This window comes from Vibrio palustris, from assembly GCF_024346995.1.
Taxonomy (GTDB): domain Bacteria; phylum Pseudomonadota; class Gammaproteobacteria; order Enterobacterales; family Vibrionaceae; genus Vibrio; species Vibrio palustris.
The window spans coordinates 519,043-576,713 of sequence record NZ_AP024888.1; the positions used below are offsets into that span (position 1 = coordinate 519,043).

The following is a 57,671-nucleotide window of genomic DNA, read 5'->3' on the forward strand; positions in this document are numbered from 1 at the left end:
ATAGGGGTCTTAGATAATGAGTGTGAATTAATATGCTCAAGCTAGCGTTGTTATGCTGGTTTGGTATTAAAAGTGTTGTAATTTCCACCAGTAATTATTATTTAATAAATGGCTATTTAGTTTTATTGACATTGGCTTAATCATTTTATGATGGCAATAATATTTTATAAATATGGCAGGGATCAGGTTTTAGACGTATATATTTGTTGTTTATTAGTCATTATTGAATTGTGAATAATATAATTATTAATTGTAATGAAAGGCGATTTTTATGGTTTGTATCGTCTTAATTAATAACATGCCATATTATATAAACTATATATTTAAGGAATTAGAATGAGTTCTTTCTCGAAAAAACTTTCTATATTGGCGGTAACTGCTGCTTTATCATCTCTTACTATTACGGCTAATGCTGATCAATTGTTAACCAATACTGCATTGGAAGCAGCGAGCAGCGGTTTTGCGACATTAAATAATGGTACCACCGGTGGCGCGCGTGCCGACGCGAAGCATATTTATATTGTGAGTAATATTAGTCAGTTTAAACAAGCACTCAGTAAAGATGAAGAGCAACCACGTATTATTCAAGTGCAAGGAACAATCGATGTTACCGGTGGGCAGCCGTATCGCAATTTTGATGACCAGAAGGCACGATCGCAACTGAAGATACCATCGAATACCACAATTATTGGTGTGACTGCGGACGCTGGTTTTAAACATGGTTCATTGGTTGTACGTAAAGCGAATAATGTCATCATTCGTAACCTCACACTGGAAAGCCCCGTTGATGTTGAGCCGCATTTTGAAAAAGGTGATGGATGGAATGCCGAATGGGACAGCATGACGATTGCGTACGCACAAAATGTTTGGGTTGATCATGTCACATTTGATGATGGCTCATTTACGGACGCCGATTATGGCGAAAAAGATGGGTGGGAATATGTGCGTCACGATGGAATGCTAGATATTAAACGCGCAAGTGACTTTGTCACAATCTCATATTCGGTGTTTAAAAATCATAATAAGACAATGCTCATTGGCCATAGTAAGAGTAATGCATCGGAAGATCGTGGACACTTGCGTGTCACACTTGCCGATAACGTGTTCAGTAAGATCACACAGCGCACGCCGCGTGTGCGGTTTGGTAACATCCATGTCTTCAACAATTTATTTGAAGGGGATTACAAAGATCCAACGTATCGTTATATGTACTCGTTTGGTTTGGGTTATGAAGGTTCGATTCAATCGCAATACAATGTGTTTGATATCGATAACCTTAAAACGAGCAAGCAATATAAAGTTGCGAAAGTCTATCAAAGCAACTCATCGTTAACAGATACTGGATCAACCTTTAACGGCTCGCCTCTGGACTTAGAAGAAAGTGATGTTCCAAACGCAGCATCTTGGTCTATCCCTTATAACTACACATTATACTCAACAGAAGGGTTAGGAGACTACTTAAAAGCAACCGCTGGTGCGGGTAATCTTGCCTTATAAGTAAAGCTGACATACTCAATGATTAAAAAGGACACCTAAGGTGTCCTTTTATCTATTAATGGAGAATCGTTTGGTTAGCCTTCGAGCTGATTGTCGCTGGTGTTTGCCAGTTACGCTGGTTATTGTGTCAATAACCATCTTGCTGTAGCTTCATCGGTGACTAAGCCATTGATCCACCCACCAATGAGTGAAGCAAGAATAGCGGCCCGCTTATCTTCACTACAAGCGGCACCAATGCGAGGGCATTGGTTATTGCGTATATCATAACTGGTAATTAACTGATTGATTTGACACGCTACGATCTCGCCTTGCGCATTGATAAAGCGTCCCAAAATCTCACCAACCGCGCCTTGCTGATTTAGCTCTTTACCTTTATCTGATGAGATAAAGCCATCTTTTATGATTGGGCTGGTTTTCATTAATGAGCCAATTCCTACAAACATCACATTGGCTTTATCGGTGACCTTCGCTACTTGTTTAAAGACACGCATATTTTTCCATATTGCCAGTTCATCACTAGATGTAGCATACCGCGGTACAGGTAATTGAAAGTAATTGGCTCGAATTTTACCCGCTAAAATAAGCGGTACATCATCGTAGTAATTACATTGGCCGTTGATGCCCATCGCACTAATTAATGCGACACACTGGTTGTTTGATGACTCAAAATCAATACGATTAATCGCTTTTTTTAGCGTCAGCCCAGAGCCAATACCGATGATCTGAGCTTGTTGGTCTTTGATATATTTTGAGATCAGTTGAAAACAGCCAAAGGCTACATTATCGAGTGTTTCTTCGGGATTCGTCGTGGGCACGATATTGCACTCTACTAACTGGTATTTCTTTTTTAATAACTCTGCGTAATCCAAACACCTTGATATTGGATGATGAAGCCTGACCGATACAATTCCTTCTTCTTTTGCGGTTGCAATCAAACGTTGTACTACTGGTCTTGATAGGCCGAGTTCTTGTGCGATATCCCGCTGATTGCGCCCAGATACATAATACATCCAAGCAGCTCGAACCATTTGATCAGTTTTATGATTATCTTCTTTAGCCACATAGATTCCTTTTTATCAAACGCTTCGCTTTATGATTTTGGTACGAGCTTAGCCATTAACATCTCTATATTGCTTATTTTCTCTCTAACTAACCTAAAGTGCAATGATAATCAAATACCCACAAATGAACAAAAAACCAAGCAATGGTCTTTTGTTCATTTGTGATCTATAACTCGTTAATTGATTTATTGTTTGGTTAAAGTTGAGCCATTAATAAAGGCGAGGAAATACAATGCACAATTACACCACATGGCTTCATATCGGTTTAGGTTCATTTCATCGAGCGCACCAAGCCTGGTATCTGCATCAGTTACGGCAGTCTGGTGATACTCGTTGGCATATTGCAGCTGGGAATATTCGCGATGATGCAGAGGCCACAATCGAGGCGTTACGTTCTCAAAATGGTGAATACATGCTTGAAACGGTGAGTCCTGCAGGTGAGCGTAACTATGAAGTGATTCAATCTATTCAGACGCTGCTAGCTTGGCAGCCAGATCTCAAGCCGCTGATTAATGAAGGAGCAAAAGCGAGCACCAAAGTGATTGCGTTTACCGTGACCGAAGCAGGCTACTATTTGAAGACCGATCATTCGCTAGATGTCACTAATCCAATATTAATTGGTGACTTGAACGGCGGACACGCGACTATTTATGGGGCGGTAATTAAAATATTGCAAGCGCGCATGGATGATCATGCTGGGCCAGTGACACTATTAAGTTGTGACAACGTTCGCCACAATGGTGAGCGTTTTCGTGATGGCTTGTTGGAGTGCTTGACGTTACAAGGTAATGCAGATCTCCTCGCGTGGGTGCGTGCGAATACAACATGTCCGAATACCATGGTGGATCGGATTACACCACGTCCGATGCCGGATCTGCCTGCGCGAGTGAAAGCGCAAACAGGGATGGATGACCGCGCTCCAGTGATGGGCGAAACCTTTATTCAATGGGTGATTGAAGATAACTTTATCGCTAATCGGCCGAAATTTGAAAACGTCGGAGTGGAAATGGTGGAGTCAGTTATTCCTTATGAAGAAGCTAAAATTCGTATTCTGAACGCATCCCATAGCTGTATTGCTTGGGCTGGGACGTTGCTCAGTAAGGCCTTCATTCATGAAAGTACATTGATCGATGCGATCTACAATGTGGCTCATAATTATGTGCACCATGATGTGATTCCCTGTCTTGGTGATAATGGAATTAATCTGCACGCGTATCTTGAGACCGTATTAGAGCGATTTACCAATCCATATATCAAAGACACTAACCAGAGAGTTGCGGCCGATGGTTTGTCCAAAATTCCCGCGATGATTACTCCCACGATGATTGAGTGTTATCAACGCGGGATGACGCCCCATGCAACAGCGATGCTGCCCGCCTTGTTCTTTGTTTTTATGCAGCAGTGGCATAAAGGAGAACTGCCGTATGAATATCAAGATAGCATGTTAGATGAAAGCGCGATGCACACGATGTTTGACGCAGCTGATCCAATCCAAGTGTATACACAAAACGCAGCGCTATTTGGTGAACTAGCCACACAAGCTGAATTTGCCACGTTGATACGCGATAAAATTAGCATTGTGAATGAGATGATTGCGTAAGGAGAGAGCATGTATTTAGGAATTGATTTAGGCACGTCTGAAGTAAAAGCGTTAGTTATCGATGAATGCGGTCAAACCATAGCAACTCATAGTGTACCGTTAGTCATAGAGCGGCCATATCCCAACTGGGCAGAGCAACATCCACAAGATTGGTGGACAGCAACGAATAACTTGATAAGCGTGTTACGTGAAAAATGTGTACAGCATTGGTCAGCCATTAAGTCGATTGGAATTTCTGGGCAAATGCATGGTGCTGTACTACTTGACCAAGGTGACAATATTATTCGCCCGGCCATATTGTGGAATGATACGCGCAGTTATGCTGAGTGTAAGGAGCTAGAAGCGGCTGCCCCAAGTTTACATGAGATTGCGGGCAATTTGGCCATGCCGGGTTTGACTGCGCCGAAATTAATGTGGGTTCGTAAACATGAGCCAGATAACTTTTCACGTGTGAAGACGGTATTACTGCCTAAAGACTACCTGCGCCTTAAGATGACTGGGCGCAAAATTTCCGACATGTCTGATGCTGCGGGAACCTTATGGCTAGATGTGGCAAAACGTGATTGGTCAGATGATTTGCTAGATAAGTGTGATTTGACACGTTCACACATGCCAGAACTTATCGAAGGCTGTGACATATCGGCATCGTTATCTAAGGAAGTTGCACAAAACTGGGGACTGAATTCGTCAGTTGTCGTCGCAGGCGGTGGTGGTGATAATGCGGTCAGTGCGATAGGTATTGGAGCTGTAGAGCCTGGCGATGCCTTTATCTCGCTAGGGACGTCAGGGGTGTTATTTGTCGTCAATGATCAATATCGCCCAGCGCCTCAATCGGCAGTGCATACGTTTTGCCATGTTTTACCACACCGCTGGCATCAAATGAGCGTCATGCTGAGCGCAGCCAGTTGTTTGCAATGGTTTTGTCGTATCGTCGGGGTAACAGAGACAGAATTACTGTCAGAAATAGAAAATATTAGTGATGAAGATAGAGCGCATGCTCCGCTCTTTTTGCCGTACTTATCAGGTGAACGTACTCCTCACAATGATCCAATGGCAACCGGCACATTTTATCATTTAACCCATTCGACCCATCGCGCATTGCTTGGCTATGCGGTGCTTGAAGGTGTGAGTTTTGGTATTGCCGACGGCCTTCACGCGTTACAAAACAGTGGCACGCACATTAAGTCATGTTCCCTAGTTGGAGGCGGTGCACGCAGTCCGTATTGGGCTCAGCTTCTCGCCGATATTCTCACGCTACCTATTGTAACACATAAAGGCGGTGAAACTGGCGGTGCTCTTGGCGCAGCTCGATTAGCGTGTTTGGCAACGGGAACGTCTGTTGCTGATGTGTGCCATAAGCCTGAAGTTGACCATACCTATCAACCGGGTAAGAAAAGACACACGATGTTGCAACATCGCTACTCGCGTTTTAAAGCCTTATACCAACATGACGTAACATTACGCGCCTCACGCTAGCGTCGCGCTCTAATGTTAACAATATAACTATAACGACCATCGATAGTGCTTTATAAATAAGTGCGCAAACCTCTACCCTACGAAAAGAGATAACTATGGACAATACAAAAAAAGAATGGCTTGGACTGCCACTCAATTTACTATGGGGATACATTGCAATCGCCGTTTTTATGACGGGAGATGGCTTTGAATTAGCGTTTTTATCCCATTACATTACCGAACTTGGTTTTACGCCGGCTCAGTCTTCGTTCGCCTTTACGCTTTATGGATTAGCCGCGGCATTATCCGCCTGGGTATCCGGTGTGGTTGCGGAAATCATAACGCCGCAGAAAACCATGAAAATTGGATTTATTCTTTGGTGTGTTTTTCATGTGCTATTCCTAACTTTTGGGCTAACGCAATCTAACTATGCATTAATGTTAGTGTTTTATGGTATTCGGGGCCTTGCTTATCCGTTATTCCTGTATTCATTTATCGTGGTGATTGTTTATAACGTGCGTAGTGATGGCGTTAGTTCGGCGTTGGGTTGGTTCTGGACTGTTTATTCGATTGGTATTGGTGTTGCAGGAAGTTACATTCCAAGTTTGACCATTCCTTGGGTTGGTGAGTTGGGCACCTTATGGTTATCTTTAGTTTTTTGTGGAGCCGGGGGCTTAATCGCATGGGTGGCGTTACGCAGGGTCAATACACCAACACATATGCATACTTTGACCACTTCGCAGAAATTAAAGGAACTAAGTCGCGCCGTTACCTTACTGTATACCAATAAAAATGTTCTTTACTCTTGCATAGTTCGCATTGTGAATACGTTGTCGCTGTTTGGTTTCGCGGTCATCATGCCAATGATGTTTGTTGATGATTTAGGATTTACTACATCGGAATGGCTACAAGTGTGGACGGTCTTTTTTGCCACGACGATTTTTTCTAATGTATTTTGGGGGATAATGGGTGAAAAAATAGGCTGGATGAAAGTTGTACGCTGGTTTGGATGTATAGGAATGGCGCTGTCTACTTTAGCGTTTTACTATATTCCTCAACACTTTGGACATAACTTCTATATGGCTTTAATTCCGGCTATTGCATTAGGTATCTTTGTCGCGGCGTTTGTTCCGATTACCGCAATGCTGACCACACTTGAACCCAATCATAAAGGGGCTGCGATATCTGTCTATAACTTGTCGGCTGGATTATCAAATTTCGTGGCACCTGCTATCGCGGTGTTATTACTGCCTTATTTTGGCACGATAGGTGTAGTGGTTGCTTATACTGCTTTGTATCTTATCGCTTTTCTTATTACGTATTTCATTAAAGTTCAGCAGCCAGGTTTTGAGACCATCCCTGCTAACGTAGACGAAATTAGCACTACATAAATGACGCCAAGGTATGACTGAGGATAACGCATCATACCTTGTTTACTTGAGGTAAATATGAAACAAAAAGCGGTTATTTTTGATATGGATGGTGTGCTCATCGATTCAGAGCCTTTATGGCAAGAGGCACAAATCGATACCCTTAAGAGTTTTAATGTGCACATCACACGTCACGACTGTGAAGAATTGACCATGGGTAAGCGCTTGGACGATATAGCACAAACGTGGCTTAAGACGTATACGCTACCTGTCTCGGTCAACGTTCTCGCTGAGCGAATTCTAGGGATCTTATGTGATCGTATTGTCACCACTGGTAAAGCAATGACAGGGGTTAAGCAAGCGTTAGACTATTTTACCAAGCAAGAAATGAAGATTGCCTTGGCAACCTCTTCCCATCACTTAGTGATAAAAGCTGTATTCGATCGTTTAAAGTTGCATGATAAATTTAGTGTGGTGTGCAGCGCTGAAGATGAACAAAAAGGTAAGCCTGCGCCGGATGTGTACCTCACCGCGGCTTATCGTTTGCAATTGCCTGTTCACGAATGCGTGGTGATAGAGGACAGCTTAACGGGGCTAACAGCCGCCAAAACAGCGGATATGACGACGTATTTAGTCTCACCACAACATAAACACGCTAAGTTTAAGATGGCGGATTACCGCTATGCAAACTTACTCGATTTGATTGACGATATCGATACATAAAGAGCGGAATTGCGAGTGGTTACGAAAGCTTACTTGAGGCGTCGTCGCTTTCAGCCAAGCTAAACCCACAAGGACGCTTGTGGATTTAGTGTCAAATATACAGCACGAGCCATACCGTGCAGCTAATCGAGAGACAAGTATTAGAGCACGGTAGGTTAGTGGTGCATTACTTCGCTAATTGTTCAACCAGATAATCTTTCGCTTGAGTAAAGCCTTGCTGCGCAGCAAGATTGGCGATATGTGCAGCTTGCTTAACGTCTTGGTTTTCTAGTGCTGAATCGATTTTTTCACGATACAGCGCCCATTGATCTTTAGCTTGTGCTGCGGCTGCGTGCGTTAACGTTGGCTGTGCGTCTTCGCGATTTTTGGCACCTAACTCGGTTAATAGAGTTAATACTTCATTGCTATGCGAAGTACTGGTCGTAATATCGACAACACCAACAGGTTGGAATGTCGCGGTAAGAGGAAGCTGCTTATTACCGATCACATGTTGTGATTCTGCATATACTTTTTCTTGAGATTTACGGGGCAGTTCTTTGTCTAGTATGGCCGGGTCAGCCGTAATAATGACATACTTCGCTCCTTTAAGTTGTGGGTTGATGGTGATCACTTGTTCAACACGCTCTAAACCACGCATACCGGTTGTATGATAAGTAAAGTCTTTGGCTGAATAATCGGAGATAAGCTGCCAAGATTGATCGTAAATCAAAACATTTGCTGCAAATAGAGCACTGTTATTGACATAAGAACGAACTAGTAATGAGAAAGGGGCATCGGATGTAATATGGTAACTCATCACGGGCAGTGGTTGTGAAGGTGCTGTTTCTGAGGGATATAACACCGTGCTGCTCAACGTGGGTAAATCGGCATCCATCACCACTTGCTGGTGGAATGGAACCGATAGGGCGGTAACTGGTAATGCTGACAATGTTGAGCAACATGACGTTTGGTTTAAGTCGGTATTTAAAGGTTGATCGGGTAATTCACTGCATGCGGTTAAAAGCAATGTCATTAGCAGTGTTGTAAGCGGAAAGCGTTTCATCTGCATTATCCTTTGTGGGGAAGCTAACGCTCCCCCGATTGTCTTCAAAAAGTGTGACTGGGTGAGTTTACCACCACGTTTCAACGTTAAAGCCGAAAGTCACTTCGTCAACGTTGTCTGTACTCATACCTTGTGCATGACCATAGACTTCGCCACCACGGTTCCATTCATCAGTTTTCTCTGAATACGTCGCGAATAAACGAATAGACGGACGAGCCCAGACGCCTTTGCCGGCTTGGAACATTTGCGCCAAGGTGACTTTGAACATATCGTTAGTGCCCGCACCATTTTGTGCCTCTACCGATTCATAGCCCACTTCAACGGCAGTCGCGATGAACTCGGTCCAGCTATATTGAGGACGAGCCCCAACGCTAAACCACTTCTCACCTTCTCGATTATCGAGGTTATTGTCTTGATAGGCGATGGAGTACATGACCTGAAAATCTTCACTCACGTTCAGATCGCCAGAGTTGAAGATACGCCAACTCTCACCATCGTGCTCAACACCGGTACTGTATTTGCGGTTCGAGCCGCCTTCAGCACTCATTAATCCACCCGCAAGCGCGTCGGTACCATATTGGAAAGCTAAAGTGTTTGAACCGTATTTCCACGCCTGCCGATAAAGTGTAGAAAGCATCGTACCAGAGGTGGTTATATCACTTTCCTCGTAACTAGAGTTTTGAGTAAAAACGTAGTTCAAACCAACCGTAAGATCTGCACTGTCACTGAGTTCGATGTCACTTAAACGAGCATCAATGTTATGCAGGCTACGACCATCAGCACTAGAGTCTGGCGCCATCCATGCAATATGCCCTTTAGCAAAGCCAAGATCCCAGTTTTCAATACCAATCCCGGTGCTGGATGTATCCCAGTATTTAATATCGATCATATGAACTTCATGGCGGCGGTAAAAACGCTCACCAGCCCACACTGAGGCTTCATCTTGGCCTTCAAATATGCCATGCCCCGCAGACCACATTTGTATTGTGCTCACATCGCCCCAGCTTTCACCGCTACCGATGTAAAGTGTAGTATCAAAGTAGGCATTATTTTGTTGCCATATATCGGCCTTGACGCCTGCTTCCCACCAGTTCAGCTCGTTGCCCAAACGATAATTACCATAGCCTTGTCCCGCTCGAATGACGTCATTACGCTCGCCTTTACCGTCGTTATGGTCGTCGTTATCGGTATAAATATTGCCCCATTTAGCGTAGCCAAAATAGGTGACGTTCTCCACAGCAGCAGTACTCATAAGCGGTGCTAACGCGAGGGCAGCGCCTAGTACACTGGCAAGCTTCTTTTGTTTCATGAAGTTTCTCCATTTGATTTTATCAATTTATTGTTATTGGTTTGAGTGCGAACTCGCGGCGCAGTGTAATTAACTATGGAAACGTTTTCATGACGAAGTTGGCATTTTTGCCGTTATAAGCGCTTTATTGCTAAGTTGTGTGATTATTGTCTCTAATTTGGCGTTTTTTGGCGATGATGTGCGAGTGTTTTCATGCTACGCGTATGGTGGCGGGAGTTAATGTTGATTCGGTTATGAAAAATTGCCAATAAGAGAGAGAAATAAGTTATTAAATTTATTGTTTTTATTGGATTGTTAGGTAAGAAATTATAATGACTTAACTAAGAAACGAAAATCACAACAGTGTGAAAAACCGTTAGATAGCACATCAGTATACTGTTACGTATTCAATCAAGGTTTGTGAATCAAACATAGCATCGTGTTGATTTTCGCTGTAGTGCTGTAACTTAATCGAAAATAATACAATATAAAGATAAGGAATACATAAAGGATGTTTATGATTTCTGTAAACGTTTTCATTTAGTGGGCACATGAAACACATTCTCATTTAGAGGTGAATCGTTAACTTTAAAACGATGGTTAATTCAATGTATTCGCGATAAAAGCCTTAATTCTGGAGTGGGGGGGTGAGCGGTTTTTGATATAATTAGTGCTCGTAGTTGGTGTATTAATCTGGATTTTTCCTGACAAGCTTTAATGCGAATAGGTATCTGCATGAAAATCGTTATTGTATTGTTACTTGTTACGTTGTCGGCTTGTTCTAGTGTCGTTACACAAAACGAGAGGTTTACAAGGTTTGTAAATCAAGATTATGTGCTGACTCAAGAGAGTATGCTTTATAAAGGTGACTGTGGGTGGGTGGGTGGGTGGGTGATTTTATGTTAGCCGCGGCCAGCCAACACAGTGTTTGCCTCGGTACCAAAGTAAAAGAATATCCGATAGGTACGGTTATTCATGTGGTAAAAATTATCGATCAATTTGGCGGGTCTCAGGGGCGTTGCTGGCGTGTACAAATCTCAATAAGTGGTCAAGCGTATTCTTCTATTGATATTCCCGCTTGCCATTTATGGCATCCGCAAAGCTGGATCACCTCGAGTAGTCCCTACACAATAGCGGTACTCGATTTTAAACCGAAGTTTGCTGTGCAAAAAGCTCCCAATCCGTGATTGTACTTTGCTTATTCGCTATTATGGGCTATTACCTTACAAGGAGAAATTAATACATGGAATTTATCTCTAACCGTCTGATAATGAGCAAAATATCATTAATCCACCAGTCATTGTTTCACACCTTACATACAGATCCCACTGTTATCTCTCTGTGTTTTGATGAACCCACCCTTGCCGAAATTAATGCAAAATTTGAATCTCGTTTAAAACCTTGGGACCCAACTTCTAGTGATTGGCTGTGCCTGGTTGTTACACATCAATGTACAGGCGAGTATGTTGGGATTACGGGGTTCTGCCTTAAAGATAATATCGCGGAAGTTGGGTTTATGTTTTTACCTCAATATCAAGGTTTCGGCTATGCGACTGAATCACTGATGGCATTGCTCGAGTATTCAAAACAGCATTTAGGAATTAACCATTACAGCGCCGTGGTTACTGAGGGAAATGTAAATTCAGAGCGGGTATTAGTGAAAAGTGGTTTTACGTTGACACAAATAGTGCCCGACGCTTATGAAATTGGTGGTAAACAGTATTGTGATCACATTTATCACCTAAATAACACGATTTCATTATAAATATTTGATGGTATGAACATGATAACCCTGATTTTTTAGAAAAATACGGCGGATAATACGTTCAGACACTATTAATCCCTAAATGGTGATGTTGAGAATGTACAAAAAGAGATGAAGCAATGATTTCAATTGAACAGTACACAAATCAAAGGAAAGATGAGGTTAATTTACTGTGTGTTAAGCCGGAACAAACCGCGTTTACGATAGGCAATGTGGGTGAGTTTATTTCTGCGTTACTCCCTCATGAACATCCTTATTTAATTATTCGTAACGGTAGCGTAGTAGGCTTCTTCTTATTGGATTTGTTATATACAGAAACTTATGGTTTTAGCGAGGAAAAAGTATTAGGAATCAGATCCCTACTTATCGATCAGCGTTTTCAAAGACAAGGCATCGCCAACCAAGCTATTCGCTTATTACCGTCCTACGTCGTAACTCATTATCCAAATTTTACTATGCTGCAATTAACGGTGAATTGCCGTAACAAAGCGGCTTACGAGTGCTATCGACAATGTGGGTTTGAGGCGTTAGAAGAATTATATCGAGGCGGCCCAGCTGGTCCGCAGTACATAATGCAGCGCAACGTCGCCGAGTCAATGCGTTGGTAGGCTAGGGGCATTGACGTTAAGGAATCTAAAATGAAGAGCACTTATTTATTTGATTGGGGAATACTATCGGATATTTTATCGTTACAAGTGGTATGTAGGTAATATCATCATCTTAATTTTAAACTTTTTCGGTTCGTTAGTGACAGCAGTGTCGGAATAAAAAGGGAGACAGTATAATGGAACAAGTTGATTGGCATAAAAATCATATTGATGACGATACCGTTATCACTGATAGTTATAAAACAACGCAAAATGTGCGCCGATACTTTAAGTCCAAGTTCGGTGAACAATTCAAATTCGACCGTAATTTTATGCAATGGATGAAAGACGCGACGGGTAAAACAATGGCAGAGGCTTGTCAAGAATGGTCTAACCGTCAGTAAGTAAATAATCGAATCTTTAGGCAAAATGAATAATAAAATGAGAAAGCAAATGAATGTTAGTTTGGTAAACGCTTTTGTGGCGAATGGCACGGGTGGTAATCCGGCTGGCGTTGTTTTACATGCGGACGAGCTCACCGATACGCAAAAATTACACATGGCGCAAGTTGTCGGGTTTTCGGAGACGGCGTTTGTGTCTCAAGGAGAGGACGCTGATTTTAACGTGTCGTTTTTCACACCAACCGGTGAGGTGGATTTTTGTGGGCACGCCACGTTAGCAACTTTTTCTCTTTTGTATCAAAAAGGCGTAATAGAGGCTGGGGACTATACGCAAAAAACCAAAGCAGGAGTGTTGGGCGTTCGTATTGAACCAAATGGTTATGTTGTAATGAATCAGCGGCTTCCTGAATTTATTCAAACGTTTGATTACGCGGCGGTCGCTGAGTTGTTGGGGATGGAAACAGAGTACTTGTCAACGACCCACTTACCGATTGAGGCGGTCTCGACGGGATTAGCCGATGTCATAGTGCCCGTACCCGCAGGATCACTTGATCAGCTGAATATCGATCAAGAGCGACTTTATCAATTTTCTCAAGAGCATAATGTGGTTGGTATCCATGCATTTGAACTTAATAGTCAGGGCAGTCAAATTACGGCCAGTTGTCGTAACTTTGCTCCGTTATTTGGCATTCCAGAAGAGTCCGCAACGGGGAGTGCAAGTGGCGCGCTTGCAAGTTATTTAACCAAATACCATGTGGTTGAAACGGGTATAGAATTGCACGAATCACGCACTCATCATTTTGTGTTTGAACAAGGTAGAGCCATGAACTGTTGCTCTCAACTGACGGCAAGTGTGGAGTTGCAGAGCGGCGTCATCACCAGTGTGATGGTCGGTGGTATAGCGCAAGAATTTGGTCAAAAAACGGTACCTATATAAAGCTAGTTGCATAAATTTATTGATATCTATTACGATACTGTTTTTATATACAGTATCGTAATTAATTACTAATCACGACAAGCAAGCCATTCACAAGCATGATTATGACAATAACTACGGTTTTTTGCGCATAGTGGTGTTGTGAGTTGAATTATACGTCTATAAGGAGAAGATAATGATGTTAGACAGTATTCACCATGTCGCGATTATTTGCTCGGATTATCCAACATCCAAAGCCTTTTATACCGACGTGCTTGGTCTTTCGGTAATGGCAGAAACCTATCGCGAACAGCGAGATTCTTATAAACTGGATTTGGCACTGCCGGATGGCAGTCAAATTGAATTGTTTTCTTTTCCTAACCCGCCCAAACGTGTTAATAACCCCGAAGCTCAGGGGTTACGTCATTTGGCCTTTGCCGTGCAGTGCGTAAAGAGCGCCGCTACAGAGTTACAATGTCACGGCATTGAGGTTGAAGATATTCGCGTGGATGAACTGACAGGCAAACGTTATACCTTTTTTAAGGATCCCGATGGATTACCGTTAGAGTTATATGAGCAAGGCATACAATGACAACCCTAGAAAATAATCATCAATATTTTGATCTTCATATAAAAAATAAGGTTATTACCCAAGCTCAATACTGTGATATCGCGTTTGAAGAGTGTCAATTTACCGATTGTGATTTTTCCAACACGGTGTTTACACATTGCAAATTTATTAACTGTTCGTTTGAGCGCTGTAACCTAAGTTTGGTGGATCTTTCACACTCGACGCTCTCTGGGATTGAGTTTTGTGACAGTAAGTTAATGGGTATTGATTGGACCAAAGCGCGTTGGCCAATGTATCATCTCGACTTCGAGCTACGTTTTATACGGTGTATTCTCAACGATGCGTCGTTTTTTGGCTTAACACTGCATGAATTGGTTTTTGATGAATGTAAGTTACACGATGTGGATTTTCGTGAAGGAGATTATGCTCATTCAACGATCACGTACTGCGATTGTCGGCATAGCTTATTTATGAGGACTAATTTGCAAGGCGTTGATTTTACCGATTCAACCGAATATTTCATTGATGTTCTAGAAAATAATATTAAACACGCCAAGTTCTCTCGCTATGAAGCACTTAGCCTGTTAGAAGGGCTTGGCATTGAGTTAGTCGATTAACTTAGCGTAACCGCACACCCCATCTACTAGCAATGAAAGCAACAATCATCATAAATGCGATGAATATATCAACGGCATCATGGTGATACAAAATGGATGTCGGCTCACAAACCGAGGCGCATTGTTTAAAAACAATTGCGCATGAGAGTTATTCTCAATATCATGCCTAGCGATAAATAGTTTAGGTATGAGGCTTTATAGATGCGTGTTCGCGATGTTTGTTCCTTTCACACGATACGATTACTCGTCTTGAGTGTGTTTTTGCTCATCTTTCTGATGAGTTTTTCACTCTATGCTCAACCCTCATCACCACAGTTATCCCAACCGCGTAATGTAATGCATGCCATGGGAACGACTCAAATAACCGCAAAAAAGCCGCGTATCGTGACCTTGTTTCAAGGCGCAACGGATTCAGCGGTTGCCTTGGGGATTCGCCCTGTCGGTGTGGTTGATTCATGGAGTGAAAAACCCACCTACCAGTATTTACGCTCTGCACTGAAAGGTGTCGCCCACGTCGGGTTAGAAACGCAGCCCAATTTAGAAGCAATTGCAGCGCTACATCCCGATCTCATTATTGGTACAAAAGTTCGCCATGAAAAAATTTATGCCCAGCTGTCGAAAATCGCGCCGACGGTGTATACCGACAATGTGTATGACTTCAAACAGACCCTGCAACTTACTGCGCAAGCGACAGGACGTGTGGCAGAAGGTAAGCAAGTGTGGCAACGTTGGCAGCAGCGTGTTACACAGTTTCGTCAACAATTAAAGCAGACACTACCCAAATGGCCGATGACAGCGTCTATCATCGATGTGCGAGCAGATCACCTGCGCTTGTATCTGGATCACAGTTTCCCAGGAACGGTATTAACGTCGATTGGCTTTCAATTGCCTAAAGTATCGAGTGCCGCGGGGTGGGGTATCAAGCTCAAATCAAAAGAATCGTTGCCAACGGTGAATGCAGATGTGTTTTTTGTTATTTTGCATGCTGATACCCCGGCGGTGGAACAAAATTATCAGCAATGGACCCACCATCCACTGTGGAAAATGCTGACGGCTCCTAAGAATGATCAAGTTTCAATAGTCAATCGCACGGATTGGTTATTTTCCGGAGGGATCTTAGGTGCTAACCGTATGTTAGATGAACTGGCTGATTTTTATCAGGTTAAGCCTTCTCGGCTTCGGTCTTCTAAGACTAGCTCTCACCAATAATTGACGTATTTATGATGTTATCAATCCCTCAGGTTCGTCACCCGCTCATACTGGTGCTGTTTTCTACGTTATTGCTTATTTTTGCATGTTTTGCCAGTTTGGCGTTTGGACAATACTCTATTCCTCTCACACATGTCTGGAAGGGGCTGTGGTCAACGGATTCTAACTCCATTGAGCACGTTATTCTTACCACCACGCGTTTATCACGCTGCGTGGTCGCGTGCGCGGTCGGTTCTGGCTTAGCGGTTGCTGGCGTATTAATGCAATCATTGACGCGTAACCCGTTAGCATCGCCGGCGGTGTTTGGCGTCAATGGTGGCGCGGTCTTTTTCATTGTGTTATTTACCGAGTTTTTTGGTGTCGGCTCTATCAGTGATACGATTTGGATAGCGTTTGCTGGAGCTGCGGTTGCCGGCATGCTGGTCTATGGGTTAGGAAGCATGGGGCGCGATGGTTTGTCTCCGGTACGGGTGATTCTTGCTGGTGCTGCTATTTCGGCGTTGTTCATGTCGTTTACACAAGGGTTATTAGTCATTGGACAAGAAGGCATCGACAGTGTGTTATTTTGGGTGGCAGGCTCAGTCTCGGGTCGAGAATTAACCACGGTATTACCAGTGATTCCTTATATTGTGGTCGCTATTTTTGTTGCTGTTTGTCTCTCTTCCCATATTAATATCTTGTTATCGGGCGATGATATTGCCATCGGACTTGGTCAAAATACCGCGCTGTTAAAAGTCGCGCTGAGCGTATTGATTATTACGCTGGCGGGCGCTTGTGTGTCGATTGCCGGAAGCATCGGATTTATTGGGCTAATTGTGCCGCACATGGTTAGAGCATTGGTCGGTAATAATCATAAGTGGTTATTAATACTAAGTGCAATCTGGGGAGCAGTGATACTCTTGCTGGCTGATATTGCAAGTCGGCTAGTATTAGCACCACAAGAAATCCCCATTGGTGCGATGACGGCACTATTTGGTGCTCCTTTATTTATCTATCTAGCCCGTAAAGGGAGTGCCCATGAATAAACCGCCTATCAAGCGTACTTTTTTGCATAAACAATGGAATATACGTACCCGTTGGTGCTCGTTTTGTTTAACGCCTCGCCTTGTTGGTGTCCTGATGTTGGCTGTGCTCGTTACGCTTGTTGTGATGGGATTGAGTTTGTCGTTTGGTACTCAGCATATTGGTATCCGCCAAGTTGCGTCATCTCTGGCTTATCCTGATGACCGCGATTCTTTTGTGGTTCAAACACTGCGTTTACCTAGGATGCTACTAGCAGCCATGGTGGGAGCCGCTTTAGGTGGTTCGGGACTTGTATTGCAATCGATGATCCGCAATCCTTTGGCTTCGCCTGATATTATTGGTATTACCAGCGGCGCTTCTGCGGCAGCGGTCGGGTTTCTCGCATTTTTTCAATCATTATTGGGACTGGCTTGGTTACCTGTTTTTGCTATTGCCGGAGCATTGCTCGCGAGTCTTTTGATTTATCTATTGGCGTGGCGCAATGGGGTGACGCCCATGCGATTAGTTCTGGTCGGGATCGGTGTGTCGGCCGTCATGGGGGCGGTAGTCACGTTATTAATCGCGACCAGCTCGGAGTCAACCAGTTTAACCGCGTATATTTGGTTAACGGGCAGTGTCTATGGTGCCAATTGGCGTGATGTACAAAGCTTACTGCCATGGGTTGTAGTGAGCTTTGCTTTATCTGTTTTTTTTTCAAGGCGAATCAATGCTTTGGAATTAGGTGATCACACTGCGGTAGGACTTGGTGTACCTTTGCAATGGACACGTGTGTCGATGTTGATATTGAGCGTTGTTATGGCGGCGCCTGCGATCGCTTATGCGGGCGCGATCAGTTTTGTGGGGTTAATCGCGCCACATATTGCAAGGCGTTTTGTGGATAGAAACTTCACGGTATTGCTGCCATTAACGGCAGCAATTGGTGCATGCTTAGTCATGTTGGCCGATATAGGTGGTCGGCTATTATTTCAGCCACTGGATATTCCGGCGGGCGTGTTTGTATCCGCAATAGGTGCACCATTTTTTATTTATTTATTGTACCGACAGCGTTTTTGATATGAAGAATATAATAGGAATTCCATTATGAGTGCCCATACCGATGGTGAGGTATTGCCTATCTCTCCTTTACGTACCCATAATTTGTCACTTGGGTATAGTAAAACGACGATCATCAAGGATTTTACTGTCGAAATTTTACCTAATCAAATCACTGTATTGGTAGGAGGTAATGGTTGTGGTAAATCAACGCTTTTAAAATCATTAGCCCGATTATTAACGCCACTCTCTGGCGATATCTTGCTCAATGGTGATAACATCCATCAACAATCGAGCAAAGAAGTGGCTCGCCGGCTGGCTATTTTACCGCAAGGGCCGGTCGCGCCAGAAGGACTCACGGTTGAGCAGCTTGTCCGGCAGGGGCGGTATCCTCATCAAAATTGGCTACAAAATTGGCGTGCGGAAGATGAGCGCTTAGTCAAAAAAGCCTTAGTAGATACCAATATGTTAGATTTTGCACAGCGTACGGTAGATTCACTGTCTGGCGGTCAGCGACAGCGCGCCTGGATTGCTATGGCGCTTGCGCAAGACACCGAGATTCTATTACTTGATGAACCCACCACGTATCTCGATCTCACTCATCAGATTGAAATATTAGATCTTTTATTCGATCTTAACCAAAAACATCACACTACGATTTTGATGGTATTGCATGATCTTAATTTAGCGTGTCGTTATGCTCATCAAATGATTGCGTTAAAAAATGGCACCATTCATTGCCAAGGTAAGCCTGAAGAGATTCTTAATCATGAAATGGTGCAAACCGTGTTTGGTATGCAGTGTTATATTGGCCAAGATCCTTTATTTGGCACGCCAATGTGCATACCTTATGGTAAAGGACGCCAGCTTAAGCATGATGTAGGTAGAGAGCATGACTGAGGGGCATGCTCAAGCACAGGTCAGTTTGCTCGATAGCGAATGGCAACGTTTGGGAGAGTTTGGTCTTGTGGACTGTAGCCAATTGTCACCATACTCTATCGATACGGAGCAGCTACTGGATGATGAGTGCTGTTTAGAGATATTAACGCGTATCCAACCCCAACTTGGCGCAACGGATTTAAAAGTTACCGCCTCACTGGTTATCAAACGCATCGCTTTTCTTACATTAGCTCCCTTGCTCAGTGGGATGGCTTGGTACGATAAAGCCTTGGATATGCGTATTGAGAATTGTGTGTTTGAATATCCGTTAATCGAGCGCCTGTGGCAATCACGTATGCCTCTGAAACATTGCTCGGTTCACCCGCTTGGCGCGCACACGCACAGAGTAAGCTGGCGAGAAGCGATGCTCACTCACGTATTTAAAGGGCATTTATCGTTATTAGTCGAGCAATTTCATCGCTTAACGCGCGTTCCCAAAGCGGTATTGTGGGAAAATATTGCCGTGCGTATTTTTAGTATTTACGAAAGACGTATTTTACCTATCTTAGCTAAACATAATGGGGCGGATGTGGCTCAAGCGGATTTTGCGTATTTAATTGATTCCGATACAACTGGGATCTTTGGTGTAGGTCATAATCCTATCACGCGTTACTACTATGCGATCCCGATAAGTGAAACAGGGCCAACCGCGACCCGTGTAAGGCGAACTTGTTGTTATTATTATAAAGCGACGCAGCCGGCTCAGTATTGCGGTACGTGCCCTCTACTGGGGAAGAAGCCGAGTTGTCGAAGCTAGTGAATAAGTAAAAAGGCCATCCAAATGTTTTATTCGAATGGCCTTTTACATTCTTGGTGTATTAAGTGGGTTAGAACGTTAACCCATAACCCAATGTGACAGTACGTCCACGACCTTTGAAGTAAAAATCATCATTTTTATAAGCGCTTTGCGAGTAATACGTAAAGTAATCCTCGTTCAATAAATTGGCGACAGAGAACTTCAACTGGCCAACCGGCAATTGATACTGCATTGATGCATCAACTAAGGTGTAGCCATCAAATTCTAACTCTTCATCATCAAATGAGCGGTCAAAGTTATGATTGGCTTGGAGCATTGTGGAAAATTTGTCATTCCATTGCGCTGTCCATGCAATACGTAAACGGTTTGGTGGGATATTCGCACCAGTGAGTTTGGTATCAACATCACCATCACCATCGGTATCAGATTCCCCTTCAATATAAGAATAGCTAGTTTCTAATTGATGGATTGAATTTAGTTGATAACTCAATGAGGTTTCTATTCCTTTGATTTCCTTACGTTCGCGTTTAACAGTATACAAACCATCATTTTCCACGATACGGCTGCCAAGCTTAGAGTTGGATTCGTAATAACTGATTTCAAAATGAATATTATCATTATTAAAGCGCAAACCACCTTCATAGTTATCGGTGACGATAGGCGAGAGATCGATCAGGCTGTTCACTGTTTGTCCGCTTTGACTGACCCCACGTAATACTCGGCCGACATCGGGCATTCCAAACCCTTGCGAATAGTTAGCAAAGACACTGACTTGAGGCGTAAGTTTGAATACTGCACCAGCATTAAACACTGTTTTATCAAAGGTTGGTGAGCCACCACCGACGGACACACCGTTTCGCGCTGCCACGGTTTGGTAATCAGGGATATCGAGTTTAGCATGTTCATAACGCGCACCAGACTGCAATACCAAGCGTTCAAATGGTTTGTATTCCAGTTGTACGAACGGTGCATAATTGTAGTATGTGGTTTCTGGCACATAAGTGCGATCCGTTAAGATCAATTTTTGGCTGGTGGTATCTTTGAGTAAATCGAGCCCTCCAGTGACTTTGAGTGGCTGTTCAAACAGATCTTGTTTTGATAGCGTGACTTTCGCCCCTATTTTATCTGATTCATTTTGCGATTGATCATAAATGGTTTCTGAAGTGGATGGGTCTTGGAAACTTGACGATGTCGTCGCACCGTAACGCCCTTTAAAGCGTTGATAAAACGTTTGAGCTTTTAACGTCATACCTGATAAGTCGGTATCCGTATAAAGTAAGTTATAGGTTTCGACTTTATTAAAGGGAGCTTTCCCTTCCGGGCGCTGTTTGATTGAAGAGGTGGCGATCCCATTGGCGCGATCACCCGCTACGCCAGTGTAATTCATATCTCCTTTTAGTTGGTAGCGGTTGTAGGAGAACTGCAAATTTTGACTATCGCTAAACCAATATCCTAACTTCATAAAGCCATCATAGCTTTTTGAATCCATAATATCGCCACGTACGGTTGCCGCACCGATAGCGTCGCCGTCGCTATCTTGATAAATACCTTGTGCATCGCCTGTAATCGCAAACAGATAATCCCAATTATCTTTGGAGCCTTTGGCATTATAACTGGCGCGATACGAGGGAGAATCTGAATTAAGATGATTGGTTGGCATTGTCATTTGCACATTTACGTGCTGTTTTAGAGGCTCACTTGTATCATTGGATTGCGTAATAAAGTTAATAATTGCCCCAGTCGCCCCCATACCATGAATGGCTGTAGCACCATGAATGACTTCAATGCGTTCAACCATGGATAAGTCGATAGTATGTGCAGAGCGACTTCCTTCGCGAAGTGGATTGGATTGCGGGACGCCATCAATCATATAAAGTACGGTACGACCACGGAAGGTTTGGCTACTATTATTGAGCTTTTGAGTATTCGGCGAGTAAGCGGGTAGCAGATTTGATAATACTTGAGAACTATCAGAACTAATGGCTAACTGTTGCTGAATTTGTTTATGGTTGATTACGGTAACGACTTGTGAAGAGTCTTGCCGAGTGGTATTCATTCGACTTGACTCAACGACATACGTATCCATTGGAACATCTTCCGCAATAGCATACAGCGGAGATAGGGTGAAAATAGTAAGTGGGACAATCAGTTTGTTTTTATATAGCGGCATATCAAGAGCCTTTTGGGGTCATTATTATAAGAAGGCTTATAGTAATGAAAACCGTTATCATTTGCATTGGTGTGATTGTGAAAAAATGCAACTTTGTGAACTAAATACGCAACATGCACATTTATGATAGGTCGAGACCTTCATCGTTGCCTTCTCAATAGACGTCGATAATCTTGTGTTTTTTATGAAGGTGTGCTTCTCTAATCTACTTTACTTTGTCGTATTGGTATCCATGGATGGCGCGCCAGGCATCTAACGAATTGAAATTTATGTCTTGATACAAATAGCAGCTCAACGCAGACGCCAGAATAATTTATCAATCGTCAATTTAACTAAAGATATTAAGGGTTATTATGAATAAGAATAATGTGGTTTTGATTACTGGGGCCGGGCGTGGTATTGGTGCAGCATGTGCACGACTATTTGCCGAAAAAGGTTACGCGGTATGCATTAATTACAAATCCAATATCAATGCTGCGTCTGCTTTGGCTGATGAGATCATTTCCCTTGGCGGACAATGTATTACCGTTCAAGCGGATGTCTCTGACGAAAAAGAGGTTTCGCGCCTGTTTTCTACTATAGATAATGAGCTCGGTAATCTATCAGTTTTGATTAATAATGCCGGGATTCTTCGCCCACAGTCACGCCTAGAAGATATGAGTGCAGAAAGAATTAATACACTTTTGACAACCAATGTCACTAGTTACTTTCTTTGTTGTAAACAAGCAATTAAACGTATGTCGTATCGACATTTTGGGCAAGGTGGCACGATTGTCAATGTCTCTTCTGGCGCAGCACGTACAGGCTCACCGAACGAATATATTGATTATGCAGCATCGAAAGGAGCCATTGATACGTTAACGAAAGGACTCTCGCTTGAAGTGGCAGCGGAAGGTATCCGTGTTAACTGTGTCCGCCCTGGATTAATTCATACTGATATGCATGCCGATGGTGGTGAACCTGAGCGCATTAGTCGGTTACAGAGTAAAATACCGTTACAAAGAGGCGGTACACCTGAAGAAGTAGCTGAAGCGATTTATTGGCTGGCCAGTGAGAAGTCATCGTTTTCGACAGGTAATTTTCTCGATCTCTCCGGTGGTTTATAATCCATAGGTAGAGTGGGGGTAAAGCGAGATAGTGGCGATGAAATAAATTGTGACGCGGTCACTTATCAACACCACGGACCGCATAGAGTTCAATGTGTGTTTAGGATATAATGTTTTGTTTCAAAGGGATCTCCATGATGGAAATGCTCATTATTTCATCTGAACAGCAAATGCGTTTAATTATGTTGTTTAGTCGTAATCTAGCCAAGCAATCAGATAAAGCATTAATTAAAGATTTAGGTGCTCATCCTGTTACTTCTAGTGCTTATCCGGCATTTAAAGCCGCCACTGATCTGCGTGTCGAGCGTATTACTCTTCCCGTGGGAGATGATAAAAATGCGGCTTTAGAAGGAGGTGATTTTTTATATCGTTACTTGGCGAAAGGTTACATTTGTTTGGGTGAACACAAAGGTGATCCTAAACCTAACCTTGCAGCATGGGGCGTACGCTCTATTCGCAAGTTACCGAAAGTTGGCTTTGGATTATAAGCCGTTACTACTCGTACCGCCTGTCACTCATTTTTAGCCTGAAAAACGATCCTGATGGATCGTTTTTTTTCGGTGATTCAATGTATGGGCGCATTGTTCTAAAGAGTCAGTTCTTTATCATTATTTATTTGCTATTGATTACAACTATTCTCATTTTTAATAAATATGATGATTGCTCATACTAAATATTAAAATAGTTTAACTTATTGATAATAATCTTGTTCTATTAATATATTTGTATGATACATTATCGTTTTTACATGGAATTGACATAGATGAAAGGTTCAAAAGCATTATTTGCAGCGGCGGCTCTCTTTTCTAGTACAACTTGTTACGCTCAAGCAGATAACTTCGTTAGACAGACTGGTGACCAATTTTATATTGGTGCCGATTTAGCGTTTTCCAACACTGTCGAGCTTGATGTTGATGGTAGCTCTGGTGATGATCATAGCGACATGGGCTATAACATTGTTGCCGGGTATGAATTCAATACTCATGATGTAGTAAAGACTAGCATTGAAGCGGAATATAGAAAGTTCGGTGACGCGGACTATTCAGATTCTGGAGATTACCTACACTTAGATTCACATGCGTACTTTATTAATTTTAAAGCGCACCTATTTGTGCTTGATGATTTCGGAAACTTTTATCTTGCGCCTATGATTGGTATTGGGCAGATGTCGATAGACAGTAAAAGCTCGATGCCGCAACTGAATGTCGATAAAGATCGCTTTGCTTATCAGGTTGGGGCGGAGCTTGGCATACGTTTTCGTAAAAACTTTGATGTGCATTTAGGTTATCGTTCAATGTATAGTCAATTCACCGTTAATGATTCTGACGTTGATATCAATATGCGTGATATTTATGCTGGTGTGCGCTATTTCTTTTGATATAGGGCGCAAGATAGCACTATAGAAAGTCAGTCGTAAGTTTCTTTATGTCGTATTTATAGTGATAGTAAGTTTGAGCACGGGGTCAGTGTATATGCATGTCGTCTCATTATCTTATGAGTGTGAAATAATTTAATGAGGCGTATTTTTGCGCACTCATTATTTTGAGTAAAACACGATGATAAGGTTATTGTTGTCGTGTTTTAATCAGAGCATGGAGTATATTCCTTGCAAACTTGCGCAAGCGAGATATTAATGACTGCTTACGCAGACTTTATTCGCTTGGCTATCTAAAAGTAGGCGGCTGGTGGTTAATATTCAGATCTAATTCAATTCTTCCCAGCCGATCACACAGTTACGTCCGGCATGCTTGGCTCGATAGAGCGATAGATCGGCTTCTTTTATTGTTGCTTTTAGTTCATTATTCGCCGTTAAGATACTGTAGCCAATACTGATTGTGAGTTTCATTTCTTCATTATCTGCTTGGATCATGATTTGGGCAACCTTGGCTCTTAATGCCTCTAAATAAGTTGTAGGATTGATTCTTATTGGAATATAAAGAATAAATTCTTCGCCGCCGTAGCGCCCAAATAGCATATCCGAATGTAGAGACTCAGTAATAGTTTCCGCCAATTTTTGAATGGCGTCATCGCCAATATCATGCCCAAACTTATCATTCATTAATTTGAACAAATCGATATCGATTAATGCGATATAACCATGCGCATGACGACTCAGCATCAGTTGTTTAATTTGCTCATAAAAATAGCGGCGATTATGGATGCCAGTCAGTTCGTCATGTATCGAACGTTGGTAGTGCATACGCACTTGGTCGAACATAAAAAGTGACAGTAAGGCACCTAAGGCAATGAATAACACCATATTCTGACTCATCATCACTGTGGTAACGAACATATACGGGTAATTTTGACTTAAAGTAATCATCGTGATGAGCGGTAGTGCAATGATGACGATCATTGCTAACAAGGTGAAAATAATAATATTTTCACCAGTATTATTTTTGGAATACGACTTTAAACCAATCGATAATGTATAGACTAAGATCGTGACATTATTAATGTATGCCAGTATGACCCGAAATAGAAGGCTATCTTGGTTATAAACAAATAACATTACTTGAGATAATGAAAATAGACACATATGCGCAAATATGAATAGTATTTTTTGTCGTGTGATAGCATGTTTATACCAAGCCTGAACTCCGAGACTCAGGAAATAGAAAATCAACAGATAAATCGCATTAGATAATGCGATAGAGTAAATAGGGTCGACCCAATTACGCATCAATAAAAGCAAGTGAGCCGTACCAATAGATAAGAAAAATAGTAAGAAGCAGCGTGCGGCGACTTTTTTGTTATTTTCTAATTTACGACTGACACCGTACATATATAGGCAACCAACCGCAGAAAATGCGTAACAACAAATAATATTGGAGAGAAATACAAGGTTGGTGTAGTCCACAAAATAAATCCACTATGTCACTTTAAGCCAGTATCGATGTCAGTCATAATAGTAACATGATTGAGAATTGTCGCATTATTGCGACCGACCTGACTATTGTTAATTAAATATTACATGACGCTCAAACGACAACATAAAAAATTAATCAGTCATATCCGTCTATTTAAACGCGCAAAAATGCTTTTCAGCTACATACAGATGCTCAATAAACCAGCTATTAGGCATTAATTTTCGCATAATACCTGAATATAATAGGTAAGTCACTGTCACTTTTATATCTATCAGTTCGGTAATCGGTTTTTTTTATACATTAATATAAAAACCATAGGTTTATCGTCTACTTTTTTTAATCATCATATCGATGATATTTAGCGAAGTTAACCCTTATTATTACTTTTGGAAAAAACTATAAGTAAGCTAAAGGTGATACATTAATCACTGTCGCAGCCTATTACAGAGCAAGCCTTAAGCAACTGGTTTGCTAATGTACGGGTGTATGAAGGAACAGACGATAAGCAAGCTTTTGCGTGCAGCAACAGTGGCTTTACGTTATCGTACTCAGAGGATACGGTATTGGAGCAATATTTCTGAATCTTAATGGTTTAGCTATTTTTTTTAGTCAGTTATGTCTTTTAATTACAGGTATGGAGTGAATACATGGATGTGTTCTTGCAAGTATGGGGTGGCCTTTTTTACCTTGCCAACAAAGGGCTGTTTTCGGTTGCTGAGACACAGCATTCGACTCAACGACAACGTCGACTGAAAATTATCGGGTGGCTTGTGTACATCCTAGGCGTTCCGCCATGGGTTATTATTTTAGTAGGACATGATAACTGGATTGCAGCCTCGATTGAAGCTGGAGGAATTCCGGCGATGGTGTTTGGTTTATATGTTTTAGTCAAGCAAGAGGCGCTGAACCCGCTTTTCGATAAACTCACGTCTCTAATCACCTATTGTTTTATCCTGTTTGGTGTCAGCTATAGTTTTTATGAATATGGCGGTATTACGTCAGTGACTCAATGGTTAGAAATGGGCGTTATGGTTGGTTTTCTGTTAGGTGGGTATTTATTGGCTAAAGGACATATTGGCGGATGGTTGTGTTTTGCCGTTATGAATCTCTCTATGGGCAGTTTGATGTTGCTCCAGGGCAAGCCGATTTTAGCGATACAGCAAGGGGTATCACTGTGTTTTGTGCTCTTTGGGTTACTCACGATGTATCGCAATCAAAAGGCTCATACGGTTACTGATACATAAAGCAAAGGTACGCTAGATAAGCGCTTTGTGGGGCGCGTTGTTCAACGTTTATCAAAAAAATCTTTATTGCGGATATAGCGACTCATCAGATGATAAGAGAAAGGACGAAATAGCCACGATAATATGGTTCGACCTAAGCGTATCACAGCAGGGGTATTATGATAGATTTTACCGTTGTGGAGCCATAGTAGACGTCCGACGTGCCAATAGTAACCAGGCAGCATGGGCAAAAAGGTTACGATATCAAGATCACAGCAAATTCGGTAAGTTTTATGGTGTAAGCGGTATCGCCGATGCATTTTCCATCCGCCGATGGCAGGCTGACCAAAAGTGACGACACGTTTAATGGTTTTTGGATAACGGATGTCTATTATATCTGCCAGTACACAGCCAATCGCGCCTCCAGAAGAATGACCAGTTACCGTGATACGTTTTCCTTCTTTAATGCGAGGAGCGAGGTAGCGCATCACTTGTTCAAAGACTGAAACGTTTGACGTAGTGCCGCCCCCTTTGGGTTGGCTAGGTTGCGTCAGTAAATGACAAAATCCCGCATGAATGGGGTAAGGCACGGGGAGCGTTGAGTGACGCACTTTATGGATGGCAAAATTCCATAGCCAATCGCTGATGGAGTGAGAACCTTTAATGATGACAATAACTTCTTCATCTCTTTGGCTCCAGACTATCCGGATCATAATTTTGCCATGCTGGTTATAGACGATTTGTTGTCCTTTCGGATCAAAGCCATAACGAGTGTGTTTAAATACCCTCGGATAAGCAAGCTGACATAGTACGGCATAACGCTCATATTGATAGCGCTTTAAACGTTTCAAAATAGATGCCTGACACTCGTTCTCATACTTGGAGTGTGTCAGGGGCGGATGACGTTACTATGACGTCCAGGTTAAACGACAACTGGTTGTGCAGGTTTTGGTGTATGGCGTGGTATCAATCCCACTGAAGCACTGCGTAAAGCTGAATATATTTACGAACTAACTGTTGGTTACGAGAACGCTTTAGAGGATGTCCGTATTTTAAATAGCATGGGCGTATATGAAACATCGTATCCAACGTTTGCGTCATTTGCGATTCGCTTTCATACAATGTGATGCCTTGGGTTTTATATTCGTCCAGTTCATCGGGTAGTTGTCCGGTCCACCAATGGAGTAACTCACGGCTATTGTGGCTGCGACTGATCCAATGATCGGTCAGGATCAGCAATAAATCATTGGGTTGTAAACCATACCCATATTCTTCTTTCCATACGGCAATTTCACGCATAAGTTTATTACGGCATGCAACGCTCGCACTTGCCATATGATGAGTGATAATCCATACGGTACCAATGTCACTGCTTACTCGATAATGATGAGGTTGATCGTGTCGATTGGCTGATTCAATCGCATCGAAGTGACAACTATGCCCAAACTCTACCAATGTACGCGCTAAACGGCGAGAAAATGCCATGCCTAGATGATGATTACTCATACCTTGATTGTGTATTGAAGGGTAATGTTTTTCACAGAGTTTCAAACAATCAACTTGAAACTCGTTAACACTTTGCGTAACGATATCCAACAACAAAGCAGACGACTCCTTGTACACTTAATAGTGATAGATGATTTCATAGAACGATAGACGATGATTTAGATGCCACAACATGTGTGACGACTATAAGCGTAGCTGATAAGTGGCGCAATTTTTTAATAAAAAATAAGTAGACGATATCACGTATATCATTCACTTACCTGAATGTTGCCTACAGATTGCTTCGCGCCCGACCAAACGATCCTTATGATCAATCGAAATAAATTTAATACGTTCGGGGATTGACGAGAAATCGGCTGCGATTAAACGATATCGACATAAACGTCGCGCTTTCGGCTGGCAGTAACATAGTGGATAGTTAATACGCAGTTGCAAACAATAAGCATGAAGAGAAAAGCGCATGTTTCATACTAATTGCATAACAAATCAGCGATTTACAGTCCTAACTACAGGTGAAAATACGCCAAATAAACAGAAAAGGCGTTAGCGCTACAAAGTCGTACCAATATTCGATATGCTATTGCGGTCTTATTTGGCGGTTCACTGGAGAGTGTTCATTGTGCCGCATAGAAAAAGGAGCGTCTCTCTACATGTCTGAACACAGCCACGTCACGTCCATTACACTGGCTCATATTAATGATACCCATTCTTATTTTGAGCCAACGTCGCTACAGTTACATTTAACGTTACAAAAAGAGAAGCTATCACCGTATGTAAGCGCTGGTGGTTTTGCACGTATTGCAACGCGTGTTGCTGAGTTACGAGAGCGCGCACTACAGCGAGATCAAGATTTTGTCTTTCTTCACGCCGGGGACAGCTTTCAAGGCACGTTATATTTTTCGCTGTTTAAAGGTCGTGCTAATGCGGAATTACTTAATGCATTGAACATCGATGCAATGGCGTTAGGCAATCATGAACTCGATATGGGGAATGAACCTGTCGCTGAATTTGCCCACGCAATTAATTTTCCATTATTAGCCGGTAACTGGGATCTTTGTGATGAAGATAAAGACAAACCCGTCAAGTTAAAAGAAAACAAAAACGTTTATAGCTATCAACGTGATACTCAATGTGCGCGCTGGATTGTAAAAGGGAGCATTGGGCACCCTGTGGCTATATTTGGGATTTCTCTTGATAAAATGTCTGACATAGCCAATCCAGATGATGACACGCCGTTTATTAATGCGATTGAGGTAGCTCGTAATACGGTTGCGGCTATCAAAGCGAGTGGTGTTCACTCAATTATAGTGCTGAGCCACTTAGGTTACCGTCAAGATCTACAGCTTGCCGAAGAGGTTGATGGGATCGGCGTGATTGTCGGCGGGCATAGTCATGTGTTACAGGGTGACTTTAGTGATTTAGGTCTCGAGAAAAATGACGATTATGGATACAAAGTTGGTGATACGTATGTGGTGCAGTCTGGGTGCCATGCATTAGCGTTAGGCCACTGCCAAATTGATTTTGCTACCGATGGGAGAGTGGTTAGCTTGCAAGGACAAAATGAAATTCTTGTTGGCCGCCGCGTCTTCATGGATGCAAGTTTAGGATCTGAGTATGACACTCGACGTTATGATGAATCCAGAGCTATTTTGGCTCAGCACCCTTACGTGGTGACATGCCCGAAACACCCAACGATTCAGACTATTTTACACGATAACTATTTACCGCAAGTACGGGAGCGTCAAAAGCAGGTTGTCGCGCAATTGGACTCTCCGTTGCGGCATGTACGTGTTCCTGATCAACACGGACCAAGTGAGCTCGGGCCATTGGTAGCCCAAGGGTTTTATGAAAGTATGTTGGCCGACGGCTACCCGGTGGATTTTGCTTTACATAATGCTGGGGGGATTCGAGCATCAATACCGGCAGGGCCACTGACGGTGGCAGATATTGTTGGCAATATATTGCCCTTTGTTATTCCGCTCGCCGTTTATAAAATTACCGGCGCTATTTTAGCGCAGGTACTAGAAGGGGCGATTAATAACGCACTCAACAACGGTGTCGATGGAACAGGTACGGGCAGTTATCCTTATTTGTATAACTGCCGGTTTGACTATCAAGAGAATGCACCGCTCGGCGAACGGATTCAACAATTAGAGATATATCGTTATGGCGAGTGGCAGGCGGCTGATCCTAATGAAATATATTGCGGAGTCTCATCGAGTTATACAGTTAAGGGCAAAGAAGGGTATGACGCATTTTTATGCATGACTCAACCTGCTGTCCATAGCTCACAATCGATGGCCGATACGTTTTTAAGCTTTATGAGCCGGTACTCTAATCGTGATAGTAATGCCGTAGCAGTTCCGAGTAGCCAGTCCAATTAAGTCGTTAACGTCTTTGCCGGTAATACACTGGCGTAAATCTTGCTTTTCCTTGTTTGTATATCACGAAGTTCGGTGAGTGTTTGCCGAATTGTCTAGCAAATGAGGGAAGTAAGATGTGGACAAAAGATTGGATTGATACTTTGATCATTGTCGCTTGGATCAGTTCGTGGGGAGTTATTGCCTATATCGTACCGTTTACTTGATTATGCCAACACCGGTTGTCGAGTCATAAAATTCATTGAGCATTACATAAAGTGAAGCATTAGAGGTTACGCCTACTTTTTCTTATCTTTTTTGAAAGGCTGACACCTCAATATTGGAATAATAAAGGCCGCTACCATTTAATTTTACCGTTTATTTTGAATATACATTCATGGTTAAAGCTAATATATTCGCATGAAATAAACTTATCGTTTTTGATAAGAATTGTCAGTGTTAGTCTGACTCTATTTCAGTTATTGTTATCAGCATGAAGTCCATAACCTTAATAGTGAAGGGGGCATTATGCCACATACAATGTCGATGAACACATTGGAGCATACGTCTACGGATGACAAAACCTACGCGGTTAACTTCAAAGGATTGATAAAACACTTTTTCGATGTCGTAACGTTGAGAAAAGAGACCACCTCTTTTCATAACACATCGGAACTGTCTGAACACTTACTTCGTGATATTGGTTTAAACTGAATTGATCGGTAAGGAATGAAAAGCTGACTGATTGTCGGCTTTTTTTTACCCGTTAAAAACCAGCGGGGGAGGACATAAGTCAAGTGTGGTCTAGATATAGAGATATCCGTTGATTAGGGAAAACAATGCCGAAGTTGCATGGCTCCTTCGGCATCAATAACAGAGTGCAACGTAATCGTTATTTTTTACGACAGAACTCTGCGATAATGTACATAGATTGGCCGTTGGCTTTACCTGATACTAGTTTAGGGTCGTCAGATACACTGATTCCTCGCACCACTGTACCTTGCTTAATCACCTGTGATGAACCTTTTATTGGTAAATCTTTAATGATAGTGACGTCGTCACCTTTTTTGAGCTCTACACCGTTAACGTCACGAGGTTTTTCAGCATCGTCATCCATGCCAATCTCAGCCCATTTTTGAGTCTCTTCTTCCATATACATCATATCGAGAAGATCTTGAGCCCAGCCATTATCAGCAGAAAGGTGTTTTAGTTGACGCCATGCAAGTACTTGTACCGCAGGCTCTTGGCTCCACATACTATCGTTTAAGCAACGCCAGTGGTTCATATCCATCGTTTCTGGGTCTTCAACTTGTGTACGACAAGTTTCACAAAGCATCACCGCATGATCTACGGTTACGTTTGTGTGCGGTGACACCACGTAAGGAGAGAGAGGAGCGTCGGAATTGCAAAGCTCACAATGAGCGTTACAACGTGCAAGTAAAGTTGCTTCTGTAGACATCATATCACCATTTATAAAATCATTGAGGAGCGTATTATCCATTTTATACACAAAATTTAAAGGGTTATTCGTGATATTACGCAAATTAATCACACTCTTGGTCTGTTATTACTAATTAACGGCTAAATATGAGCTTAATGTATAGAAAAACATTCCATAGCAATGATAAAGTTATTTTATTCGTTATAGTTTTCGTGGTGAATGGTTGCGTAACCACGTAGCAAACCTATAAAAATAGAGGTTAGAGTATGAAAATTTGGAAAAAGCCAATAAGTCTCGATATTCTTAATCATACATCCACCAATACGTTGATCGAACATCTTAATATTGTCTATACCGACATAGGAGATGACTGGCTTTCGGCCACGATGCCTGTGTGCTCTTTTACCCATCAGCCTATGGGGTTATTGCATGGGGGCGCATCTGTAGTTTTAGCTGAAACCTTAGGGTCGGTCGCTGGTTTTTTCAGTGTGGATGAGAACAGTTATTGTGTCGGAATTGATATTAATGCAAATCACATGCGTGGGGTACGTTCGGGAACGGTAACGGGTACCGCCGTGGCTCTTCATCGTGGCGCAATGACCCAAGTGTGGCAAATTGATATTCGAGACGAAAAAAACCGTTTGGTTTGTGCGAGTCGGATAACCTTAGCCGTAAAACATCACACAGCAAAAGACAAAACCTAACCATGCGTATTGAATTCTCTCGCGGCATACTGATCGTGACTCCCCATGAAATCTTAATTCGTTTGACGGATATGCCCGATACCGTCCTACAAGCACAACAAGAGTCGATAACGTTATTTGGTCAAGAAGCCAATGTTATCATGGCAAATGGCGGTGGTGTTAAGTGGTCTATAAAAGTAGACAATACGGATCAATTAAAATGGATTAGCGAAGAGTTAGGATGTGAAATTCGTTAAAGCCGCTTCAGACACTTGCATCAAAGATGAAAAATAGGGAAACTAAAACGCTAGTCAGTAAATAGTGAGTTTCCTCCTTATGAGCAGTCCAAGATTACGCGTTCAGTTTGAAACGCTGTTTGAACATTTTCACGGCGAAGATGCTGAGACTCAGCTCGATGATGTCACTGACATTCTCTGCTGTACACGCCGTAACGCTCGTATTGTTTTGAATAAAATGGAAGAAGAAGGCTGGGTTGAATGGCACCCAGCGGCAGGACGCGGTAAACTTTCTAGGTTGTTATTTAGGCGCTCTCGAACGGATGTGAGTGAAAACCTAGCACGGCGTTACCTCGACGAAGGTAAAATTGGTCAAGCATTAAATGTACTCGACCAAGATGCGGCCAAACTGAGCAAAGTGATACAAGGTTATTTGGGGATACAGCATGCAGAAGGGTTGCCGGTTATCCGTCTGCCGTATTATCGGCCGTTATCGATGCTCAACCCGCTGAAAACGATGCGACGCTCAGAACGCCACATTGTTAAGCAAGTATTCAGTGGTTTAACTCGGCTAGATGATGACGAGCAAGTTCGGCCTGAGTTAGCGCATCATTGGGAGTCGATCACAGCCTGTCACTGGCGATTTTTTTTACGGCCAGGCGTGCGTTTTCATAACGGAGAGTTATTAACCACAGAGATTGCACTCGAGAGTTTGTTACAACTCAAGAGTTTCCACCTTTTTTCACATATTCAAGCAATTAAGTCGCCGTCTGAGTGGGTGATTGATATTTACTTATCGCGTGATGATCATTACCTGCCACTGTGGCTATCTGAAACCTGCGCGAATATTATGTTGCCCGCAAGTGAGCGCCAAGATAATTTTGATGTGTATCCCATCGGCACGGGACCATATAAAGTGCTCATCAATGATGATAAACGACTTATTTTACAAGCTTTTGATGGTTATTTTGGCTTCAGACCACTGCTAGATCGGGTGGAAGTGTGGGTAATAAGCTCGATACATTCTTCGTTAGTTTTTCCTTCTATTGACACTCCGAGTCAGCTAGGACACAAGGTGTCTTCACAAGAAGATGTTGGGCTTGATCCCGGCTGCACATATTTGTTGCTCAATCGGTGTGATGGCGTCGCAAAAAATGTAGAGTGGGCGAGATATTTGTCCCAGCGGTTACGATCATTAAACGTACTGCGGTTAATGCCTGAATCGAGCATCGTGGATATGGGGCTAGTCCCGGCGCATGGGTTAAAACCAGGCTGGTATCATCAGCCCCCCATCAATCCAGACGACACATTACCAGAGAAGCAACGTATTTCTATTGCATATCAGGCAAATCATCCCATGTATCCTGCTCTTGTTAATGTATTAAAACGTATTTTGAATTATGACGGTCTGCATGTCGATGTTATCCAACACGATTCAGAGTCCCAAACATCACCCAATGTCGATATTTGGGTGCAAAGCATGGGAATTGCAAATCGTCGAGATGAGGCTTTAGCGGCTTGGCTATTAAATGATTCACATATTCAGCATTTAAGTTCCAAAGAGAACTTTTCTCAGTGGGCCGCGCAAATTGATGCTTGGCGTAGTGTTCCGAACAAAGAATTCCCTGGGCGTTCACTTGGACAGTCATTAGTAGACAATCATCAAGTTATACCACTTTTTCACAGTTGGTTGGGGGTGTCTAAAGAGCAATGTGGATCATTACAAAACGCCAAATGTAATGCATTAGGGTGGTTTGATTTCAGCCAAGTTTGGGTCAAACCACAATTAACTTAATCAAGAAAGAATGTGCTGTAAAAAACAACACATTCTGCTATTATTTGTTCATCTGGTTTATAGTTTATTCAATAGGAACTTATTATGTCATTAGGTTTAATCGTATTTTTTATCGTTACTGGGGCCGTTATGCTCTCCAAAGAAATGAAAAACTTACGTTAATTCTTTTACCGAGTATCAAATTTACTTTTTTATCATCGTTTAGATACTTAGGTGCCATAGTTAAGAGTAAACCCACTAGGATTTACTCTTTTTTATACTCCCTAATGCACTATAACTAAATGGTTAGTGACCAATAGTTCCTAACCATCTCCGTATAATTCAAGAAATTCAGACACCTATATCACTGTTTTATTACCGTATCTTTGCATTTATCGCTAAGCAGTGTAAATTATTGGTTGAATAAATAGTACATCGCTGATGACGAAAGAGATATTGTCAGTTTGCAACATTGCTCAGGCGTAACAACCGTACATAATAAAAAGGAATAACTATAGTGCAGAGCCCTATCACTCTTGAAGCGTTACACATTCTTGATGCGATTGACCGTCGAGGAAGTTTTGCAGCAGCGGCCAATGAATTAAATCGAGCTCCGAGTTCACTTAGCTATCAAATTCAAAAACTTGAGCAAGATTTAGACATTATGATTTTTGACCGTTCAGGTCATAAAGCTAATTTTACCGAAGCCGGGCAATTGATATTAGAACATGGACGGACATTGTTATCTTCAACCGAAAAGCTCGTTCATGATGCAACAGTTTTAGCTAATGGCTGGGAACTCGAAATGACCATCGCATTTGATGGTATTATTCCAGTTAATAACTTTTTCCCTTTAGTTGATGCCCTCGGCACGGTCAGTAAAACCCGCCTACGTTTACAAGAAGAAATTTTGGCTGGTTGCTGGGAATCCTTATCGGCCAATCGTGCGGATTTGTTAGTATGCCCGAAAATAGAGACACTCCCACAAGATGTCAAATCTCAGCCATTAGGTAAGTTACAAATCGCCTGGTATGCGGCGAGCGATCATTACGTTCATAAACGTTCAGCAGGGCCATTTGATGACATCACTCGTCAAAAATATCGCATTATCGCCATTGCAGATACAGCGCGAGATCAACCAGCCATTAGTGTCAACATATTAGAAAAGCAGCCCCGTCTAACGGTGACCAATATGAGCGTGAAATGTGAAGCTTTAGTTGACGGTCTGGGGATAGGGACATTGCCAACACAAGTGGCACAGCCTTTTGTGGAAAGTGGTCAACTCATTCAAATTGAAGGCAGTGAACCACGAGAGCTAGAACTTATCATGGCTTGGCGACGTAATAAGCTAGGTGAAGCAAAATCGTGGTGTATACAATACCTTAAAAAGCATTGGACGTTGCGTTAACCGCTCGTTATTCATGGAGTGGCAATGATAATTCTGCCACTCCATCTTCCAAATAGATCTCAACTGTAAATCCGCAATGTTTCGCCAATGTAATCATGCCTTGATTCGACGGCATTGTCATACCTGATATTGTCGCTGTTCCTTTATCACGGCAGTATTGAATGGCTCTATTTAGCAACTGTTTACCTAACCCTCGAGATTTTAAATCGCTACGAACCAAAATCGCAAATTCAGCATTGGTATTATCTGGGTTAATGAGCGCCCGTGATACACCAATAATACAATTATCTTGTACCGCCACAAACGCCATTTCTCGGTCATAATCTATTTGCGTCATATTAGCCAATGCTTCGTGGTTAAATTCACCGACTTCATTAAAAAAACGCTTATAAAGATCATCTTTAGAAACTTGACGAATAAAGTCGGCATGTCGTGGTTCATCTTCGGGAAGAATAGGACGAAACGTGACAGGGTCACCTTGCTTGTCTATCCAATGGCTAATAAGCTCAGTTGGGTACGGACGAATCGCTAAACGACTTTGGCCATCACCGCTAAACTGACACAATGTTAAATCCACATCGACCAGCGTAAAACGCTCTTTGGTCGCTAATAAGGGGTGAATATCAAGGGTCTCTATTTGCGGACACTCAATGATCATTTGAGACAACCTGACTAATAACTCCGCGAGCTTAATTTTGTCAAATTGGGCGTGTCCCTTTTGCAGGCGAACTTTCCCTTGTTTTAGCGCGCGGATAATCATGTAACGTGCCAAAGTCGTGTTTAACGGCAGTAGTGATGCCACCGCATCACTGTGCTCACGCCAATCTGACCCTCCTTGACCTAATAAAATCACTGGACCAAAAATAGCATCTTGAATGACTTTTACTCGTAACTCTTCCGCTCCCGTCGTTGACGCCATGGCTTGCACTTGTAGACCTTGTACATGCGCCGCCGGGTAGGATAGTTCCGTCCGGTCAATAATCGCTTGAGCTGCGCTGGCAACTTCTTGTGCATTACGTAAATTCAGCATCACTCCCTGAACATCTGATTTATGCATAATATCAGGTGAATGCAGTTTTAGCGCGACAGGATAGCCAATTTGGTTGGCTAAATGAACCGCTTCACTGGCATCTGAAGCAACATACGTCGCTAACAAATCAAACTCATAAGCGTGTAATAAAGGCTTAATTTGATGCGTTTCTAAATCAACCTTTGAGACGTTGTTTAGCTTATCTTCAATCCAATGATGCGCGGCATCCAAATGGCCATATTGCAATGATTCTGTGTTCGTAGGGGTTTCCATCAACTGCTTTTGGTTACGACGATACTCTACCAAGTGCATAAAAGCACTTACCGCACTTTCTGGCGTCCGGTAAGTCGGAATACCAGCTTGATTAAAGCGATTACGCGCGGAATGTACGGATTGTTCACCAGACCAATTCGTTAAAATATTAAATTTTTTGGCTCGCCCATCTCTTTGAATAAATTCAATAATTCCTTGTGCAGTTTCATCTGCATCTGCAATGGCAGATGGGCTTAGCATAATCAATATAGCATCGATGTTATCACTATCGAGTAGAGCATCTAAAGTGACAATGTAACGTTTAGCATCTGCATCGCCAACAATATCGACAGGATTACTGTGTGACCAACTTTCCGGAAGCTGCTCATTCAGCCTTTCAATCACGGTAGGTTCAAGTTGTGCCAGTTTCCCACCTTTTTCGAGTAACGTATCGAGCGCCATAATCGCAGGTCCGCCACCATTGGTCATAATGGCTAAACGCTCTCCACGCAGAGGAACAGTATGTGTGAGTGTTTCTACGGCGGCAAACAGCTCATGCATCGTGTATACCCTCAGCATGCCAGAGCGCTGTATCGCCGAATCATAAACGATATCAAATGATTCCATCCCGCCGGTATGTTGATGAGTGGCGCGTGTCCCTGTTAAGGTTCGTCCACTTTTTACCACTAAGATTCTTCGGTTACGAGCAGCAGCACGCGCAGCGGACATAAATCGTCTCGCATCTCTAATGCTGTCTATATACAGCAAAATGGCAGTCGTATGGCGTTCTACACTTAGATAGTCTAATAATTCAGCGAAATCGACGTCACTGGCGTTCCCTAATGAAATAAAGTTAGAAAAACCGATACCTTTATCATTAGCCCAATCTAACATGGTGGTACACACTGCGGCAGACTGGGAAACAAACGCAATATTACCCCGCTTAGCGGTGGTCGGAGAAAACGAACCATTAAAATTAACCCACGGTAAAATGACACCTAAGCTATTTGGCCCTAAAATTCGCATTCCTGTGCGCTTTGCGATTTCTTGGCAATGCGCATTAATGGTTTCACCTTGCGCAGTGGCACTGTACATATCGGCGGATAAGATGATAGTAAACTTGACACCTTTGTCGGCAAGCTGCTGTATAAGCTCTACATTTCGAGAAGCATGAGTGCATAATATCGCGACATCAGGTACCAAAGGGAGACTCTCGATATTACGATAAGCTAACACGCCACATACGGAAGAATAACGAGGATTAACCGGCATAATAACGCCATTAAAGCCAGCGGTTAGTAGATTCTTCATCACAACATGCCCAGCACGTTCAATCCGGCTTGACGCACCGATCACGGCAACAGATTTGGGGTTGAGTAGGGCGGTTAATCGATTCATACTATTCTTTACTCACGAAAAAGTGCTTTGTGTACCATCACTATTATCATGAATTGTGTCTTGTTAAGAGTATGATTAGTGTCTTAGCGATCACAACTGTTGTGGATTAAGTCTATATTGTGTCATAAATCACAGGAAAGCATTGTATATTGGCAACATCAACTTGATTCTCGCCGTTGCTATCGGCATGATTTAACGTATATCTATATTAAGAGTGTTAGAGATCCCATGAAAAAAATTATCATCATCGGCTTGTCAGCTTTATTGTCTGCTTGTGCCACTGAACATTACGTAACCGATGTCACCTCACAGAGCCACCGGGAAGATTTTAAACTCGCTGACGTTACTCAGCCTCTTTCATCCAATCAAGATGAGATGCAAGGGGTATCTGAACAAGACGCCGCCCCGAAAATGACCCAAGCTAAGCCTCAATCAGCAGCCAAAACACCGGCAAAAAGCAAGGAGCATATGACCAGCATTGTTCCACCATCGAAAAAGCAACAACAAGCGCAAACTCGCTTTGGGTACACCATTCAAATTGTTGCGGTTGGAGCACAAAATAAAGTGGATAGTTTTGTTAAGGAATTACCAAAACAAGGCCAACCAATTTGGGAAAACTACAAAGAAGTGAACGGTACGAAATGGTTTTCAGTACTCTATGGTGATTACGCTACTCGCACACAGGCGAAACAAGCAGCAGAATCCCTACCAAAAGAGCTAAAAGACTTAAAACCATTTGTTAAAAGTATCGATTCGATTAAGAACTCAAACTTCCCGACAATGAATAAACTGAATTAGTAACCCAGAGAAAGGGGCTGTGCATATACTGAGAGACAAAGTACGCCCCTTGATTGTCGGCTAAATAACCGATTAAGCTAGAATTCAGTAAACAATGCATTAAGAGCAATGTAAGTTGTTGGCTAATCGACTATTATAGACCTAAACCTTATTGGGTAAGTCACGGATTAAGTTAATGGCAAAAGCAACAATTTTATTACTGTGTGGCGGCGCTTCGTCAGAGCACGACGTCTCTCTCATTTCAGCGAATTATATCGAACAGCAACTCACTCTTAATCATGAGTTTGACGTTGTTCGTGTCGAGATACAAGCGCAAGGCTGGTACAACAACGCACAGGAATTAGTCACGTTAGATATTAATTCGGCGACACTTGTGAGTGTGTCAGACACACATGTCATCGATTTTGTCGTACCGTGCATTCATGGGTATCCAGGAGAAACTGGCGATATTCAATCTATGCTAGATCTCGCGAATATTCCATATTTAGGTTGTGGTCCAGAAGCGAGTAGTAATAGCTTTAATAAGATCACCTCAAAGCTTTGGTATGATGCGCTCAATATCCCTAATACTCCTTATCTTTTCTTAACAGAGAATAATGATGACGCTATTGAACGCACTGAAAAAGCCGTTCAGGAGTGGGGCAACGTATTTGTCAAAGCCGCTAGGCAAGGGTCTTCCATAGGGTGTTACAAGGTCACGTCAATCAGCGCGGTAGCTGACGCCATCAAGCAAGCTTTTACTTTCTCTGAGCAAGTCTTAGTTGAAAAAGCAGTACAACCCCGCGAGCTTGAGGTTGCCGCCTATGAATACAACGACGAAGTGTTCATTACACAGCCTGGTGAAGTGATTGCGCCTAACAATGCATTTTACACATATGAAGAAAAATACGGTGCCGATAGTCACTCTTTAACTACAGTCGAGGTAGATGACTTAAGTGATGAACAACGGGATATCATTCGTGAATCAGCGAGGAAAGCCTTTGTGCACATGAAACTACGTCACCTTTCTCGCATTGATTTTTTCTTAACCCCGGACGGTGATGTCTATCTCAACGAAGTCAATACCTTCCCTGGTATGACGCCGATTTCAATGTTTCCTAAGATGCTAAAACATAATGGGCATGTCTTTTCTGAGTTTTTAGCTCAGCACATTCGTAAAGCGGTTAATCCCAAGGTTTAATTGCTAAGAACTTAAGCTTTTCTCGCTCCGCCGTATTGGTATCTCCAAGATATTGATACGGCATTGCAGCACTTAACCAGCGACCAAAACTCTGGATCTCCCGCGCTTTATATCCCTGTTTCGACAATTCTTTTACAGCACCAATTCGTGTCGATTGACCAGAAAACTTTAAGCCAGGTTGCCCTAAACGTTCTCCAGCATGACGTAAAACCCGATAAATAGATGAGTCATCCAGTGGCGCAGATGCAATATGCCCATGACGATTAATGCCACGAAATACCGGCCCCGTCTCAACACCAACCAAATTCAACCAACGCATTAATGCCTCTTTGCCTTCATCGGAGAGTTTGTAAGAGGTTTCGCCTAATTCAATCATGACGATATCGTCTTGATAGACACATTGCTCTAATAACAATTGTTTAAGCTCACCACGTTTAAGAGCACACTCAAACATCACATGATAAATGGCTAAATCACGAATATCTTTAGCGACATCACTATTAATTAAACCTTCGTGTAATTGAGATAAATGGCCAGCTGTGAATGTTTCTGCTTGTTTGCCGTCACCATACTTATCCAAACGTAACTGCATCAATAACTGCCGGATTGGCTGAGTACGTGTCGGATCGCTATAGCCCGCTAGTTTATGAATATTACTAATCGTGATGGCATACCGACGTAGCGTTGAAAATTTACGTTCCCGCGCTTCTTTTTCTAAAAAAAGGCGAATAGCCGTTGTTGATGCCGGCAAAGGAGACACTTGCTTAAATTGGCAGAACTCGCGAAATAAATTCCAATCTTTGACCATGGCCACGCATGACCGTTTCGCATACCCATTGTGGGTAATATCTTGAAAACCTTCTACCGTCAGCTCATTTAGCAAAATTGTGCGATATTGACGCTGAAGTGTAGAATCTGTGAACTCAGAACAATTTTTTTTCAATGAAAACACCATAAACTAGAAGTTTGGACAGAAAGAGACTTGCTAAGCTAAAATATACAATTATTATTTATACTAACGAAATGACACAAGAGTAGCGAGCGCTTATGGCTGTATCAATTTATCGCGGGGTGCAACTGCAATCCGCCAATGATTCGACTGAAGTTTGGCAAGCCCGAATTAAAAAACATGTTATCACGGGAAGTCTGGCAGCAGTAAAGAAAAGTATTGATTGGTGGTGTGACACTGCGTCTTTAATCGATCCAAAAGAATTTGAGTCATTACAACCCAGAAAAGATGATACGGTTAGCGCTGGCGCTCAAGAGAACTTTAATGGATACACCATAAAAAACGATACGGGAGAAGCGAATGCTTGGTATTGTTTTTTTAATGGACGCTTAATCAAAGGATCTAAGGTAGCCATTCAAAAACACATTGAAGCCTATCTTATTGCCAAGAAGCGCGCCGAAGGTAAATAGAGATAACGAACAAAGAAGTAGATATTTTATGACATTAGTATATTCAACCGACGTTGGGCGAATTGACCCAGAGCCAGAGCAAAAAATTCGTCCTCAAGGCGACGGGATTGTGCGTATTCACCGAGAAACAAAAGGGCGAAAAGGCAAGGGCGTTTCAGTAATCAAAGGCTTGGATATGGACGATGCGCCATTAAAATTGTTAGCAGCAGAGCTGAAAAAAGTGTGTGGCTGTGGCGGCTCCGTCAAAGATGGATGTGTTGAAATTCAAGGTGATATGCGCGATAAAATAAAAGCGCACTTGGAGAAAAAGGGTCATACCGTAAAACTAGCCGGTGGCTAAACCTCAAACTATGTAATAAGCCATGTTTTCAAGCATGGCTTTTTACTAGCGAAAATAACTCAAACTCATTCGATAGATACTCGTCATATTTATTGGTATGAATCAGCTAGCAAAGAAACAATTACGTGAAAGCTTCTCACGATTATTTATAGTTTAAACAGACCTGACACAATACCCATGTCACTTCTGATAAATTTACAGTCAATGCCATTTTTATTACAACACAGCTAACGTTAGACCGATTAGTGGCATTATCCAATGTTAGATTCCGCATTTAGCGTAGGTAGATGAAAATACTTTAGGCATGCACTCAAGAATGTCTTACAACCTTTGTGCGTACTTACCGTACTCAAGACTCGCAATGCCATTAAAATAGGAAGCTTTGTGACCGGAATAAAAAATCGAGTAATTCGCCGAATAAAAAAGACCATTATGGTATTTTTTGCTGTGTTACTCGGTACGCCTATATTGCTAGCACTCATTATGAAATTTGTGAACCCACCATTTTGGGGATGGGAAATTCATCGAACACTATTTCCTATTGATGGGTACCCACAGCAAATAGAACATCAATGGGTTGCGATATCAGAGATCTCGCCGTACTTACCTTTAGCGGTAATGGCGTCAGAAGATCAGCGTTTTCCCGAACACTGGGGAATCGATTTTCACGCATTATGGAAAGTGATTAAAACAAGTGGTTCTGGAGGGCCTGATCGAGGTGCAAGTACCATTACTCAGCAAACAGCAAAAAATGTATTTTTGTACCCAAGTCATACGTATATCCGTAAAGCTTACGAATTATATATTGCGCTAATACTTGAGCTTATTTGGGGTAAAGAAAGGATCATGGAAGTCTATCTTAATGTGATTGAATTCGGCCCAGGTATTTATGGTGTACAAGCAGCATCAGAACATTACTTTGGCATTAATGCGAGCCAAGTCAGTCGCTATCAAGCGGCACAACTTGCGGTCGTATTGCCTAATCCCTACAAAATTCATCCCGCACCAATGACGAGTTACGTGCGTCATCGGGTAAACTGGGTTCTTGGCCAAATGAGAAATCTTGGTCCAGTCACTTTACATTAATACTCAGGTTATAAAACAACGCTGCAAAGGGAGCGTGGGCTCACTAATAATCAGTCAGTATCTGAAAGATAACTAACTGATTATTAGGTATTTTATGGTAAATACATTATGTTTAATAGCAGCTATCTATATCTATTATCACTAGAGAAGTGGGGGTATAACAAAACACAATAGAGTAAATATCTCATCTTAACGAGATATATTCACCACAACCTTATTTAACATAACACATATAATGCGCACCAAAGGCGACATTACATATTACCTGAAAATATGCAGTAACTCATAGTATAATCCGAGATTTCGGCTAGCAATCCGAAGTACTCAACACTCACGATTACAAACACGTAATCTGACAATAAAAATGCGCACTACCAATCACTTCATTAAGTCTTAAAATAACCATTATTGAACTGAAAAGTTTGTACCTCAGTGCCTCACGAAAGTATGGCTGTGTTTAAACACCATAACATCAACTCTTATCCGTGTGGCTATCAACATGTTTCATTCACAACGTTATTGCTAACCAACTAAATGGAGCTATACCACATGCATGCATCCCATACATTTAATATGTGACAACATCACTTTTAGTTGGCCATCGGGTTAACTCCACCGTGACGTCACGTTCACCACGGTGGAGCTCTCGTATTTACTCAGTAACCGCTAAGAAAAATACGAAGAAAGAAAAACCAAAAGAAAGCGTTGCCGCTACTCCAAGGTAATACAAATATGCAGCTTTCTGAGTCATAAACATTGCCCTTAAATAAGTGTGGTCTTTAATTCTAATCGCTTTAAAGAGCAAAGTATATTACTGACATCAAAGATTTATCGATTATTAGCCGATCTTTTAGCTTACAAGTATCGCTTCTGTAAGAATGCTCACTTTCATAAGTTTAATCAATAAAACTAAGCATAATCACAACATTTATGCACAATTCTAGTTACATGATAATGAAAAACTAGATTGTGTCGCTTAAGGAAACAATCCAATAACACTGAGGAAGCTCAAAATTATCGATGATTATGATGTATGAGCATGCATTAAATTTTCGATTCTCAAATATAGTGGCTACAATTTAAACACTACCAAAATATGAAATGTTTGTGGATAAAACATCTTTGTGTCACTTTTACCAATTAATCTAATGCAATAATGCACGATTCAAACTTCGGGCCACGTGGCAACCCGTGACAGCGTAACAAGAAGTCGCATCAATAGAGAAAATGGAATAACATGACAATGAGGGAACGAACATGAAACAACGTTTAAAGATCTGTTTAAGTACAACCACATCCCTACTCGCTTTAGCGGTCAGCGCCTATTTATACTTATTTTTATCTCAAGAATGGGCACTAAAACTATTTGTGTTACTTGGTTCAGCGCTGATAATTCATCGCTATTGTTGCTTAGTTATGTCGAAACTAGTGCCTGGTGAGACATTAGAAAGCCAAGAAAAGTGAATGGTTTATATCGATGTAGATTTAAAAGTATGTGGCTTTCTTGAGTAAAATATTTAGTTATAGTGCATTATGGTCTTGTGTAGTCACAATGAACTTTGTAAATGCAGGATAACGTTGTTGATAACTTCGCAAACATGATCCTTGCGAAGGTTCAAGATCATAATATTGGCAGGTTATTTTTTTAACTTAATAAAGTATCTACATTTGATAAAAAGCGGCCGACAGAATATATGTACACTGTCATATGGAAATAACGACAGTATAAAATACTACTTTAAGTTATTAATTTTTAGGTATTTATATTTTTAATACAAAAAAACCAAGGCACTTTGCAATACCTTGGCGATTCAAATTATGCTTTCTTGTCTTTTTGGGCTTCACGAATCTCATTGGCAACCAGTTTAATCGCTTCCCCTGAGCTCATTCCCTGACGCATCATTTCTTGTATTTTTTCAACAGCTTCTTGCTGTTCTTCGTGAGTCATCGTCGGTAGATCTTCAAACATTATATTTACTCCTGAGTTTGGAGGACGAATATAAAGTGAAATTCAGTAAGTAGCAAGTAAGTTTATGGATGCCCCCATAGAATTTTCATTCGTATAACTTGCTGCTATATCCATTTGAAATAAACCTAATGGTGATAGGCCCACTCCAGCAGTATAGGTCGGCTCCCGACCGGAATAAGCTATATTTTTTTGATAACCAACACGCAGTTGTAACTGTCGAAGTAAATCTATCTCCGCCCCTACTCTAAGCATTTGAGTATTGTCGTCAAACGCGTCAAAACGGCGGAGTTCATTAAGATCATAATCAATACTTAGGGTAAAAAAATCAGCTACGATACCAGCGCCGACCGTATATAAAGGACGCATTTTATATTCATACTGTAGTGCATTACCATTAGCTGAACTAATTGTCTTCGTCGTAATATTATGAGGTACTAGATTAGATGCAGATACCCCCAAACGATAAGGTCCATAGAACCAAAGCCCACCGGCATCTAAGTTAAGTTGATTTTCTGCATTACTATTTTTAGCAACATCAGTAAGTTCAAACTCTTCTGGCGTGGCTTGATATACAAAGGTATAAATTCTTTGTAATTTAGGAGATAGGCCAAAAGCCATATGTTGACCAAAAACGGTATTATAGCGTGCCACCGATACCCCCACTTCAGTCACCGCTACCGAGACCGCATCTATCGTGGTATTTTGTGCTTTTTGCAGTGTACATTGATTCGTATTGCTTGATGTTTGGCAATTGCCAACATTCGCTGTAACAAATGATTCTGAATAGGCTTTACCAAAGATATTCATTGATAGGTATGGGTTTGGAATTCCTAGTGCAAAAGCACCACCTAATTCAGCATTAAACTGTGAACCGTTAATTTGGTTAAGCTCACCATCCAACGCAGTAATTTTTTCTTGTGTTACACTGTCACGTGTAGAGTCTAAAAGATCGGATAGTCTATCAATGGAATCCAACATATTATCTTGGTCATTATAAATGCCACCAAAGCTGGGGAGAATCATACCAGCATCATCATTACGCCGATAAATTGCTGTTAATGCAGGATTATAAAAAGGAGCAGTAAGATAGGTTGCAGAGACAACACCGACGCCACCCATGCCATCCCCACGCGCTTCAATCGAGTGAGGAGCCGCTGCAAAGGAAGATGTTACCCATAAAACAGAGGCTGATAAAACGCTGTATTTAAAAAAAGGAAGTTTATACATAGCGGTAAACCGATAAATTGTTTATTTCTTATCGGCTTAATATGCGCTATCTTTAATTTTTTTGCTCTTTGTTTGCAACACTGTAGCTTTTACTGATGACTTGAGATTTTTCAAGTATCAATGGCCCTTGCCAGCGCTGCTCAGTGATTGATACCGCCATCACGTAGTTATTAGGTGGTAAACTATCAACCGGCAGTGACGTTGGAAAATCTGAGTCATAAAAATGTTTCCAGATAGGTTTATAATCACTATCGACATAATCGTAAACAGTGACACCCAGCTTAGGAAGTGGACAATATTTATTTAGTAACGCATTTTTCTCTACTTTCCAATGATCTTTGGATGCCCAACGTACTGAACGTTTGGCTTTTTGATTACCCAAGATAACCCAAGTACTCCAAGATTCTTGGTCTTTGGCAGTAATATCCAAACGATACAGACCAACCGACAGTTCATTATTAAGATTATATCGCTTCACATAATGATGAGTATTACTTCCCGCATTCTGTGTGGTTGGCGAATAATCTATCGCTTCACTCGGTTTAATCGCTTTAAAACTCGAATCAGATGAAATAGATTGATCAACCCATTGCGTTAAACGGATCGCACTAACCGGTTTACCAGCTGAAGCTTCGATCAATACTTGGTAAGCGTCTCTGCCCGGACTTTGGATATTGACCCGTCGCAAGGTTACCGCGTTTATCCAATCAGGAAACTGTTTACTGTCGAGCCCTCGTCCACAATCTGCGGTTAGCGCCTGACCCAGTAAACCGTTTAAATGATTACTAATATCGTCACTTTTATCTAATTGCCACACTTCAACCATAGAGTCGAACATACTCGTTAAATTCCCTTCCAATAAGTGTTGGTGGGCTTGCGTTAACGGTGTGTTATCTTCGAACCATTCAGCATGAGCAACAAAGGGCACGCTTAATAACGTGCCCAGTAATAGCGTTTTCTTCATTTATTACGCTTTCATTTTATATCCGACACCACGCAGGGTTTCAATATCTAACCCTGGCAATTTTTGGCGCAACTGTAATACGTGAGTATCGACAGTACGAGTTGTCGGGAAGTGATTGTAACCCCACACGTGATCAAGCAGTTCGTCACGAGTAAAGACACGACCGAGATTGCTTGCTAAAAATAACAACAAATCAAATTCTGTACGAGTCAGTGTGATCGACTCGTCTTGATAAAAAACTTCACGCGTCGATTTATCTATCACTAAATGATTGGTAATCACTTTGTTATCGTCTGCATTCCCTTCTTCATCAGGAGCACGCATTTGTGCACGAATACGCGCAAAGAGTTCCGCTTCTGCAAAAGGTTTGGTTAGGTAATCTGTCGCACCAGCATCCAAACCTGCTACTTTGTCTTTAACCGTTACTAACGCGGTTAATAGAATCACAGGCACATCTTTAATTTGTTTCCACTCAGCTAGGTGCTGAACAGAATCACCATCAGGCAATTGGCGATCTAAAACAACAAGGTCAGCATGTTCCCAATGCGGTTTTACTTCCGCAATGGTCTCAGCGTGTAAACAGTTATATCCCGCTTGTTCCAAACTTACCAATAGGCCGTCTGCTAAATTTTTATCGTCTTCAACGAGAAGCAATGTCTGTTTCACAAGGTATCTCCAATATAAATGTTGTTGGTGGTCCAATAAGGCTCATCGTACCGCCCATTCTTCCAACCATTGATTCTACAATAGTCAATCCAAGCCCAAGACCGCTTTTACTCACAAATGGCTTACGCAATTGCCGCCAATCTTTATGGCTAAGTGAGCCTTGATCCATCACTTTTATCGTGACTGAGTTTTCTGCGGTTGTAACATCCAACGCAACAGGAGCAACGCCATATTTCACAGCATTACGAATTAAGTTATCAATACACGTCCCTAACCAATATACATTCAATTTAGCGGCTATGTCGTTATCAATATTTAGCGCAATAGGAACCGAAAACTCCTCTTCCACTTTAAACTCTAACCATTCAGCAACAGAAGGCACCCACTGTGTTGAAAGTGGCTTATTATCTGATTGCAAATAATCTTTACTTGCCTCTGCAAGCTGTCTTAATCGACGAGAGTCTTCACATAAACGTCGAAATTCGTCATATACCGTCTCCGGTAAGTGTTCAAATTCACGCCGAAACCCTTCTACTGTCAGTGATAAACTCGCAATTGGTGTTCTCAATTCATGAGTCAGTATCTGCAAAATCAGCATACGACTACGCATTTCATTACGCTTAGAATTCCAGCGATAAATAGCCCAACCCAACACCAGCAGTATATTTGCGATAACCAGTACAATCATGCTTATACGTAATAAGCTTGAATGATCTTCTATATCCCAACATATATTACCGCGTTGAACAAAACATGCCGTGCTTGAACTCGCTAAGTTATACGTTAACCCAGCTTTACGTGCATTATGACTCCAATCAGTTGAATCAAAGACATAATATTTGTCTCCTTTTCTTAACCAGAGTTCCTCGTGCTCACTAAACATCAGTGAACCATCAAGCAATGCTTGCAATGACTGACTATTCATTGATTGTAAGCGCCCTAACAACGTATTAGCGGGAGCTTTAGAGCGCTCATCAATATGCATATATTGCTTCAACGAATTGTACATATTGGGGTGCTTTTTAACGTAGCGAGCAGCGTAAGTCCCTCCGCCGGGATGTATTAAACCACTACGTGCAAACCAACTGGGCTTAAGCTTGGTTCCTTTACAAACTGCACGAGTAAATGACAGAGGTTCAGTCACAAGAGGGTTATACGGTAACTTACCACTACAGTTTTTCGCTAAACGATAGAGCCGCTGAATAGCATTCAATGGATATTTTGATGTTTGCGGCAACATGGTTTCAGGTTTAATCAATGTCTCAGGGAAATCACGTTGCAATGTATCTAATTTATAAGACACAACCGCATTGTCGTAGTCAAATAGTGATACAAACAGATCGATACGTTCTGGTAGCGAATCTGCATGGGCAAGAGAAGAAAATAATGCTCCCATTACTACACATGTTGTCGTGATTGCGTTTTTCAATAGAAATCTTTTATAAGTCATGAATTCAAAACGTTGGCAGAGTATTGACGAAGCCATACACCTAAATGTTATATTTATGTCAATAATGGTTATCTTTCGGAAAAATGGCCTTGCAGACTCATCATTTAGTGACTATGGACTGCGGTGCACTGCTCAATACATTGGCCATCTTAACACGTCGTCTCTCTGTAGTGCGTAGCGATTGACCGCTTTTGATTGATAATGTGAATGTATTCCAAACAATTGGAATACATTCACATTTTACACTTTCATCTTCTGTGGTCTCATGATGCTAAACGTGCCCAGTATCCAACAGATTACGACATCATGACAGAGTTTTCATTTAAACACACTTGATCGAAAAATGGCGAATCTAAGTGCCAAATAGCATCTATTTTTTCATCTAATATAAAGCGTTTACGTTTACTTCGCTAGACGCCAACAAAACGGACAGAGCATTGTTAGCGATAACAAAAAACCTCAATCATTGATTTGTTCAATCATTGAGGCTACGTCAGTATAGCTCGCCCATGAGGACACCGTCGTCTTACGAAAAAATATTATCACCCATTTGGTCAATGAACAGTTGTGATTTCTTTAGCATGAGTTCATTGGCTTCTTGTTCAGTGGGTAACACATCAGAACGGATAAAGGTATGTGTTTGTAATTGTTCATTAACACTTTTGGTAATGCGTCCAGCGACCCTAAATTGTCGACCTTCTTCCAGCGCTTCTTGGTAAATGTAAAAGCCTTTATATTCCACAGGCGTGATTTCTACCTTTACTTCAGGCTTTTTCTCACCAAATAAGCGTGTAAATATTCCCACAATAACTCCTTTAACTCTGTGTATTGTCTGTTTTTAAAATAGGGGTTTCATACCACTCTAACTCTTGATCTTCTGCAAACCAATCTCGAGCTGAGGTAACTGGTAGGTCTTGTTCCCTGTCTTGACGTCTATCATTGGTTATCATTGACTCTGCTGCCAGCAATGCTGTTTGTGCTTTTTCCTTCAGCAGCACTAGACGATCTTCCGCTAAGGCGGCTAAAAAATCAATATCATGTCGAATATAAACGGGACGTAATTGATTCAATGCTAAACAAGCTAAATCTGCCATTTGTTCATCATCATATTGCCGGTGAAAATCGAGCTCTAACAATGCCTGCCCGACTAACGTTTCCATGTAATTATGCACACCCGAATTAATTTGCATAACGTTCTTTTCATCCTTTATTGTACGAGTCACTAAGAGACAATTAATGATGGGCATAATGAGACGACTATATACAAAGTTTTTGCATGTATTCTCAAGAATAAGACACCCAGATCCTTATTGACTAACGATAATTCATGGAATGACCGTAACACTATGATAAGTTACGGATTAAAGATATATGAAACTAGACGCAAATCACTAGGCGCTATATCTGGGTATTATCATATATTAAGCTCGGCTTTTTCTCACAACTTAGTTGATTGAACGTGAACAAATCACTCTCAATATGACACTTGGAAGTATTATGCACACTCCCTTACAAATTCATCGTGGTCGAATATTTCATTTTCCGCGAGCCACTCATTCACCGCAAAACGATTATCAATTTTTTGAGGATGGTATCCTGATCGTCGACAAAGGTAAGATCCAATATATGGGTAGTGCTGAACATTTCTTTAACAATCAAGCCCATCTGAATCCAAATACTATAACGATCACAACACACAATGGTGTCATTTTTCCCGGTTTGATTGATGCGCATGTGCATTATCCACAAATGGAGATGATGGCCAGTTATGGCGAAAAATTGGTCGATTGGTTAAACAACTACACATATCCGACTGAGAAAAAATACCAAGACGCTAATTATGCAAAATCGCAAGCGATCGATTTTATTAATCAGCTGTTTGCCAATGGCACTACCACGGCGAGTGTCTATGCAACTCGTTTTCCACAATCGGTGCATGCCTTTTTTGAGGCCGCGGAGCTCTACCAAGCGCGGATGATTTGCGGAAAAGTAATGATGGATCGCTTTGCGTCAGATATGCTAAGAGATAAGCCCAAAGAAGCCGCGTACGAAACACAAGCACTGATTGAACGGTGGCACAATCAAGGTCGTAATTTATATGCACTGTCGCCACGATTTGCTGCAGCGTGTAGCCCGCAACTATTGTCGCAAATAACGCAAATTGCTGAGCGCCATTCCGATATATTTATACAAACTCATGTCAGTGGAAGTCCAACCGAAGTCGATATTGTCAAACAGCTCTATCCGCAACATCAGGATTATTTATCTATCTACGAAAATGCGAACTTAATTCGAGAGCGTACCCTGCTGGGTCATGGTATCTATTTTAGTGAGGAAGAATTACAACGTTTGGGGAAAACCAACGCGACTATAGTCAGTTGCCCGACATCCAATTTTTTCTTGGGAAGTGGTTTGTTCCCTTATAAAAAAGTAAAAAAGCATAATGTCAACGTGGCGTTTGGGAGTGATATTGGCGCGGGTACTCGCTTATCACTGTTTGAAAATCTCGCGGACGCCTACAAAGCCTGTCAGCTACAAAATTATCCTCTTGATCCTTTTGAAGCACTGTATCAATGTACTCAAGGTTCTGCGGTAACGATGCAATTAGACGATAAAATCGGCAACCTCAACGTAGGAACCGAGGCGGATTTTATCGTGCTCAATGTTGATAATAGCCCAATACTCAAACAGCGTTTACGCCGTGTGGATAACTTAGAAAGTCGCTTGTTTGCTTTGATCATGCTTGGTAATGAATGCGTTGTCCAATCCACCTATGTGGCAGGCAAACATGTATATGAACGTACACATTAACCACAATATTCAAGGTGTTTGTCGCTAGAGCCAGTTTGCTCGTCATCTAATACGAGCAAACCGATCCCTTTCATTACCTCGTGGTTTGCATGCTCTCAATCATCGCGACCAACGTCTGTAATGCGACTCCCACATCGCTGGCATTCACACTCTCAGCAGGGTGATGACTGATACCTTTTTCACAACGGACAAATAACATCCCGACCTTAGTTAGGCTTGCCATCGCTAATCCATCATGCCCAGCACCACTGCTTAAATATAACGGCGTTTGACCTGTTATTGTTTCTACCGCTTCTCCCCAAGATTGGCGCAGTGTTTCGTCACACAATACAGCAGGGGCGTCATAGATATTGCTCGCATTCAATTGTAAGTGACGATGTTCAGCAATAAGGTGTAATCGCTTAAGTAGTTCTTGCGCCGCATGATCTAACTTTGCTTGGTCATCACTACGAATATCCAACGTAAAACGAGTTTCACCTGGAATTACGTTAACCGCCCCTTGCGGGGTATGACACACCCCAACCGTTGCCACCATGTTATGCTGGCTCGCATATGATTCAATATATTGAATCATTTCCGCGGCACCACAAAGTGCATCTTGACGTAATGGCAAAGGCACGGTGCCGGCATGTCCAGCAAACCCTTTCACTATAAACTCATAGCGTTTAGCGCCGGCAATACCAGTTACGACGCCCAGTGCACGATTATTTGCTTCTAAAACAGGTCCTTGCTCAATATGCACTTCTAAATAGGCGAGTACATCACTCGCCTTTCTGGCTGCAGACGCAATATTGGTTGGATCTAAACCAAATTTACGCATAGCATCACCAATTGTGACACCGTCACTATCTGTTACGGTTAACCATTCAGTGGGATAAATTCCCGCCACAGCGGATGACCCAATTAACGTTGTATTAAATCGAGTGCCTTCTTCATCGGCAAAAGCAACAACGTCGATATGAAAAGGGAACTCAACATTACGTAATTGGGCTAAAGCTGCGATACCCAGTAACACACCAAGATTACCATCATATTTGCCGGCATTCGTGACCGTGTCACTATGAGAACCGATAATGAGCGTAGGCTGTGTCGGATTTGCAGAGACCTTTCGCCCCCATTGATTGCCGACACTATCTTCCCAGCTGACTAACCCTGCGTCTTGCATCCACTTTTGTAATTGCTGATGAGCTTGTTGATGTTGTTGAGTTAAATAAGCCCGTGTTAAGCCGTTATCATCGGCACTGAAAGTCGCCAAAATGTCGGCTTGGTCCATAATCTGATTGGCTGTCAGTAAAGCGCTATCCATGCTGGTATTCCTTTATTTTCACTGCCTGATATTGTTACGATTTTTCATCTTAACGATAGCATTCCATTGCCGCACATACCGCTTGGCCCACGTCAATACGTGCACGATGACGAATAAGAATCGCTTCTAACGCCGCCAAGGTGGTCAACACACAATCTTGACGAGCATTGTATCCCATTGTTCCAATACGCCAGATTTTACCGTGAAGAGGCCCAAATGATGTGCCGATTTCGATACCGAAACGATTGAGTAGCTCCGCGCGAACTTCATCCCCTTGAACCTCTTCAGGGATATAAACGCCAACCACATTATTCATTTTCTGGGTTTGATCGCCAAACAAACGTAACCCCATCGCGGAAAGTCCCTTAGCCAAGGCGTGTCCCGCTTGTTTGTGACGAGCAATGGTATTCTCAATCCCCTCTTCTAGAAATAAACGAGCACACTCGCGCGCGGCATAGAGCATAGAGGTCGCTTCTGTATGATGGTTAAGACGCTCTGGCCCCCAGTAATCCATGATCATCGAAAGATCAAAATAGTTTGATTGAATCATCATATCACCACCTTCCTGATGGTGGTCTGCGCGTATCCCCGCTTCAACATGCTTACGACGGTTAATCACGTCAGCACATTGTTCGCTTAGTGTAATCGGTGAAGAACCAGACGGCCCGCCTAGACATTTCTGTAAACCGGCCGATACGGCGTCAAGGTGCCATTCATCCACTTTAAGCTCATTACCGGCGATGGACGCGGTTGCGTCACAGTAAAATAACACCCCGTGGCGATGACAAACTTCGCCAATCTCTTTGAGGGGTTGGTTCATCGTGGTAGAGGTGTCACCTTGCACTGTCGCCAATAGCTTAGGTTGAAAACGTTTGATTTCTGCTTCTACTTGTTCTGCCGTACAGACGCCTCCCCACTCTATATCGATGGTTCGGATTTCAGCCCCAACACGGCGGGCGATTTCACATAACAAATGCCCAAAACGGCCAATAACGGGAATTAACACTTTATCGCCAGGTTTGAGTACAGACACCAGTACAGCTTCAATACCTGAACGCGCCGTTCCGTCCACCAGCAAAGTATGTTGGTTATTGGTTTGAAAGACTCCGCGATAAAGGCTTTGTACTTGGTTCATATATCCGGTCATAACCGGATCGTATTGACCAATCAAAGACTGCGATAAGGCTTGATGAACGCGTGGGTAAGCATTAATCGGCCCAGGTCCCATCAATAGACGTTGCGGCGGGTTCAGTGTTTCGAAAAGTGATTGTTGATTATCCATGATAGTCTCCCAATAAGTAGGTTCCGTCACTGCGAGGATCGCTCGTTGCTTGTGCAGTGCCATTGGTACAGCTGATGATCGCTCCTGCGTGCCCCATCACCTCGTTGTTATTAGGGACACTGACCACATCGTGTCCCATTTTGTGTAAACTTGTGCCGAGTGAATCATAAAGCGCTTTTTCTAGACGTAAATTATCGGTTTCAGCTCCCCAAGTGCGCCCCAATAGCCAGCGGGGTTTAGCGACAGCATCTTGCAATGTTTCGCCTTGGTAACAATACCGACTAAATAAGCAACCTTGAGTTTGTGGTTGCCCTTCTCCGCCCATCGTGCCATAAACCATCCGTTGCCCATCTTTTAATTCGGCGTAAGCGGGATTTAAGGTATGAAACGGTTTTTTTCTTGGTGCTAAGACATTATGGTGTTTAGGATCCAATGAAAAACTTTTCCCTCGACAGTTCCACACAATTCCGGTTTGCGGAAGAACGACTCCAGAGCCAAACTCCCAATATAAACTTTGAATAAAACTCACCATGGTTCCGTCTTTATCACAGGCGCCCATCCAAATCGTATCCCCGGGTTTGGCAATATGAGGCCATGGAGCGGCTTGATTAACATCCACCGAACGGGCTAGCTCATCAATATACTCTGGCGTTAAATAGTCCTGCAGCTCACAAGTTAAGCTTTGTGGATCCGCAATGACACGGTCACGAATAATAAACGCTTGTTTCGTCGCCTCAACTAAGCGATGAATATGATCAAGCTCGACCATATTGTCATCCACTAATCTGTCATAAATGGCCAGTATTAATAGCGAGGCCAAGCCCTGTGTCGGCGCTCCCAGATTATAGAGTTCGCCTTTAGAAATAGACGTTGTTAAAGGCTCGCACCAATTCGCCGTATAGCGTTGAAAATCGCTCAATTGCAGTGGACTTCCAACAGCTTGCAGATCCTCTGCCATTAATGTCGCCAGTGTGCCGTGATAAAAATCGTCTAAGCCGTGTTCGGCGAGTTGTTGTAAGGTTTTACTAAGAGTCGAATTCGTTACTTTTTCGCCGGCAGACAACGGCATGTTGTCTTTTAAATACCATTGATTAAAACTCGCCTCATCTTGCAAGCGAGCAAACGTTTTGTGACTGGCATAGGCTAAACTGTCGGTCACTGCTATCCCTGCATCGGCAGCGTGAATGGCATCGCCTAGCAAGGTGGCTAACGATAAACCTGAATGGTTGTATTCCAATGCTTTATTCCAACCGGACACGGTGCCGGCCATAGTAAGAGCAGCACCGCCACCGCTTTCTGGAATCATGCCATAAGTGGTTTGATATTCGGATAACGTCGCATGTTCTGCCGCTGCACCACACGCATCAATCGCGACCGGTTTCTCACCTGGCTTGGAAATAAGCCAAAACCCATCGCCACCTAATCCACTCATATGCGGATATTGCACGGTGACCATGGCAGCTGCTGCGACCATTGCTTCACATGCCGTGCCGCCCGCATCTAAAATACGTTGTCCGGTTTGAGCTGCAAGATAATGAGGCGCGGTAAACGCCGTTTGCTTAGTCGTCATCGGCATCACCTGTGTTTATGTTGCTTTCGATGCGCGGTTCGTCACAACAATCTTGATCGGTAAGACGTGTGGCCAATGTCAATAATTCAGCATCTTGGTATGGCGCACCTAACAATGAAACCCCACATGGACCTTGCGGTAAGTGTTCCATCGGTAGATGTAATTGCGGTAAGCTCGCTAAGCCAGCGTACGCCGTTAAGCCCATTAAATGCGAGCGGTATTCGGCTAACGCAGGCTCTTGCATATCGAGTGCTGGCGGACCAGAAGGTGTGGTTGGTAATACCCAAAGACTT

General features: G+C 42.3%; 55 protein-coding genes (1 of these 55 running past the window's edge). 34 read left to right on the plus strand and 21 right to left on the minus strand.

What is annotated here, in order from left to right:
* Nucleotides 1-336: 336 nt before the first annotated feature.
* Nucleotides 337-1,497, plus strand: coding sequence for a pectate lyase family protein (locus OCU30_RS14695; RefSeq protein WP_077314310.1), 1,161 nt, complete (start codon nucleotides 337-339; stop codon nucleotides 1,495-1,497).
* Between the two features lie 119 nt (nucleotides 1,498-1,616).
* Here the strand turns inward: OCU30_RS14695 and OCU30_RS14700 are convergent, their stop codons facing one another.
* Nucleotides 1,617-2,558 (minus strand): sugar-binding transcriptional regulator, encoded by a 942-nt coding sequence (locus OCU30_RS14700; RefSeq protein ID WP_077314309.1) that lies wholly within the window; start codon nucleotides 2,556-2,558, stop codon nucleotides 1,617-1,619.
* Nucleotides 2,559-2,790: 232 nt separating this feature from the next.
* Here OCU30_RS14700 and dalD point away from each other — a divergent pair, with 232 nt between their 5' ends.
* The 4 genes from dalD (at nucleotide 2,791) to OCU30_RS14720 (ending at nucleotide 7,706) form a co-directional block, all read left to right on the plus strand.
* Nucleotides 2,791-4,158 carry a D-arabinitol 4-dehydrogenase gene (gene dalD / locus OCU30_RS14705; protein WP_077314308.1) on the plus strand — a complete coding sequence of 456 codons (1,368 nt, stop codon included), beginning with the start codon at nucleotides 2,791-2,793 and terminating at the stop codon, nucleotides 4,156-4,158.
* Between the two features lie 9 nt (nucleotides 4,159-4,167).
* Nucleotides 4,168-5,634 (plus strand): xylulokinase, encoded by a 1,467-nt coding sequence (gene xylB / locus OCU30_RS14710; protein WP_077314307.1) that lies wholly within the window; start codon nucleotides 4,168-4,170, stop codon nucleotides 5,632-5,634.
* A gap of 95 nt (nucleotides 5,635-5,729) precedes the next feature.
* Nucleotides 5,730-7,004 carry an MFS transporter gene (locus tag OCU30_RS14715; RefSeq protein ID WP_077314306.1) on the plus strand — a complete coding sequence of 425 codons (1,275 nt, stop codon included), beginning with the start codon at nucleotides 5,730-5,732 and terminating at the stop codon, nucleotides 7,002-7,004.
* A 57-nt stretch (nucleotides 7,005-7,061) separates the two neighbouring features.
* The gene (locus OCU30_RS14720) at nucleotides 7,062-7,706 is read left to right on the plus strand and encodes an HAD family hydrolase (RefSeq protein ID WP_077314305.1); all 645 of its coding nucleotides are present in this window, start codon (nucleotides 7,062-7,064) and stop codon (nucleotides 7,704-7,706) included.
* Between the two features lie 166 nt (nucleotides 7,707-7,872).
* Here OCU30_RS14720 and OCU30_RS14725 read toward each other — a convergent pair whose 3' ends face one another.
* Together OCU30_RS14725 and OCU30_RS14730 are read right to left on the minus strand one after the other, a co-directional pair.
* Nucleotides 7,873-8,748: a MalM family protein gene (locus OCU30_RS14725; protein WP_077314304.1), complete on the minus strand. Its 876-nt coding sequence runs from the start codon at nucleotides 8,746-8,748 to the stop codon at nucleotides 7,873-7,875.
* A gap of 67 nt (nucleotides 8,749-8,815) precedes the next feature.
* Nucleotides 8,816-10,057, minus strand: a complete 1,242-nt coding sequence (locus OCU30_RS14730) for a carbohydrate porin (RefSeq protein WP_077314303.1) — start codon at nucleotides 10,055-10,057, stop codon at nucleotides 8,816-8,818.
* Nucleotides 10,058-10,935: 878 nt separating this feature from the next.
* Here OCU30_RS14730 and OCU30_RS14735 point away from each other — a divergent pair.
* The 12 genes from OCU30_RS14735 (at nucleotide 10,936) to OCU30_RS14790 (ending at nucleotide 19,853) form a co-directional block, all read left to right on the plus strand.
* Nucleotides 10,936-11,223 carry a hypothetical protein gene (locus OCU30_RS14735; RefSeq protein WP_139343482.1) on the plus strand — a complete coding sequence of 96 codons (288 nt, stop codon included), beginning with the start codon at nucleotides 10,936-10,938 and terminating at the stop codon, nucleotides 11,221-11,223.
* A gap of 56 nt (nucleotides 11,224-11,279) precedes the next feature.
* Nucleotides 11,280-11,801, plus strand: coding sequence for a GNAT family N-acetyltransferase (locus OCU30_RS14740; RefSeq protein WP_077314301.1), 522 nt, complete (start codon nucleotides 11,280-11,282; stop codon nucleotides 11,799-11,801).
* 119 nt (nucleotides 11,802-11,920) lie between these two features.
* On the plus strand, nucleotides 11,921-12,409 hold the full coding sequence (locus tag OCU30_RS14745; RefSeq protein ID WP_077314300.1) for a GNAT family N-acetyltransferase: 489 nt from the start codon (nucleotides 11,921-11,923) through the stop codon (nucleotides 12,407-12,409).
* A gap of 176 nt (nucleotides 12,410-12,585) precedes the next feature.
* Nucleotides 12,586-12,792 carry a DUF6434 domain-containing protein gene (locus tag OCU30_RS14750; protein WP_077314299.1) on the plus strand — a complete coding sequence of 69 codons (207 nt, stop codon included), beginning with the start codon at nucleotides 12,586-12,588 and terminating at the stop codon, nucleotides 12,790-12,792.
* Nucleotides 12,793-12,841: 49 nt separating this feature from the next.
* Entirely contained in the window at nucleotides 12,842-13,726 is an 885-nt protein-coding gene (locus tag OCU30_RS14755; protein WP_235861852.1) for a PhzF family phenazine biosynthesis protein, read from the plus strand.
* Between the two features lie 178 nt (nucleotides 13,727-13,904).
* Entirely contained in the window at nucleotides 13,905-14,297 is a 393-nt protein-coding gene (gene gloA2, locus OCU30_RS14760; protein WP_077315074.1) for an SMU1112c/YaeR family gloxylase I-like metalloprotein, read from the plus strand.
* The gene (locus OCU30_RS14765) at nucleotides 14,294-14,893 is read left to right on the plus strand and encodes a pentapeptide repeat-containing protein (protein ID WP_077314297.1); all 600 of its coding nucleotides are present in this window, start codon (nucleotides 14,294-14,296) and stop codon (nucleotides 14,891-14,893) included. Before gloA2 ends, OCU30_RS14765 begins: the two co-directional genes overlap by 4 nt.
* 201 nt (nucleotides 14,894-15,094) lie before the next feature.
* Nucleotides 15,095-16,102 carry an ABC transporter substrate-binding protein gene (locus tag OCU30_RS14770; RefSeq protein WP_077314296.1) on the plus strand — a complete coding sequence of 336 codons (1,008 nt, stop codon included), beginning with the start codon at nucleotides 15,095-15,097 and terminating at the stop codon, nucleotides 16,100-16,102.
* 11 nt (nucleotides 16,103-16,113) lie between these two features.
* Nucleotides 16,114-17,127, plus strand: a complete 1,014-nt coding sequence (locus OCU30_RS14775) for a FecCD family ABC transporter permease (RefSeq protein ID WP_205408797.1) — start codon at nucleotides 16,114-16,116, stop codon at nucleotides 17,125-17,127.
* Nucleotides 17,120-18,178, plus strand: coding sequence for a FecCD family ABC transporter permease (locus OCU30_RS14780; protein ID WP_077314295.1), 1,059 nt, complete (start codon nucleotides 17,120-17,122; stop codon nucleotides 18,176-18,178). The genes OCU30_RS14775 and OCU30_RS14780 overlap by 8 nt, the downstream gene beginning before the upstream one ends.
* Nucleotides 18,179-18,205: 27 nt before the next feature.
* Nucleotides 18,206-19,057, plus strand: a complete 852-nt coding sequence (locus OCU30_RS14785) for an ABC transporter ATP-binding protein (protein ID WP_205408796.1) — start codon at nucleotides 18,206-18,208, stop codon at nucleotides 19,055-19,057.
* Entirely contained in the window at nucleotides 19,050-19,853 is an 804-nt protein-coding gene (locus tag OCU30_RS14790; RefSeq protein WP_077314294.1) for an IucA/IucC family C-terminal-domain containing protein, read from the plus strand. The genes OCU30_RS14785 and OCU30_RS14790 overlap by 8 nt, the downstream gene beginning before the upstream one ends.
* A gap of 70 nt (nucleotides 19,854-19,923) precedes the next feature.
* On the opposite strand, the gene OCU30_RS14795 is transcribed toward OCU30_RS14790, so the two are convergent.
* Nucleotides 19,924-22,023, minus strand: coding sequence for a TonB-dependent receptor (locus OCU30_RS14795; RefSeq protein WP_077314293.1), 2,100 nt, complete (start codon nucleotides 22,021-22,023; stop codon nucleotides 19,924-19,926).
* A gap of 353 nt (nucleotides 22,024-22,376) precedes the next feature.
* Between OCU30_RS14795 and OCU30_RS14800 the strand changes: the two genes are divergently transcribed.
* From OCU30_RS14800 to OCU30_RS14810, 3 genes are all read left to right on the plus strand, one after another.
* Complete coding sequence (locus OCU30_RS14800; protein ID WP_077314292.1) at nucleotides 22,377-23,129, plus strand: SDR family oxidoreductase; 753 nt, start codon at nucleotides 22,377-22,379, stop codon at nucleotides 23,127-23,129.
* A 110-nt stretch (nucleotides 23,130-23,239) separates the two neighbouring features.
* On the plus strand, nucleotides 23,240-23,617 hold the full coding sequence (locus tag OCU30_RS14805) for a hypothetical protein (protein ID WP_261821309.1): 378 nt from the start codon (nucleotides 23,240-23,242) through the stop codon (nucleotides 23,615-23,617).
* A 275-nt stretch (nucleotides 23,618-23,892) separates the two neighbouring features.
* Nucleotides 23,893-24,507, plus strand: coding sequence for an outer membrane protein (locus OCU30_RS14810; protein WP_077314290.1), 615 nt, complete (start codon nucleotides 23,893-23,895; stop codon nucleotides 24,505-24,507).
* 324 nt (nucleotides 24,508-24,831) lie between these two features.
* Here OCU30_RS14810 and OCU30_RS14815 read toward each other — a convergent pair whose 3' ends face one another.
* Nucleotides 24,832-25,989 carry a GGDEF domain-containing protein gene (locus OCU30_RS14815; protein ID WP_139343481.1) on the minus strand — a complete coding sequence of 386 codons (1,158 nt, stop codon included), beginning with the start codon at nucleotides 25,987-25,989 and terminating at the stop codon, nucleotides 24,832-24,834.
* 657 nt (nucleotides 25,990-26,646) lie between these two features.
* On the opposite strand from OCU30_RS14815, the gene OCU30_RS14820 reads away from it, so the two are divergent.
* Nucleotides 26,647-27,243 (plus strand): nicotinamide mononucleotide transporter, encoded by a 597-nt coding sequence (locus OCU30_RS14820; RefSeq protein ID WP_077314288.1) that lies wholly within the window; start codon nucleotides 26,647-26,649, stop codon nucleotides 27,241-27,243.
* 41 nt (nucleotides 27,244-27,284) lie between these two features.
* Here the strand turns inward: OCU30_RS14820 and OCU30_RS14825 are convergent, their stop codons facing one another.
* Both OCU30_RS14825 and OCU30_RS14830 read right to left on the minus strand, forming a co-directional pair.
* Nucleotides 27,285-28,073: a lipase family protein gene (locus OCU30_RS14825; RefSeq protein ID WP_077314287.1), complete on the minus strand. Its 789-nt coding sequence runs from the start codon at nucleotides 28,071-28,073 to the stop codon at nucleotides 27,285-27,287.
* 115 nt (nucleotides 28,074-28,188) lie between these two features.
* Nucleotides 28,189-28,824, minus strand: a complete 636-nt coding sequence (locus OCU30_RS14830; RefSeq protein WP_077314286.1) for a hypothetical protein — start codon at nucleotides 28,822-28,824, stop codon at nucleotides 28,189-28,191.
* Between the two features lie 554 nt (nucleotides 28,825-29,378).
* Here OCU30_RS14830 and OCU30_RS14835 point away from each other — a divergent pair.
* Both OCU30_RS14835 and OCU30_RS14840 read left to right on the plus strand, forming a co-directional pair.
* A complete protein-coding gene (locus tag OCU30_RS14835) occupies nucleotides 29,379-31,112 on the plus strand; it encodes a bifunctional metallophosphatase/5'-nucleotidase (protein WP_077314285.1) in 1,734 nt (577 codons plus the stop codon).
* A gap of 504 nt (nucleotides 31,113-31,616) precedes the next feature.
* On the plus strand, nucleotides 31,617-31,802 hold the full coding sequence (locus tag OCU30_RS14840) for a hypothetical protein (protein ID WP_077314284.1): 186 nt from the start codon (nucleotides 31,617-31,619) through the stop codon (nucleotides 31,800-31,802).
* A gap of 178 nt (nucleotides 31,803-31,980) precedes the next feature.
* On the opposite strand, the gene OCU30_RS14845 is transcribed toward OCU30_RS14840, so the two are convergent.
* The gene (locus tag OCU30_RS14845; RefSeq protein WP_077315071.1) at nucleotides 31,981-32,547 is read right to left on the minus strand and encodes a PhnA domain-containing protein; all 567 of its coding nucleotides are present in this window, start codon (nucleotides 32,545-32,547) and stop codon (nucleotides 31,981-31,983) included.
* 248 nt (nucleotides 32,548-32,795) lie between these two features.
* Between OCU30_RS14845 and OCU30_RS14850 the strand changes: the two genes are divergently transcribed.
* The 4 genes from OCU30_RS14850 (at nucleotide 32,796) to OCU30_RS14865 (ending at nucleotide 36,630) form a co-directional block, all read left to right on the plus strand.
* The gene (locus tag OCU30_RS14850; protein WP_077314283.1) at nucleotides 32,796-33,233 is read left to right on the plus strand and encodes a hotdog fold thioesterase; all 438 of its coding nucleotides are present in this window, start codon (nucleotides 32,796-32,798) and stop codon (nucleotides 33,231-33,233) included.
* 2 nt (nucleotides 33,234-33,235) lie between these two features.
* Entirely contained in the window at nucleotides 33,236-33,469 is a 234-nt protein-coding gene (locus OCU30_RS14855) for a DUF3389 family protein (protein WP_077314282.1), read from the plus strand.
* Between the two features lie 79 nt (nucleotides 33,470-33,548).
* Entirely contained in the window at nucleotides 33,549-35,243 is a 1,695-nt protein-coding gene (locus OCU30_RS14860) for an SgrR family transcriptional regulator (RefSeq protein WP_077314281.1), read from the plus strand.
* Nucleotides 35,244-35,739: 496 nt separating this feature from the next.
* Nucleotides 35,740-36,630 carry a LysR family transcriptional regulator gene (locus OCU30_RS14865; protein ID WP_077314280.1) on the plus strand — a complete coding sequence of 297 codons (891 nt, stop codon included), beginning with the start codon at nucleotides 35,740-35,742 and terminating at the stop codon, nucleotides 36,628-36,630.
* A gap of 7 nt (nucleotides 36,631-36,637) precedes the next feature.
* Here the strand turns inward: OCU30_RS14865 and OCU30_RS14870 are convergent, their stop codons facing one another.
* On the minus strand, nucleotides 36,638-39,310 hold the full coding sequence (locus OCU30_RS14870; RefSeq protein WP_077314279.1) for a bifunctional acetate--CoA ligase family protein/GNAT family N-acetyltransferase: 2,673 nt from the start codon (nucleotides 39,308-39,310) through the stop codon (nucleotides 36,638-36,640).
* 228 nt (nucleotides 39,311-39,538) lie between these two features.
* Here OCU30_RS14870 and OCU30_RS14875 point away from each other — a divergent pair, with 228 nt between their 5' ends.
* Both OCU30_RS14875 and OCU30_RS14880 read left to right on the plus strand, forming a co-directional pair.
* Nucleotides 39,539-40,108: an SPOR domain-containing protein gene (locus tag OCU30_RS14875; RefSeq protein WP_077314278.1), complete on the plus strand. Its 570-nt coding sequence runs from the start codon at nucleotides 39,539-39,541 to the stop codon at nucleotides 40,106-40,108.
* A 175-nt stretch (nucleotides 40,109-40,283) separates the two neighbouring features.
* The gene (locus tag OCU30_RS14880) at nucleotides 40,284-41,288 is read left to right on the plus strand and encodes a D-alanine--D-alanine ligase (protein ID WP_077314277.1); all 1,005 of its coding nucleotides are present in this window, start codon (nucleotides 40,284-40,286) and stop codon (nucleotides 41,286-41,288) included.
* Here the strand turns inward: OCU30_RS14880 and OCU30_RS14885 are convergent.
* Entirely contained in the window at nucleotides 41,272-42,231 is a 960-nt protein-coding gene (locus tag OCU30_RS14885) for a tyrosine-type recombinase/integrase (RefSeq protein WP_077314276.1), read from the minus strand. The two genes, OCU30_RS14880 and OCU30_RS14885, sit on opposite strands and share 17 nt — an antisense overlap.
* Before the next feature lie 104 nt (nucleotides 42,232-42,335).
* On the opposite strand from OCU30_RS14885, the gene OCU30_RS14890 reads away from it, so the two are divergent.
* The 4 genes from OCU30_RS14890 to OCU30_RS14905 all read left to right on the plus strand — a co-directional run bounded on the left by OCU30_RS14890 (nucleotide 42,336) and on the right by OCU30_RS14905 (nucleotide 45,597).
* The gene (locus OCU30_RS14890; protein WP_077314275.1) at nucleotides 42,336-42,707 is read left to right on the plus strand and encodes a DUF3319 domain-containing protein; all 372 of its coding nucleotides are present in this window, start codon (nucleotides 42,336-42,338) and stop codon (nucleotides 42,705-42,707) included.
* Between the two features lie 28 nt (nucleotides 42,708-42,735).
* The gene (gene yciH, locus OCU30_RS14895) at nucleotides 42,736-43,047 is read left to right on the plus strand and encodes a stress response translation initiation inhibitor YciH (protein ID WP_077314274.1); all 312 of its coding nucleotides are present in this window, start codon (nucleotides 42,736-42,738) and stop codon (nucleotides 43,045-43,047) included.
* 432 nt (nucleotides 43,048-43,479) lie between these two features.
* On the plus strand, nucleotides 43,480-44,133 hold the full coding sequence (gene mtgA / locus OCU30_RS14900) for a monofunctional biosynthetic peptidoglycan transglycosylase (protein ID WP_235861877.1): 654 nt from the start codon (nucleotides 43,480-43,482) through the stop codon (nucleotides 44,131-44,133).
* Between the two features lie 1,257 nt (nucleotides 44,134-45,390).
* The gene (locus OCU30_RS14905) at nucleotides 45,391-45,597 is read left to right on the plus strand and encodes a hypothetical protein (RefSeq protein ID WP_077314273.1); all 207 of its coding nucleotides are present in this window, start codon (nucleotides 45,391-45,393) and stop codon (nucleotides 45,595-45,597) included.
* 352 nt (nucleotides 45,598-45,949) lie between these two features.
* On the opposite strand, the gene OCU30_RS14910 is transcribed toward OCU30_RS14905, so the two are convergent.
* The 7 genes from OCU30_RS14910 to OCU30_RS14940 all read right to left on the minus strand — a co-directional run bounded on the left by OCU30_RS14910 (nucleotide 45,950) and on the right by OCU30_RS14940 (nucleotide 51,599).
* Entirely contained in the window at nucleotides 45,950-46,102 is a 153-nt protein-coding gene (locus tag OCU30_RS14910; RefSeq protein ID WP_077314272.1) for a YoaH family protein, read from the minus strand.
* 42 nt (nucleotides 46,103-46,144) lie between these two features.
* Nucleotides 46,145-47,329 (minus strand): conjugal transfer protein TraF, encoded by a 1,185-nt coding sequence (locus tag OCU30_RS14915; protein WP_077314271.1) that lies wholly within the window; start codon nucleotides 47,327-47,329, stop codon nucleotides 46,145-46,147.
* Nucleotides 47,330-47,381: 52 nt separating this feature from the next.
* A complete protein-coding gene (locus OCU30_RS14920) occupies nucleotides 47,382-48,293 on the minus strand; it encodes a DUF2861 family protein (RefSeq protein WP_077314270.1) in 912 nt (303 codons plus the stop codon).
* A gap of 3 nt (nucleotides 48,294-48,296) precedes the next feature.
* The gene (gene vxrB / locus OCU30_RS14925; RefSeq protein ID WP_077314269.1) at nucleotides 48,297-48,959 is read right to left on the minus strand and encodes a response regulator transcription factor VxrB; all 663 of its coding nucleotides are present in this window, start codon (nucleotides 48,957-48,959) and stop codon (nucleotides 48,297-48,299) included.
* A complete protein-coding gene (vxrA, locus tag OCU30_RS14930; protein ID WP_235861876.1) occupies nucleotides 48,934-50,355 on the minus strand; it encodes a sensor histidine kinase VxrA in 1,422 nt (473 codons plus the stop codon). Before vxrA ends, vxrB begins: the two co-directional genes overlap by 26 nt.
* A gap of 580 nt (nucleotides 50,356-50,935) precedes the next feature.
* Nucleotides 50,936-51,214: an HlyU family transcriptional regulator gene (locus tag OCU30_RS14935; protein ID WP_077314268.1), complete on the minus strand. Its 279-nt coding sequence runs from the start codon at nucleotides 51,212-51,214 to the stop codon at nucleotides 50,936-50,938.
* A 10-nt stretch (nucleotides 51,215-51,224) separates the two neighbouring features.
* The gene (locus tag OCU30_RS14940) at nucleotides 51,225-51,599 is read right to left on the minus strand and encodes a late competence development ComFB family protein (RefSeq protein ID WP_077314267.1); all 375 of its coding nucleotides are present in this window, start codon (nucleotides 51,597-51,599) and stop codon (nucleotides 51,225-51,227) included.
* Nucleotides 51,600-51,906: 307 nt separating this feature from the next.
* Between OCU30_RS14940 and guaD the strand changes: the two genes are divergently transcribed.
* Nucleotides 51,907-53,220, plus strand: coding sequence for a guanine deaminase (gene guaD / locus OCU30_RS14945; RefSeq protein ID WP_077314266.1), 1,314 nt, complete (start codon nucleotides 51,907-51,909; stop codon nucleotides 53,218-53,220).
* Between the two features lie 73 nt (nucleotides 53,221-53,293).
* Here the strand turns inward: guaD and OCU30_RS14950 are convergent, their stop codons facing one another.
* The 4 genes in view from OCU30_RS14950 to OCU30_RS14965 are tightly spaced (at most 49 nt apart) and all read right to left on the minus strand, a layout consistent with a single transcriptional unit that may run on beyond the window.
* Nucleotides 53,294-54,526, minus strand: coding sequence for an allantoate amidohydrolase (locus OCU30_RS14950; protein WP_077314265.1), 1,233 nt, complete (start codon nucleotides 54,524-54,526; stop codon nucleotides 53,294-53,296).
* A 49-nt stretch (nucleotides 54,527-54,575) separates the two neighbouring features.
* Complete coding sequence (locus tag OCU30_RS14955; RefSeq protein WP_077314264.1) at nucleotides 54,576-55,808, minus strand: pyridoxal-phosphate-dependent aminotransferase family protein; 1,233 nt, start codon at nucleotides 55,806-55,808, stop codon at nucleotides 54,576-54,578.
* On the minus strand, nucleotides 55,801-57,378 hold the full coding sequence (locus OCU30_RS14960) for a gamma-glutamyltransferase family protein (protein ID WP_077314263.1): 1,578 nt from the start codon (nucleotides 57,376-57,378) through the stop codon (nucleotides 55,801-55,803). The genes OCU30_RS14955 and OCU30_RS14960 overlap by 8 nt, the downstream gene beginning before the upstream one ends.
* On the minus strand, nucleotides 57,368-57,671 hold the end of the coding sequence (locus OCU30_RS14965; RefSeq protein WP_077314262.1) for an amidase family protein. 932 nt of this gene lie beyond the right edge of the window; the window shows 304 of its 1,236 coding nt (coding positions 933-1,236); its start codon lies off the right edge, out of view — the gene reads right to left on this strand; it ends in the stop codon at nucleotides 57,368-57,370. The genes OCU30_RS14960 and OCU30_RS14965 overlap by 11 nt, the downstream gene beginning before the upstream one ends.

Excerpts from the sequence above, each read along its gene's own strand:
- OCU30_RS14695 (WP_077314310.1), top strand. The coding sequence starts at position 337 with ATGAGTTCTTTCTCGAAAAAACTTTCTATATTGGCGGTAACTGCTGCT.
- dalD (WP_077314308.1), top strand. The coding sequence starts at position 2,791 with ATGCACAATTACACCACATGGCTTCATATCGGTTTAGGTTCATTTCAT.
- xylB (WP_077314307.1), top strand. The coding sequence starts at position 4,168 with ATGTATTTAGGAATTGATTTAGGCACGTCTGAAGTAAAAGCGTTAGTT.
- OCU30_RS14715 (WP_077314306.1), top strand. The coding sequence starts at position 5,730 with ATGGACAATACAAAAAAAGAATGGCTTGGACTGCCACTCAATTTACTA.
- OCU30_RS14720 (WP_077314305.1), top strand. The coding sequence starts at position 7,062 with ATGAAACAAAAAGCGGTTATTTTTGATATGGATGGTGTGCTCATCGAT.
- OCU30_RS14725 (WP_077314304.1), bottom strand. The coding sequence starts at position 8,748 with ATGAAACGCTTTCCGCTTACAACACTGCTAATGACATTGCTTTTAACC.
- OCU30_RS14730 (WP_077314303.1), bottom strand. The coding sequence starts at position 10,057 with ATGAAACAAAAGAAGCTTGCCAGTGTACTAGGCGCTGCCCTCGCGTTA.
- OCU30_RS14735 (WP_139343482.1), top strand. The coding sequence starts at position 10,936 with ATGTTAGCCGCGGCCAGCCAACACAGTGTTTGCCTCGGTACCAAAGTA.
- OCU30_RS14740 (WP_077314301.1), top strand. The coding sequence starts at position 11,280 with ATGGAATTTATCTCTAACCGTCTGATAATGAGCAAAATATCATTAATC.
- OCU30_RS14745 (WP_077314300.1), top strand. The coding sequence starts at position 11,921 with ATGATTTCAATTGAACAGTACACAAATCAAAGGAAAGATGAGGTTAAT.
- OCU30_RS14750 (WP_077314299.1), top strand. The coding sequence starts at position 12,586 with ATGGAACAAGTTGATTGGCATAAAAATCATATTGATGACGATACCGTT.
- OCU30_RS14755 (WP_235861852.1), top strand. The coding sequence starts at position 12,842 with ATGAATGTTAGTTTGGTAAACGCTTTTGTGGCGAATGGCACGGGTGGT.
- gloA2 (WP_077315074.1), top strand. The coding sequence starts at position 13,905 with ATGTTAGACAGTATTCACCATGTCGCGATTATTTGCTCGGATTATCCA.
- OCU30_RS14765 (WP_077314297.1), top strand. The coding sequence starts at position 14,294 with ATGACAACCCTAGAAAATAATCATCAATATTTTGATCTTCATATAAAA.
- OCU30_RS14770 (WP_077314296.1), top strand. The coding sequence starts at position 15,095 with ATGCGTGTTCGCGATGTTTGTTCCTTTCACACGATACGATTACTCGTC.
- OCU30_RS14775 (WP_205408797.1), top strand. The coding sequence starts at position 16,114 with ATGATGTTATCAATCCCTCAGGTTCGTCACCCGCTCATACTGGTGCTG.
- OCU30_RS14780 (WP_077314295.1), top strand. The coding sequence starts at position 17,120 with ATGAATAAACCGCCTATCAAGCGTACTTTTTTGCATAAACAATGGAAT.
- OCU30_RS14785 (WP_205408796.1), top strand. The coding sequence starts at position 18,206 with ATGAGTGCCCATACCGATGGTGAGGTATTGCCTATCTCTCCTTTACGT.
- OCU30_RS14790 (WP_077314294.1), top strand. The coding sequence starts at position 19,050 with ATGACTGAGGGGCATGCTCAAGCACAGGTCAGTTTGCTCGATAGCGAA.
- OCU30_RS14795 (WP_077314293.1), bottom strand. The coding sequence starts at position 22,023 with ATGCCGCTATATAAAAACAAACTGATTGTCCCACTTACTATTTTCACC.
- OCU30_RS14800 (WP_077314292.1), top strand. The coding sequence starts at position 22,377 with ATGAATAAGAATAATGTGGTTTTGATTACTGGGGCCGGGCGTGGTATT.
- OCU30_RS14805 (WP_261821309.1), top strand. The coding sequence starts at position 23,240 with ATGTTTTGTTTCAAAGGGATCTCCATGATGGAAATGCTCATTATTTCA.
- OCU30_RS14810 (WP_077314290.1), top strand. The coding sequence starts at position 23,893 with ATGAAAGGTTCAAAAGCATTATTTGCAGCGGCGGCTCTCTTTTCTAGT.
- OCU30_RS14820 (WP_077314288.1), top strand. The coding sequence starts at position 26,647 with ATGGATGTGTTCTTGCAAGTATGGGGTGGCCTTTTTTACCTTGCCAAC.
- OCU30_RS14835 (WP_077314285.1), top strand. The coding sequence starts at position 29,379 with ATGTCTGAACACAGCCACGTCACGTCCATTACACTGGCTCATATTAAT.
- OCU30_RS14840 (WP_077314284.1), top strand. The coding sequence starts at position 31,617 with ATGCCACATACAATGTCGATGAACACATTGGAGCATACGTCTACGGAT.
- OCU30_RS14845 (WP_077315071.1), bottom strand. The coding sequence starts at position 32,547 with ATGTCTACAGAAGCAACTTTACTTGCACGTTGTAACGCTCATTGTGAG.
- OCU30_RS14850 (WP_077314283.1), top strand. The coding sequence starts at position 32,796 with ATGAAAATTTGGAAAAAGCCAATAAGTCTCGATATTCTTAATCATACA.
- OCU30_RS14855 (WP_077314282.1), top strand. The coding sequence starts at position 33,236 with ATGCGTATTGAATTCTCTCGCGGCATACTGATCGTGACTCCCCATGAA.
- OCU30_RS14860 (WP_077314281.1), top strand. The coding sequence starts at position 33,549 with ATGAGCAGTCCAAGATTACGCGTTCAGTTTGAAACGCTGTTTGAACAT.
- OCU30_RS14870 (WP_077314279.1), bottom strand. The coding sequence starts at position 39,310 with ATGAATCGATTAACCGCCCTACTCAACCCCAAATCTGTTGCCGTGATC.
- OCU30_RS14875 (WP_077314278.1), top strand. The coding sequence starts at position 39,539 with ATGAAAAAAATTATCATCATCGGCTTGTCAGCTTTATTGTCTGCTTGT.
- OCU30_RS14880 (WP_077314277.1), top strand. The coding sequence starts at position 40,284 with ATGGCAAAAGCAACAATTTTATTACTGTGTGGCGGCGCTTCGTCAGAG.
- OCU30_RS14890 (WP_077314275.1), top strand. The coding sequence starts at position 42,336 with ATGGCTGTATCAATTTATCGCGGGGTGCAACTGCAATCCGCCAATGAT.
- yciH (WP_077314274.1), top strand. The coding sequence starts at position 42,736 with ATGACATTAGTATATTCAACCGACGTTGGGCGAATTGACCCAGAGCCA.
- mtgA (WP_235861877.1), top strand. The coding sequence starts at position 43,480 with ATGGTATTTTTTGCTGTGTTACTCGGTACGCCTATATTGCTAGCACTC.
- OCU30_RS14905 (WP_077314273.1), top strand. The coding sequence starts at position 45,391 with ATGAAACAACGTTTAAAGATCTGTTTAAGTACAACCACATCCCTACTC.
- OCU30_RS14910 (WP_077314272.1), bottom strand. The coding sequence starts at position 46,102 with ATGTTTGAAGATCTACCGACGATGACTCACGAAGAACAGCAAGAAGCT.
- OCU30_RS14915 (WP_077314271.1), bottom strand. The coding sequence starts at position 47,329 with ATGTATAAACTTCCTTTTTTTAAATACAGCGTTTTATCAGCCTCTGTT.
- OCU30_RS14920 (WP_077314270.1), bottom strand. The coding sequence starts at position 48,293 with ATGAAGAAAACGCTATTACTGGGCACGTTATTAAGCGTGCCCTTTGTT.
- vxrA (WP_235861876.1), bottom strand. The coding sequence starts at position 50,355 with ATGGGAGCATTATTTTCTTCTCTTGCCCATGCAGATTCGCTACCAGAA.
- OCU30_RS14940 (WP_077314267.1), bottom strand. The coding sequence starts at position 51,599 with ATGCAAATTAATTCGGGTGTGCATAATTACATGGAAACGTTAGTCGGG.
- guaD (WP_077314266.1), top strand. The coding sequence starts at position 51,907 with ATGCACACTCCCTTACAAATTCATCGTGGTCGAATATTTCATTTTCCG.
- OCU30_RS14950 (WP_077314265.1), bottom strand. The coding sequence starts at position 54,526 with ATGGATAGCGCTTTACTGACAGCCAATCAGATTATGGACCAAGCCGAC.
- OCU30_RS14955 (WP_077314264.1), bottom strand. The coding sequence starts at position 55,808 with ATGGATAATCAACAATCACTTTTCGAAACACTGAACCCGCCGCAACGT.
- OCU30_RS14960 (WP_077314263.1), bottom strand. The coding sequence starts at position 57,378 with ATGACGACTAAGCAAACGGCGTTTACCGCGCCTCATTATCTTGCAGCT.